Below are 57,671 nucleotides of genomic sequence, written 5' to 3' on the forward strand. Positions count from 1 at the left end.
GTATAGCTTTCCCTATGATAGATGGACATAATATTATTATATGTATAAATCTATATAGCTGTTTGTTTTTGTAACAAATTTAAATCTCTCCAACAATACGCTGTTTCTTCTACCCTTACTCTCTCTAAAAATTTCGTATCAATTTTTTCAGGGTTAAATTTTTCATAAAACTTTTTAGAAGGATTATTCGTAACAACCCAAACTAAAAGTGATTGCATATCATTCTTTACACATTCTGATAGTAACGCTTGAAATAACTTTTGTCCTATTTTCATTCCTTGATACTCTTGTAAAAGGTAGATTGCATATAATTCTCCATCACAATTATATGTATCAGTTCTTTCTATCCCCCCATCGATGAATCCAACTATTTCTCCATTTAAATTCTCTGCTACAAATCTAAATTGATGATTACCTTCTTTTTGAAAAATATCTTCCCATTGTTTTTCTCGTTTCTCATATGCTATATTATCTAGAATTTCGTCAGCAAATATCCCTTTATACGTTGCTTTCCAACTATCGACATGCACCTTTGCTATACCTTGTATATCATCCTTTATTGCTCTTCTAATATGTATTCCCATCATTTCTCCCCCTTTATTACTCATCATTATATCAATTTCATTCCTTAAAAATCCAAATAAAAAAGAGTGAATTCACTTCACTCTTTTTTATCACAATTATCTACTTTCCACTTCAACTGAAACTACTCGATCAATCTCTTTCAGGGAACTATATAATTCTGTTGTATATAAATCTTCTGGAGCTAAAATAACCATCTCTAGTTGCTGAAATGCTCCACTATCTATATCTTTAATTTTCACGCGTTTCACATGCATGCCTAAATTTTTAATTTGCTTAAATATACCATCTAACTCATGATGCTCTTTAACAGTAATTTTTATAGATAAATCCTTTTGTCTTAATGAATACGGTCCTGCAATTTTCACAAGTTGCGGAAGTACATTAATCGCTAAAATAATTAAAACCATAGCAACTGTCGCTTGTAAATAAAATCCCGCACCAATTGCGATTCCTAAAGCTGAAGCAGCCCACACCATAGAAGCTGTTGTTAATCCAGAAATAACGTCATTACTTCTTCGTAAAATGACACCTGCGCCAAGAAAACCAATTCCACTAACAATTTGAGCGGCCAGTCGCATCGGATCCATATTTGTATGTCCTGGAACAGAATATACATGCACAGATTCAATTGAAACCATCGTAATTAAACAACTTGCTACAGAAATAACCATACTTGTTTTCACACCAAGTGGTTTATTCTTTAGCTGCCTATCTATCCCGATGAATAATCCTAAAAAGAGTGCTAAACCTAATTTGAGTAAAAATTCATATGACATATTCCTATTCTCCTTACTTTACAATGTTTCCCTTAGAATAACTCACTATAACTCTTTTATGATATCAATTCCAGTCTTTTCTATTCATTTAACGTAAAAAACCGAAAAAACATTTATAACGATGTTTCTCCGGCTTTTTATTACACTTTAGATTCTTCTTTATTTCTGATCTTTAATCTTAATTTCTGCACCTTTGTAGAATGCTAATTTACTGTCATTATACTCTTTTGTAAATTTGTTAAACTGCTCTTTCGACTTTTGTGCTTCCACATTTAATTCATTAACAGTTTTAACTTTTTCACCGATTTCTTTTAATTTCGTTTCTTTTACTTTTAATTTTTCATACAGTTCTTTTTCAGTTGCTAACACTTTCGTGTAATTTTCATTCATCTTTTGGAATGCATCATAACGATTCTTATACGACTCTTCTACTGCTTTTGCTTGTTTTTGTAACTTCTTATCTTCAATCTTCTCTATATTACTTTGAACAGATTTCGTTTCCTTCTGTGCTTTTTCTAGCATTTCTTTCTCACTTTTCAATACTTTTTCACGATCATCTACATTTGCAGTAGCTTGCTCTATTTTCTTCACAACTGCTTCATTATGATCTTTACCTTCTTGCAAAATTTGAGCATATAATTCTTGCCCTTGTTTCTCTAACTGCTCTAATTTTTTTGCTTCATCCACTAAAGATTTTTCTTGTGTTGCTGCTGTTTCAAAAGCTGTATATAGATTTTCTTCTGGCTTTTCACCGAAACAACCTGTTAAAAGTCCTACTGATAATGCTCCAACTACTGCTACTTTTCCATACTTCAACGTTCATTCCTCCATTACATACGGTTATCATGCCAGAAGTTCACTGGGAAGTGACTCTCTTCATGATAAGCTTCAAACTCATAACCTTTTTCTTTTAGCCCCTTTAAAATTGCTGGCACAGCAGCAACTGATTGCGGGTGAATATCATGCATTAAAATTACTTCTTGTGGTTTTGTTGCGTTTGTTAATACGTTTTGAGCAATTTGTGCTGCAGCTGCATCAACTGGCATTTTATTGTATCTCCAATCTAATGAATCAATTGTCCAATCCCATACTTTAAATCCGCCTTCTACCACTTTATTTCGAAGACCTTCATTCAATCCAGGCATCGAACCATATGGAGGACGTGTTAATTTAGGTGATTTCCCAATAATATTAGCGATTAAACCTTGATCTTCTTTCATCTCATTTACATACTCGCCATTTTTATATAACTTTGCGAAATTATGTGTCATACTATGCATGCCTACATAATGACCCTCAGCATTTTCACGTTTCACTAAATCAGGAAATTCTTTTACATTCGCTCCAATTAAAAAGAACGTCGCCTTCGCATCATGTTGTTTTAGCGTATTTAATAATTCAGCCGTATATTTCCCTGGCCCATCGTCAAATGTAAGATAAGCAACTTTTCTTTCTTTTCCATTAAAACGACTTGGTGCCGTTTTATTCATTTCAACTTTCGGCTGTTCACTTGCAAGCTGCACTACATTTTCTTGTTTCGCAACAGCTTTTGCTGGTGAAGTAATTGATTGAAACATGTAATACCCAATAGCTACTGCGGCAATCGCTATTAAAACGACTACTATTTGTTTAATTTTTAAAGCTTTTTCCATTCTATCGAATTCCTCTCCCTATTAATCTTATATATAAATCGCCCAATATAATTATACATCTATTTATTTTTATTTCACCATATAAATAGATTTTATTTGTATTATAATGGGAGTTTTATCAAAATTGTTGTTCCTATTCCTTCTTTGCTTGTAACACTAAGCACACCGCCATGAAGCTCTACCATTTTTTTAACGATAGCTAAACCAATACCTGCACCTGCAGCATGATTATTAATTTGGTAAAATGATTGCTCAATATATGGTAAATGTTCTTTAGCAATTCCAATCCCTTCGTCTCTTACCTTAATCACTGCTTGTCCTTCTATTTTAGTCGCTTCAATGTGTATTGTACTTTTTTTATGTGAATACTTAATTGCATTTTGAACAATATTCAAGAAAACTTGCTTTAACCTATTTCGATCTCCCATCAATTCAATTCGGTCTATAGTAGTAATAAATTGAATTTCCTTCTCTTCCGATTTAGGAGTTAATTGCCAAATCGTCTCCTCTAGTATATCGTACAACTGCACCTTTTGTTTATATAAATTAAAATGATTTGATTGTAATCTTGAAAAATCTAGCAATTCTTCTACTAAATGAATCAATCTATCTGTCTCACCTGAAATAATGCCCATACCTTGCTTTATTTCTTCTTCTGTTAAATGATCTACTGTTTTTAACGTCTCACTCCAACCTTTAATTCCTGTTAAAGGCGTTCGTATTTCGTGCGAAATAGAAGCAATGAATTCATTTTTCATCTGCTCAGCCTTATCTATTTTATAGGCCATATAATTTAAACTATGTGCCAATTCACCTAATTCTCCAGGATAATCTTCTTTAATTTTTTGCTTTAATGTGCCTTCTGCAATTTGTGAAGAGGCTTGAATAATGGATTCAATTGGCTCAACAAATGAATTTGCCAAACGTCTACTAATTAAGAAGGCGACTCCCGAAATAACAATACCTACAGAAATAGTAAACGTAATAATTTCAATAATCTTTTTATTTACATTTATTAAAACAGTCGTATATTTTAAAACACCAATAGTTTGTCCTTGATGTATAAGTGGGCTTAGCACCTCTAGTTGTTTTTTATTACCTTTCGTAGTAACTTGATTATACATTTCACCTTCTAATAATGATTGTGGAATATTCACTTTACCTTCTACCTTTTCACCACTTGAAGATTGTATAACCGAGCCGTGACGATCAATTAACTGTAATTCTGTTCCTTCTAATTGAAAGCTACTAATTATGTCACCACTATATTCTTGTAATCGAATAAAGTATAGTGAATTGTATTCTGAAAAAAAACGTGTACTCGTTTTCGCATGAGACTCTATATATTGCACAATACCATTATAATAGTATCGATAAATTGAGACTGAAAATACAACTTCAAATAATACAAGCATAAGTGTAATGACCGTCATAAAATATAAAGTCACTTTCCGTTTCATCTCATACTTTCCTTCCACACATATCCTTTTCCCCACACCGTAAGAATAAATTCAGGTTCTGATGGATTACATTCTATCTTTTGACGTAACCGTCTCATATTTACATCTACTACTTTCGTCTCACCTACGTAATTGGTTCCCCAAATCATATTTAAAATTTCATCACGCGAAACTGGCTTTGAAGCCTGATTCATTAAATACTGTAATATCATATACTCTGTAGGTGTTAAATCGACTAATTGTCCATCTTTATACAATCTTTCTTCTATAATATTTAACGAAAATGGACCTGACGTAACAATATTCGTTTTTTCTTCATGTACTTCTATTCTTCTTAATAAAGACTGTATACGTGCAGTTAATACTACTGGACTAAACGGTTTTGCAATATAATCATCTGCACCTATTCCTAGTCCTTGCACCTTATCTTCATCTTGTACACGTGCGGTTAACATAATAATACCCATTTTTTTATTTTCTTTCCTGATAGCCTTACAAACTTCTAAACCATCAATCCCCGGTAACATTACATCCAGCAGTGCTATATCAACAGTTTGCTCACTCAAAATCTGTAATGCTTCTTCTCCAGTAGTAGCTTCTATTACATAAAATCCAGCACGTTTTAAATTTAAAACAATAAAGCTACGGATCGTTAATTCATCTTCTAAAACTAAAATTTTTGACATAATTCCCACCTCCTACTCTTGTTGATAATCCGCTAGCGGTTTTATATATGCTTTCACTTTTTCAAATTCCGATTGCTTCGGTACTGCATATACGTGAGAAGCCGTTTTAATTGCTGCGCTGTAGCCTTTTATATTGAACCATTCTTTCCGCTTAAAAATATGAACTTCAAGCCATATTTTATTTGTTCTTGTATCCAAAAACTTTTGAGAATTTGATTCTTTTTGCTGATCTGGTATTGTAATTTTCCCTATTAACTCTTTAGGAATTTTCACATAATACCCTTTTTCTATATCTATATATCGTTCTTCAATTGGTTTAATTCCAGATTCACTACACTGTATGTAACGTTCAAAAAGCGGACTATCACCATGTGATTTATCCTCCCAACCTTTTGGACGTACAGTACGAACAAATTCAATAATGCCGTCTTCATTAACATCTTTACTTTCTACAACATATTCATTAAATAAATCTTCTTTCCCACCTATAGGTAATACTTCATAATGATCCTGATCAAATTTTGCTACATAAGTTATACCTGAATGAGCGCCAACTCCTGCATCAATTACTACCGCCTTTAGTGATTTAGATATACGCCCCATTTGTATTCTTTGAATACTATTTATAAATGGATCGTATGACACTTCAGATAAAGTCTTAAATTGTTCCATGAACTCAACTGTCAGCTTCTCATCTTTTTCAAATGTAACAAGGCTTATATCTTTCAGTCCATTTTCATTTAGATCCTCTATGAATAACTTCGTATAACTTCGATTATATATTTCCTTCATCTCTTCATTTTCTTCCGAAAAAACATACATAACATGTTCTAACGATTCACGATTTACAGAGATTCCGATTAACAACTCTCTCTTCCCGTTCCCTGTAAAATCACCGACTTCAACGATATCTACATCTCCACCATCAAATTTATGTGTGGACTTTATTCTCCAGCCATTTCCGATTTCTTCATATACGGCTAAATATACGCTATGATCTTCATTCGGCAATTTATAAAATAAGATGGCTTCTTTCTTATTATCTTGTTTAAAATTCATTGACCAAATCATCTGTTTATCTTTGTTAGACATTGGAGTAAGTAAGCGATAATTAACAGGTAAATCTTTATCAATTTGTTCCTTTAATTCATTAATCCATTTTTCATTTGTAGGAGCTTCCATTAGACTTGTTGGAGCTTCAGACATTTTACATCCAGTCAATATAAAGATAATTCCCATCATGCTTAACCATTTCTGCATATGATATCTTTCCTTACCACAAATTTTGAATATGTCCTTTTACTTTTTTACCTATCCATTATACTCATACATATGAGTATAATTTTTCTAAACTAAAAAATCGTTACAGAAAAGTTACAAATACATTCCAAAAAAAAAGATTGGCAAAAGCCAATCTTTTTTTATTATTCGTTTCGGACTGATTTTGGCGTTACACCTAAATGATCATTTAATTTTTTTGAAATATCTTTTACATTTTTTTCATTTGGAATGTAATAATAAATACCACCGATACGTTTATCTGTACCTTCTATTTGCATTTTTTCCATTTCCAAATTAGATCCTGCCATATTTTTTGTAATGGCCAGCATATCGTCAAATGTTAAGTTCGTTTTCATATTTTTATCAACCGCATCCAGTAAAGAGCCCATTTTGCTAATTGATTGAACAGACATCGCTTTTTTAGCAATTGCTTCTATTACAAGTTGCTGTCTCTGTCCACGCATTGCGTCACTATCAATTTTACGCGTTCTTGCAAGTGCAAGAGCTTGTTCTCCATTTAAATGTTGGTAACCTTTTTCTAAATGGATCATACCAGCTTGGTCTTTACTATCTTGTTCAGTGAAAGTAACTGGTACATCAATATCAATACCACCAATTGAATCGACAATTTGTACGAATGATTCAAAGTTAAACTTCACATAATAATCAACAGGTACATTCAAAAATCTTTCCACCGTATCGCGTGTGCTTTCTACGCCACCAAATACGTGAGCATGAGTAATTTTATCTAATTTTTTTCTAGTTGGAATGTAAACACGTGAATCACGTGGAATACTTACTAGCTTAACAGACTTATCATCTTTATTAATTGTTGCTAATAAAAGTGCATCTGTTCGAACTGCTTCGCCATATTGGCTTTTTCTCATTTCACTTCCATCTACACCCATGATTAATATTGAAATATTATCCTTTAAAGGTTCGACTTCTTTATCACGCTTTGATGACTTATCAATTTTTGCATACGCATCATTTACAACAGCTTTTGCTTTATTATATATAAACGAACCATATCCTACTCCTCCAAAAATAAGTAGGAAAAATGGAATTAATATGAACCATTTTATTGACTTTCTTTTAGAACGCTTTTTATTACTTCTCGTATTTTGTTCTAATTCAGAGCTCATACCCATTCGCCTCTCTTTCTCTTTACCAAGTATAATGTAAGTCTATTTATCTTCATATTGAATTTCCTTTCACTAACCTTACAATTTTGTAAGGTTACTACTTAAACCCAATACGTATTCCATTTCACATTATACTCTCGTACTTATTTTTGGCAAGTCACTATTTACCAATTTCAAAAATTTAGCACTTCGCAACATGCGGATTTACAAATTTATTAACTCTTTCATTTTAAATTAGAATGTCTTTTTCCTAACAAACGATATGAATAAAGAATCCAGCTAATTATAAAATCTCTATGAATACAGTATATTTAACTTTATTATTTCTCAAACGGCGTATACACACTTTTCTTCCCCTGATTATCAATGTAAGCCGACTTTGCTTTTATTTTCGTTTTTTCTATTTCCATGTCTTCATTTGAGAAGTTCACAATGATTTTAATATCTTTTCCATAAGAAACAGATTGTACTAGCTTATCTTCTGACAAATACGCAAAATTCGTCATCTCTTCTTTTACTGCTTTTTCATGAACTTCATTCCAAACTTTTAGATGCTCTGTAATTTCTTTTTTATGCTTATCCCACTCTACTTCATCTAAATGGTACAACGGAGGAACATTATACAATAATTCAGACAGCATTCGATTTCCAACTTCATCTTTTACCTTTAAACTTCCCCATTCCCAATGATGCGTTGTAATAACGGAATCATTGTATACTAATTTATATAATGGTACCGAATATACTGGGTTTAAATATACTTGTTTATATTCTTCTTTCAATGGTACTTGTTTTGCATATTTTTCAGGCACATTTTGATTTGGTGACCAATATCCACCGACATAATACGGACTTGTTTTATTTTTCCGCATATCTTCATCGTCCCATTTAATAACAGGTGTTTCAATCCCGTGTGCAAATGCAATCGTACTACTAGCAAAATCATTTCCGCCTTCAGAACCAACGACCATATCCTTTTCTTGCGCAATGTAGTCCATTCGTTTTAAACGTGCTTTTAAATCTTGCTCTTGCGTCGTTATATGTTTCGCTGAATAGTCATCGTAAATTTCACCTGTCGCATCACAATCAATAAACCATGAATTATATTTAGGACCATTTTGTAATATATCATTCATGCGTTCCTTTACACTAGGCAGCGATAAAGTCGGATTTAATTTGCGACCTCTACCTAAAAAGCCTTGCACCTTTTCTCCGTTTTTCTTCGTTACAGTAGCCTCTTCGTATAATGATGGGTCATTAAAGGATGCTGTGTTCCAATTTTTATCACTTTTTTCGTGAATGGAATGATACGAATCATACGGACCAACTAAATACCCCATTTCCTTAGCTTTTGTCACGAAATTAGGTTGCATAAATCCTTGTTCCCAGTTCGGCAGACCAATCCATGCTTTTTCTATTCCTGCCTCTTTCATTTCCTTTAGTATGTCCGTTCCATCTGCATTACCCCATTTACTTACCTCTTCAACCGCATCACCAAGTAGCGACTTTAATAAATGCTTATTTAAGCTATACAATTCTGTATTCGTTAAGTGACCTACACCTTTCTTTAATAGCACACTAGCTTCCTGATTAACGTTTTGAAAAATATCCTCTTTATAAAATTCCTTCATAGATAACACTTCGTTTATATAACGTAAAATAACATTTTTTTGATACTTATCAATAAAATCTTGTTTACTTACTTGATCTAATACATTCAGTTCCCCAGGCTCTGAACTATTCTTTTGAATAAGTTCTTTTATATGACTAAACAGCGGGCTATTTATTTGCTCTCTTAGTTTTGACCAATTTATATTACTTTCTGATAAACCATTTTGATTCCAAAAATAAAAATGCGCCGCTCCATATAACTTTTCGATTTCTTTATTTTTTCTAGCCTTTTCTTGTAATGTTTTAAATTCACCTTTTTGAACAATATCATCCTTATACAGTTTAGTAATGCTTACCGCATCATTATTTGTCACATATAATTGAAATCCATATGTTTTATTTTTATTTATGCTCGGAAATTCATGTGTAAAATCAAATCCTATTTTCGGATCCGAATGAAATTTCAATTCATTATTAAACATATTCTTTGCAATATATACAATTGAATATTTCGAACCATTTAATGCGAAAAACTTCATAGAAAATGATTCAGCAAATGAATATGCATCATCCTTTAAAAACTTCTTCCAATTCTCATCATTGCTCGGAATTTGCTTACCCTCCCATAACGGAAGTGTATAATTTTCAGCTTCTACTTTCGGCCATGTAAAGCTTTCTGCACCAGTCGATTCCACTTCAATGTTTAAGTGGTCTTTTTTCTTTTCTAATTTTATTTTTACTTTTTGATCTGGATATTCCCACGATGTACGATCCTTTTCTTTTTTTACATTCGATACCTTCATTTTCGGTAGGGGTTGTGATGCCTGTTCCTTTACCCCCTCATGTTCTACAGTTAATGTGAATGTTTCTGGATTTACATCATAAGTAAAATCTTTATACGTCGCTTTCTTTATTTTAGACTCTTGTACAGCATTACTACCTTTTACGTCACAACCGACTAAAGTCGAAAACGACATAGTTGTAAGAAGACATATCGCTATCATTTTTTTCATCCTCTGCACCTCCACCAATGAATATACAGGTGCTTTGTTACAGGAATGTGGCAAAAAATAATAGAGCTAGCATTTTGCTAGCTCTATTTGGAGTATTAAAAGTTGATATGAACAACTATAACTTGCTTAGAAGATATGTAATACAGTAACTGCGTTTTTTTCTCAATAATTATGAAACTAAGCAAATCAAAATTTTAACAAGCATTCTTCAACTGAAAAAATAAGTGTATACAATGTATCCTAAAAATAGTACTAAAATGATTATTCCTGTGCCTTTCCAATTCATACCGCCTGCTATATCAACTGGACTACCTGTTTCCGCTCTATTGAGTCCGTCACGTAAAGAACCCGTAGGATTACTTTTTAATTCACTTTGTCTCATACGCTCTCTTTTTTCTTCTGGTGACTCTTTATTCATGTAATCACCTCCAAAATGAATGCACTCTTTACTTACATTATTCAAAATCAACATTTGTTTTATATTTTCTTCCGAAAAAACCTAATTTAAAATAGGTTTGCAACGTAAAGAAAGCTAGCCATGCCAGCTTTCTTTACGATCCAATATGCTCTTCCTTATTTACAATAATACCTTTATGGTCGATTTCAAGCTCACATACTTTCATATCTGTAAATACTCTCGCTAACTGCCCAGCGATTTCTTGACGTTTCTCATATGGTGCTAATATAAAAATAGATGGTCCCGCACCGCTAAGTGCTGTGCCGTACGCACCAAATTCTTTTGCGCATTTACGAATAGATGGTAATAACGGTACGAGTTCTAAACGATATGGCTCGTGAAAATGGTCTCTCTCCATCATTTCACCTACAACTTCCCACCGCTTTTGACATAATGCAGCTACTAATACGTTACTTATCGCACTCGCTTTAACTGCCTCATGAAACGGAAACATCTTTGGTAATACAGATCGACTTTCATCTGTATTTAATTCTTCATTCGGAATGAGAGAAACTACACCTAATTCCTTGCTCTCAATTCTTACGACGGAAACATCCTTTCCATCAAGTGCTCCAATTACAGTTCCACCTAATATAGAAGCAGCGACATTATCAGGATGTCCTTCAAAATTTGTAGCAATTTGAACTTTTTGATCAGCAGTTAAGTTCAAATTGCCTAGTTGATTCGCAAGCTCTATCCCAGCTACAATCGCTGATGCACTACTTCCTAGCCCTCTCGTTAATGGGATATTACTAGTAACTTCTATTATATGGGGTGATATAGAAGGACATACTTTACATGCCGTGCTAACGATTAAATTTTTATCGTCTGCTGGAATTGATTCTTCAAAGGAATGGATTACTTGCCATTTATCAGCTTTTTCTTTAACCACCACATCTAAATACAATGACAAAGCTATTCCAACTGAATCAAATCCAGGACCAACATTCGCCGTACTAGCAGGGACACGAACGCTAAATGGTATCACGACATAATCACCCCTTTAATATGATCTTTAATTTGTTCTATATCATTTGACACATTTGCGATGTCTAGTTGATTTGAAGAAATAGCGATATCAGGATCCTTCAAACCATTTCCAGTTAATACTGCAACAACTGTTTCTCCCTTTTTGATTTTTCCAGATTCAACATGTTTAATTACGCCGGCTAATGAAGCATTTGATCCTGGTTCAGCGAAAACTCCTTCAGTTTTTGCTAATAACCTATACGCATGTAAAATTTCTTCATCTGATACCATATCTATTTCACCACGAGACTGCTCGGCAGCCTCTACTGCATACGACCAACTTGCTGGGTTACCGATGCGAATCGCTGTTGCAATTGTTTCAGGTTCTTCAATTACATGCCCTTTTACAATTGCAGCTGCTCCTTCCGCTTCAAAACCATGGATTCTTGGCTTATTATAACCTTTTTCTTTCTCATATTCACAGAAACCTTTCCAATATGCTGTAATATTTCCTGCGTTCCCAACAGGGATAGCTAGAACATCTGGTGCATTTTGCAATTGGTCACAAATTTCAAATGCTGCCGTTTTTTGCCCTTCAATTCGATAAGGATTCACTGAATTTACTAACGTAATCGGCTCTTCTGCAGCAATATTTCTTACAGCCTTAAGTGCATCATCGAAATTCCCTTCTATTGAAATAATTTCAGCTCCATAAGCGACCGCTTGCGCTAATTTTCCATGTGCAATCTTTCCTTCTGGTATTACGATAATACATTTCATCCCAAGACGTGCCGCATATGCTGCAGCTGATGCTGATGTATTACCTGTTGATGCACAAATGATTGCTTCTGAACCTTCTTCTTTCGCCTTAGCAACTGCCATGACCATACCACGATCTTTAAAAGAACCTGTCGGATTCGCTCCTTCGTACTTACCGTATAGCTGAATCCCTAATTGTTTTGATATATTTAATAATGGAATAAGTGGCGTGTTTCCTTCCATTAAGCTGACATCAGGTGTATTTTCATTCACTGGTAAATAAGACGCATACTGTTTTAATAGTCCTTTATACATATTGTTTTTCCTCCTCAATAATGTAGTAACTGTTTATTTCACTTGCGACAGCTTCTATCGCTTCTAAAACTCGTTCAAATTGATACTTGGAAGTTCGATGTGTCACAACAACGACTTCTGCCAGTTCACGGTTTAAAGGTAATTGAATAACCTCTTTTAAACTTACAGAATAATTAACGAAACATTCTGTTATTTTTTGTAACATCCCAGGCTCATCTCGTAATGAAATACGTAAGAAATATTTCGAAACTACTTCTTCATCACCTTGTAATTCATAAGGAACTGGTTCTTTTAACGCACTTTTATTTTTCGGAACTTGATTCATATTTTTAACGATTGAAATAATATCACTTACTACAGCAGAACCAGTCGGTAACTTCCCAGCTCCGGGTCCATAAAACATTACTTCTCCTACCGCTTGGCCATGGACATACACCGCATTAAATTCATTATTCACATTTGATAATGGATGCTGGCTCGGTAAAAGCGTCGGTTCTACACTTAAATGAATGGCTGGTCCTTGTTTTTCAGCCTTACCAATTAACTTCATAATAAATCCTAACTTTTCAGCCATTTGTAAATCTTCTTTTTCGACCTTTCGAATCCCTCTTACTTGCACATCATCTAATGAAACATTCATCGAAAAACCTAAGTTTGCAAGAATTGCTACTTTTCTTGCCGCATCTAGTCCATCTACATCTGCTGTCGGATCCGATTCTGCAAAGCCTAATTTTTGTGCTTCCTGTAAAGCCTCTTCATAAGACCATCCATTTTGACTCATTTTTGTTAACATATAATTTGTTGTACCATTTACAATTCCCATTATTTTTTCAATTTGATCTGATGCTAGCCCATCAGTTAGTCCTCTTAACACTGGAATACCGCCTGCTACACTCGCTTCGTAACATAAATCACAATCATTATCGTTCGCCAGTTGAAGAAGCTCTGCACCATATACAGCCATTAAATCTTTATTTGCTGTTACGACATGCTTTTTATTTCGTAAAGCCTTAACAATATGCTGCTTTGCTTCTTCAATTCCACCCATTACCTCTACTACAATATCAATATTTGAATCATTTAGAACTTCATCTGCATGACTTGTTACTGCAATTCCATCAATACAAACATCGCGTTCTTTTTCCAAATCACGTACAACGACTGTTTTCACTTTCACTTCGTATCCTGTATCAAGTGCGATTTTTTTATAATGTTCTTTCAAAATATGAACAACACCACTTCCGACCGTACCTAAACCTAATACCCCAACATTTATAACGTTATTCATCTTCTAATCTCCTCCTAAAAGTTTAATGGTTACATCTATAAATCACCTTACTCTGCTTTTTTGTCATGCAGGTGGTGGTTATTTCCGTATTTATAAATCGTTTCATATTACCGCACCTCCTTTCAAAGTAATAAAAAAACACACTCTTCCCTAGGAAAGGGACGAATGTGTTTTCGTGGTTCCACCCTTGTTCCAATCTAGACGTACCTCCTCCTAGATTGCTCAAGTTCAGATAACGGCTGATACCGTCAATAATTACTAGATTACTCGTTCACTATTGAAGTTCAAAGGTGGTAAAATCATTTCTCGTGTTAGGAAGCTCACACCCTTGGCTTCCCTCTCTGTAAACCGTAAAAATGATTTCGTGTCCTTATCGTTACTTTTTTCGTTCATGTTTATTTGTTAACTCATTATACTCGCATAAAAAACAAAATCAATAATATTTTTAATTATTTTAAATTTTCAATCTATAACACTATAAAAAAAACACATTCTTCCCTAGGAAAGGGACGAATGTGTTTTCGTGGTTCCACCCTTGTTCCAATCTAGACGTACCTCCTCCTAGATTGCTCAAGTTCAGATAACGGCTGATACCGCCAATAATTACTAGATTACTCGTTCACTATTGAAGTTCAAAGGTGGTAAAACCATTTCTCGTGTTAGGAAGCTCACACCCTTGACTTCCCTCTCTGTAAACCGTAAAAATGATTTCGTGTCCTTATCATTACTTTTTCGTTCATGTCTATTTGTTAACTTATTATAGTTATCAACTTTTTAAAAAGCAAGCCTATTTTTACTAACTATTTTCAAAATAATTTTTTATTATATTTCACAATAACATTATGCAACTGCCACTCAATTTACCTATTTTGTCATTTCTCCAGTTTATAAATCAACGGTTCATATATAAAGTGAAACTTTAATCCGTGGGGATTTTGTTTATCCCCACCTAACTTCTTTGTTTTCGCTGAATTTTGAGGTAGGAATCTTACTGCCCGTTAATGCGGGATAAATTCCCCATTCTAAAACCCGTACATACCCACCTTACAAAACTATATCAATAAAATTTTCAATACAATCTTTTTGTATAACTTTCTTCTAAAGAACGTGCAACATCTTCTTCTGAAGTATTCACTTTCGCATGCTCCAGCAACATTTTTGCTGCTGAAGGTAACTCTTTTTTATTTAACCAAGATTCTGATTCCCACATCTTAGAACGAATAAACGCTTTTGCACAATGAATGTAACACTCTTCTATTTCAACAACAATTCCAAGTAACGGATTGCGTCCATTCGCCTGCATTTCTTTCAAAATTTCTTCGTCGTTTGTAATATATGCTCGGCCATTTATTCTGAGTGTCTCCCCAAGACCTGGAATAAAAAAGATTAGTCCTACACGTGGATTTGAAATAATATTCAAAATGGAGTCTATACGACGATTTCCTGGTCTTTCTGGAATGATAATTTTATTATTATTGAGTACGTATACAAATCCAGGTGCGTCTCCTCTCGGCGAGGCGTCACACTCCCCCAACTTATTTGCAGTAGATAATACTAGAAAAGGAGATTTAGAAAGGAAATCTACACAATGGTGGTCTAATGATGAAATAACTTTTTTCAATGCTCGCTCACTTGGTTGCCCCAATATTTTTCGTAACTCTTCCTCTGTTGAAATAATCGATTTTATTTCCATACGCTCTATCTCCACTTATAATCGCCCCTTTTTCTTTATTTTCCCAAAATTCAATACGAATATTGTATAATAAAATTTGCAGAAAGGGGAATTAAAATGACAGAGTGGTTAACAATATTTGATTCTGAAAGAAATACACTTGGGAAGAAATTACGCGATGAAGTGCATCGTGACGGTGATTGGCACGAAACATTTCACTGTTGGTTTGTAGAAAAAGATGCTAAAGATATATTCTTATATTTCCAGTTACGCTCTAAAAATAAAAAAGAAGCTCCATGTATATGGGATATTACTTCAGCTGGACATATTATGCATGATGAAGATGTACAAATTGGTGGTCTTCGTGAAATCGAAGAAGAATTGGGGCTTTCCTTTCAAACTACTGATTTAGTATACAAAGGAATCTTTAAAATAGACTATGAAATTTCAAATCTTACTGATCGTGAATTTTGTCATATGTATTTTCACAATGTCATCAATCCACTTCCATTCGCACCAGGTGAAGAAGTAGACGATGTGATGAAAGTACATGCAACTTCTTTTCTACAACTATTAAATGGAGAGATTTCATCTTTAAAAACGATTTCAGTCTTAAACAATAAACCGATTACGATAACATTTGAAGATATTTATCCGTATGATCTTGCATACTATGAATTTGTTGTTGCACAAGGAAAAGAACTACTAAAAAATAATCGTTTGTAAATATAATAGGACTCCTATCTATCATTGACTGAGAGTCCTATTTTCCTTATCATCATTGTTCAATTGTCTTTAATCTGTTCTCTACTCGTATAAATAAGCGAATGATTAACAATACCATAACCACCATAATCGCTATTATTGTATGTGGATATCTAAACAGTATACTAATAACACTTCCAATTAACATCATGATAAATCCGTTTTGCTTCATCACTTCTACACTATACCTGTTACCCGCATCCCATAATTCCTTATTTTTCATAGATCGTTTCGTACGATAACCATATGCCGCATTAATATCGGTCGGTGGATTTTTTTGAAGAATAATTGCCGCAAGTATAAAAATAATACCAATCAATATGCTTATTCCTATGTTTACGAGTGCATCAATCAATTATACCCCCCTAACTTACACTTTCATTATACGACACAACCTTTATTTTTCCAATTTATAACACATTCACTTTCTTTCTTTCGATGTCTGGAACATACTTGGAAGTGTTACAAAACGTGCCCCTTTCGTTTTTAACTGCGGAATGATTTTGTCTAGTGCATCAACAGATCCTTGTAAATGCCCACCTGGAGTAGAATGCTGCAGTATGACACTACCTGGAAATGAATTCCCTAACACATTATTTGTAATCGTATCGGCACTTACACCTTTCCAATCAACTGTATCAACACTCCACTGTACAATCATAAAATTTTGCTCAGTTGCCCAATTCAATTGATTTTCAAGTATTTCACCATACGGTGGACGTATAAATTTAGGGGCATAGCCGGCTAAACGTTTTAATATTTCTTCCGTTTTTATAATTTGATTACGGTACTCAACGTCATTTACTTTCGCTAAATTCGGATGACTGTACGTATGATTACCAATTACATGCCCTTCATTTGCAATACGCTTTACTACGTTCGGAAATTTTTCTGCGTTTTCACCAAGTAAGAAAAAAGTAGCTTTTACATTATGTTGTTTTAACTTATCTAATATTTTTGGCGTGAATTCTAAATCTGGTCCATCATCAAATGTAAGAGCGACTTCCGCTTTATTATACGGTCCTGAAAATGCGTACGCATATTTTTCAACCCATGAAAATGGTGTCCACGATCCACGATCATATGCTTTCATTTGTACTTCATAATTTTGAGGGATATATGCGTATGGCAATGAGTTTATATAGTCTCCATAATAAAATGAGTTATATGGCATATAAGCATACGAAACATCTCGTTCTAGTCCCCATTGATATGGAGCAAACATTTGTGGCGAATAAAAATAATACATGATAAAAAACCTCCCTAAATTTTCATATGTGATTCATCTGCACTTTGTTAGAGAAATTGTTATTCATAAACAAAAATAAGACTGTCCTTAATTAGGACAGTCTTACTACTTTATATTATTAATAAATTGATGTACTATCTTTTGGCAAAGCTTTCACATGTTTTAAATAGTTCGTCACTTTATCATCCTCATCTTGCGGATATTGATATTCATACGTGTTAGCGATTTCGTTCGCCACTTCCCTAAATAAATCACTCATGACAAAGAATGACTCCCATATGTTTTCATATTCAGCATTAGAAAATGTCCTTTTAAATTGCTCCCACATATCTTCTTCAATATATTGCTCGAAATGCTTTCCAAACTTCCCTGTATTAACTGTAAAGTCTGTTTTCATACCAATATGCCATTCTAGCATTACAATGAACATATCTCGCACTGGTCCTTCAAGCATTCCTTTTGCATAAGAAAGTTCCTCTCTCCATAACCCTTTTGCCACATTTGTACTACACCACCAAAATTCATTACAGCAATCCAAAAACTCTTTTTCTGTAGGCTTTTTTATTAAGTAATCCTTATCGCTTGCTGGCGGGAATCCTTCCATACAATTATCTTTATCAAGAAGCAGTTTACTTAAACTATCTTGTCCAACGAACTTTTTTATTAACTCAACTGGAACTAGCGTTAAATCAATCCGATTCCCATCCATGAACTGCATTAAATACGGAAACTTCCCATCTTCATCTGGTTGAACTAACGACATTTCTTCTGGCATTTGTACTATCATTATTTCTCCAAATCTATGAACCCAATTATGATTAGACGTAAAAGATTGTATATCATTTACAACATACATAATATCATAGTCTTGAAAACAATCTCTTTTCACATTTGGATTTACACGCGATCCATTCATGATAACTGCTCGAATTCTTTCATCCTCTTTTGCTATATTTATAATTACGTCTAACATTTCTTTTTCAGTTCTCATCTACTTATATCCTCCAATTTTTTAATATATAATATAGTGTTATGTATATTGGAGGTCCACGAGCTAATCTCGTTATACACGATACATGTTATAATTTTTGAAACTTCTTTTTCATCCTTTTTCCTCCTTACATCACTCTTTTACAACTGCCATCCCTTTCAATTTCCCAATGCTTTCTACCATTCACTTTTAATTATACCGAAAATTCTGTCTCGAATACAAAAAATAAAGAAGGGACATCTACCCCTTACAGAATAGATATCCCTTCTTTTAAAGTTAAATTTAATTCCTATGGATTAGTAGACCAAAGCCCAGCAGATTTAATAAATGTACGTTTATTTAATTTCAGCTGCGCTACGATAAATTCTGCAATATCTTCTGCTTGCATTACTTTATCAGGGTTTCCATCAGTTAATCCTAAATCTACAGCCATATCAGTTGCTACTGTACTTGGAGTTAAAGCTGTTACACGAATGTTATGTTTGCGAACTTCCATCGCTAACGATTCTGTTAAGCCAAGGACACCAAATTTAGAAGCACTATATGCACTTGTTACAGGTGCACCTTTTTGTCCTGCTGTAGATGAAATGTTAATGATATCACCAGATTGTTGTTCAATCATGCTCGGTAAAGCTGCACGAGTTGCATAGTATACACCCATTAAGTTTACTTGAATGATTTTTTCCCAATCAGCAACGTCTAGTTCTAAAAACTTACCGAATTTAGAAATACCAGCGTTATTAATTAAAATATCGATAGATCCTAAACCATTTTTTAACGTTTCAATCGCAGTTGTTACTTCTTCGTATGAAGAAACATCAGCAGTTGCAATAACAGCTTTTACACCTTCTGCTTCTACTTCTTTCGCTACAGCTTTTAAGTTTTCTTCTGAACGAGCTAATAAGCCTACATTTACGCCTTCTTTCGCTAATGCGATTGCTACAGCGCGACCAATCCCTCTACCTGCTCCTGTAATTAAAGCATTTTTACCTTGTAATAATTCTGCCAAGTATAACACTCCTTAATCATCTCAGTTATGTATTATATTAAAATTGTATCTATGTTTATGTAAAAAGGCAATGATGCACTTTCATGTGCGTAGGTTACTTGTAGGTAACTGTAGAAAGTTTTTATTTATAAGTTTCATTTTTTTACTATTATTCATGTAAAATAAAAACAAATCCAGCATAGGGGAGTGTATGAGTATGAAAAGAAAAAATGGTTCTTGTTACTAACTGCAGTCGGACTATGTATCATATTGTTTGCACTGTACTTTATATTTGGTAACCCACTAAATTATAAAGTAATAGAAAAAGATACTAGCCATTATCTCCATATTAAAAAAGGTTATAAGCAAGAAGAAATACAAAACATAACCGGAAAATATACTCCCCTTTATAATATTGGCTATTATGCAACAGTAGTATATAAAGACGAACCATATTTCACCTACTCTTATACATACGATGATAATAAAAAAATAATACAAGACAACGGTATTTTAGGAAGACATACTGAGTCATTTGAACATCTTAATTTAAACTGGTCGTTGTTTGACCAGTTAGTAGATGGTATTCATACAAACTTGCAAGGAAGAGGTTTAAGAGAAAAGAAAGATTATTCTATACGACACGTTCAATTCATTGATATAGATGACGATAAAAACGGTGTGGAAGCATACGTTGACTTTAAGAAAGATAAAGAATCCGATTACTCATATCGTATGAATAGCGAAGGAAAAGCTTATCAATATAATTGCAGTAACGGTAAATGCATTTTTAAAGAGAAATAGTGTTAGAAGGTTCTCCTTCTAACACTATTTCTCTTCATGATTTGGCATACGCACAATAAATTCAGTACCTTTTCCTTCCTCACTCTCAACTTTTATTTCCCCATGATGAAGGTCGAGTACTTTCTTTACAATAGCTAAACCTAAGCCACTTCCTCCATAGGCACGATTTCGTGAAGAATCCGCTTTATAAAAACGCTCAAAAATATGTTGTTTCTGTTCTTCTGATATACCAATTCCTGAATCACGGATACGCACTTCCACTACTGTCTCATGTTCCTTTAACTGAATAGTAATCGTACCACCGCTTGGAGTAAATTTAATACTATTATGAATTAAATTAATCCACACTTGACTCATACTTTCTTGGTCAGCAATAACATGTGCTTTTTCTAAATCTAGTTCTAACTCAATTTCTTTTTCAGCCCAGAGTGGTTCACTATTTAACACAATTTGCTTTAATTGTTGATCTAATCGATAGCTCACTCTTTCTGGTATATATTCTTCTGATTCTAAAAGAGTTAGCTTTAGTAAATTTTGACTTAGTTTAGATAATCTCGTTGTTTCAGTTTCAATAATGGTAAGATAATGCTTTCTTTTTTCCTCAGAAAGATTATCGTCTTGTAGTGCTCTAGCAAATCCTTTTATAGAAGTTAATGGTGACTGTATTTCATGAGAAACATTTGATACAAACTCTTGTCTCATTTTCTCCATCGCATTCAGTTCATCTGTCATATCATTTATACTTTTTACGAGCACGCCAATTTCGCCATCATACTTTTCTTCATTTCGTATTTTTACGGAGAAGTCTCCTTTTGCAATTTTTTGTATCGGTTCAATAATAGTCCAAATCATTGCCTCTCGTTTTGGCCTCATTAATATTCCAATCAATGTCCAAATAAGAATAATAAATACAAAACCGACCATATCACTAATTAGAAAGGCAACAAACGGCGATACGTTTACGTCAAAAGCATTCAATATACTAGTTGCTACATAAAATGCGATAGACCAAATGATAGTAAGAAAAGAAAAGAGCGCTAATACCGCTCCAAATACTTTCAGCATCTTCAACTTACTCATTCGTTTTCTTTTTCTCATTTACTTACCTCTAAGCGATACCCTAATCCTCTTATTGTTTTAATACTAAATTTCGACTGCTCTTCTTGAAACTTCTCACGTAACCGATTAATATGAACGTCTAGTGTACGTTCATTCCCTTCAAAATCATATCCCCATATTTCTTCAATTAATTGCTCTCTCGAACAAGTTCTTCCCGATTTAGACCCTAAAGTAAAGAGCAGCTCAAATTCTTTTAACGGTAGTGTAACCGTTTGTTCTCCAGATATAACTTCGAATGTTTTACGATTTAATAATACATTTCCAACTTGAATCAATTGGGAAACTGTAATTTGGTAACGTTTCAATAATGCCTTTACTCTCACTACTAATTCTATAGGGTCAAATGGTTTTACAAGATAATCATCTGTCCCAAGGTGAAATCCTTTTACTTTTTGTGATGTTTCCCCTTTGGCAGTTAGCATCAGAACCGGGATATCATAGTATTTTCTTAATTCAAAACATACATCAAATCCATCCATATTTGGCATCATGATATCAAGAATAACCATATCGACTTTTACGTCATCCATTTTCTGAAGTGCATCTACTCCATCAATTGCCTCATATGTTTGAAAACCTTCTCGTTCTAAAAATACAGAAACGAGTTCTCTAATGTGTGGATCGTCATCTACTATTAAAATTTTAGGTATCAAAGGAACCATTTCCTTTCTACTTAGCATCTAATATATTGTTTAAAAATGAATCATCAGTGGAGTAAAATCCCACTGATGATTCATTTTATAATGCACCCTCTTTAATTTTCAATTGCTGCGTTGCAAACTCACGATACATATCATGCGTCTGTAATAATTCATCATGCGTACCACTACCTGTAAGATTCCCTTTTTCAATAAAGACAATTTTATCTGCATCTACAACAGTAGAAAGTCTATGCGCAATCACTAACGTTGTTCTGCCTTTCATTAAGTTATTTAACGCTTTTTGAACGACAGACTCAGATTTACTATCTAAGCTTGAAGTCGCCTCATCTAGCATAAGAATTTGCGGATTTCGAAGTAACGCTCGGGCAATGGCAATTCGCTGTCTTTGTCCCCCAGAAAGCTTCACACCGCGTTCTCCAACTTCTGTTGCATAACCGTTTGGTAAGTCATGAATAAATGCATCAACATATGCCATTGCTGCTACTTTTTCAATTTCTTCATCCGTTACTTCGCCCTCGACGCCATAACAAATATTATCACGAATTGTTCCATCAATTAACGGACTATCTTGTGATACGTAACCGATTTGACGTCGCCATGACTGTAATGAATAACTCGTAATTGATTCTTCCCCTAATTTAATGGCGCCACTAGTTGGCTCATAAAAACGTTCCAGTAATGAGAATAACGTTGTTTTCCCACTACCACTTGGTCCTACAATCGCTGTCACTTTTCCAGATTCAATTGTGAAATCAATATTTTTCAAAACTTGCTCTTCTTCGTTATACTCAAAATGTACATTTTCAAGAACGATCGGTTGCTTAGCATTTGTCACTTTCACACCAGTTTCATGATCTTCTACTTCATATTCTAAAATCGTACTAATTCTTTCCGTTGCACCAATTGCCTTTTGGAATTGTGTAAAGAACATAGATAATTGACTCATTGGCATTACAATTTGAACTAAATACAAAATAAACGCTACAAGTTCACCGGTTGTTAATGCACCGCTAGAAACTCGCATCCCGCCATATCCTACGATAATAACAAGTAGTGCCATTAAAACAAACGACATAACTGGCGAAATTAATGCTTGCACTTTTCCTTCTTTCAAACCAAATTGTAATAACTTTTGTATACCTGTATTACCCGTTTCATATTCTCTTTTTTCTGTATTTGAAGATTTCACTAAACGAATTTCTGATAACACTTGCGTTAACACACTTGTAAAAGATGCCGTTTCATCTTGAAGCGCTTTTGAAATCTTATACATTTTTCGTCCAAGTGGAACTAAAATTAACACAGACAACGGAATAACCGTTAAAAGTAACGCAGTCATTTTCCAATCTAAAACAAATAATACAATTAACGATCCAACAATTGAAATACCGCCTGTTAATAAGTTTGACAAATGCTCAGAAATTAACGTTTTCACTACACCTGTATCATTCGTCATACGGCTAATTGTATCACCTGTTCTATTTTGATCGTAATAAGATACCGGCAAGATAAGTACCTTTTTCCACAAACGTTCTCTTAGTCCCGCTACAATCTTCTGCCCAATATAATTTAGTAAATATATAGACAACCCTGCCGCAATAGTTTGCATTACAAAGAAAGCAACTAATCCAACAATTTGTCCTGCACTAATTGAAGAAAGCGAAAAATTATCTACTAATCCTTTTGTCAGCATAGGAATAAATAAACTCGCTCCCGTAGAAAGCAAACTCATTAATAACGCAAAAACTAAAATTCCTTTCGGAGGATTTGTATCTTGAATAAGGCGTAAAAACTGCCTCCAACTCCCTTTTTTCTTCATTTCATTTCTAACTTCCATTCCTGTTCATCTCCTCGTGGTAAACAAAACTGTTCTTTCTAAAATTAGAATACGATACAAATGTAAACTGAATGTAAACACACTTTTTCTATTTTTACAAAATATACATAAAAACTCATCTTTACAACAGATATAAACATCTGATATTATTACCTGGTACTTAATATTATTCTATGTAAATTATAGATAAATAATTTACAACACGATATAAATCTCCAGTTAGTGAAAGGAGTATCCTTTTTGCAAACAAATATACATTCTGAAAAGGAAACAATTATTTTTATTCATGGATTAGTTGGCAATCGTCGCGCCTTCAAAAAGGAACAAAAACGTTTTTCTTCCTCCTACAACATTATAACTTATGACTTATTAGGTCACGGTGATGATAAAGGAGAAGCAATCGACTTTTCATTACAGCGCCTCGTAGATCAATTATTAAACTTATATGAGCAAGAAGGTATTAAAAAAGCACATATTTGTGCGCTAAGTTACGGCTGTTACATCTCTACAATTTTTGCACAAATGCATCCAGAAAAAGTATTAAGTATTTGTCATATTGGAGGACATTACAATAACCCTTCTCGTTTATATAATGTATTTCAAAATTTTTGGGAGAAGCGAGGAGATGAATACTCTAAATGGCTCTCTCAATACGCAAATACTATTTTTCCAAGCGGTATATTAAAAGCAAATCCGTTCGCAGTCATTTCAAGAAATATTTACTACCGTTTCGGATTACAATTACATTCATCCATAATTGCCCAGTCATTACGACATCGGTTAGAATTCGATTTAAAATCTAAATTAAAATCACTTCCTCACCCTATACTATGGGTAATGGGAGAGCATGATCATCTCTATAAATCTTGTCTATTTGATTTGAAATCTATTTTGCCTAACGTTCTATATAAGGAAATACCGTTAGCGGGACATGCAGCGAACTTATTTCGTCCTAACTATTTCCATGACTTATATGATCGATTTTTAAATGGAAAGTTAAAATAAAAACTATTAAACTTCCAATTTATTCAACTATAAAAAGGCTTCCCAAGTTTCCTTGGAAAGCCTTTTCTCTATACGAAAAGTATATAAAACTACTTTTTCTTAGTATGCTTTTGTGTAACCTAATAGGTGCTTGCTCCAGTAAGAGTTACTTACAGAACTAATACGTACACCAGTTGCATCTGTTTCTGCACTAATGAACTGACCGTTTCCTAAGTAAACACCCATGTGAGAAGGACCTGATTTATAAGTATTTTGGAAGTATACTAAATCACCTGGTTGTGGATTGCTAGTTTTTGTTTTAGAGCTCCAGTATCCAGCAACTGTTTGACGAGCGCCTTTATGACCAGTTTGATTTAATACGTAGTGAATGAATCCACTGCAGTCAAAACCAGCAGGTGTTGTACCAGCAGTTCTGTATGGTGAACCATTTAAAGATCTAGCGAATCCAGCGATTGAAGATGTATCTCCACCTGTTGTTGGTTTTTGTACGTCTTTACCTGGTTGTTGAACGTTATTTGTAACGTTATTGTTATTGTTATTTGTAACGTTGTTTACTCCGCCTTTTACAAACTTAACGAAGTCTGCACTTACGTAACCTGTGCGGCCGTTATGGTTAATTTTGTACCAACCATTTTCAGCACCAGTAACGTTTAATACTTTACCATTTGTTACTCCACCGATTACAGCGTTGTATGTAGCTGGGCCTGTACGTACTTTTAAAGCACCAGTGTTAACAACATAAGAACCACCAGTTTGAACTGTTGTAGTATTGTTGTTTGTAGTTGGTTGTTGTGTTTCGTTAGATACAGCAGAACCACCTTTTGTTACGAAGTCTTTGCTTACGTATCCAGTTCCACCATTGAAGTTGATTTTAAACCAATCTTGTACTTCACCTACAACTTGTACTGTTTTACCTTTGTTTACAGAACCTAATACTGTATGAGATGTACTTGGGCCTGTACGTACGTTAAGTGAAGAAACGTTTACTGTGTAAGTACCTGTTCCTTGTTGAACAGTCGTTCCTGTTTTGCCACCAGTCGTTACGAAGTCACCACTTACATAACCTGTTTGACCATTTACATTTACTTTGAACCAACCATTTTCTTGTCCAACTACTTGTAGCACTTGGCCTGATTTTACTTTAGAAATAACGTTATGTCCTGTACCAGCACCTGAACGAACATTTAATACATCAGCAGTTACTGTGTATTTTAATTCAGAAGTTGTTTCTACAGTTTTTGTTTCAGTTACAGTCGTTTGAGTTTGAGTTTGAGTTTGTCCATTAATTTCTTTTAGCGCTTCATTTGAAACTTGTGCATGAGCAGAATCCATTCCTGGAACTGCAACGCCAGCTACAGAAGCTGCTGCTAAACCTGCAATTACTTTTTTCATAAGTTGTCTTTACTTCCTTTCCCTACTATCCTCTTAAAAAAAACTAAAACTTTAATACTTTACAATATTATCAAAGTAAAATATTCATCCAGTTCCATTTTTTAGCAAGAGTTTTATTTTTCACACAGAGTTCATTTTAAATGAACAAAGTGAAATCCGTGTGAACTTCATGTGAACTTTATCATTAAACACAGTGTTTTTGCAATGGTTTTTTCAAATTTCTTATATATCGCATGAAAATTCGACATTCCATTTAATATTTTAATATAAAATATCCCTTTTCTATCTATTATAAAAAATTCTATTAACCTAATACAAACTCAAGTATGTATTTCCTTATAAAGCTCCTTACATGAAGTATACTTTCATCATGACAAAAATCACTCTATTTATCAATAGTATAATATTTTTAGAAAACTAAATTTCTATACTATCTACAATTTTGAAATAATTTGACGAATTGTAAGATTTATTTCACAAAAGCCATTTCTCCTTTAAAGAAAACACACACTATATCAACTGTTCTCTTTTTCTTATAATGGAATTTATAGGATATTTATAGTATTATATACATATCTTAATAAACAAGAATTTTAGCGAATTGATTAAAGTTTCATTCCCTTATAAAATGAAACTTTAATCAGGAAGGGTTTTATACATCCTCCGCTAATTATTAACCCTCACCACTCGGGCTGCCCATTAATGCGGAGTTTTATTGGAATAAAAAGAGGAGGCATATTTGTGAGAAATATAATAGATGATCCAATACAAAAAAACATAGAGCTATACTATGCTTTTATTCAATTCGTTTCAATGATAACATTACAAAAAGTATCAGCTATTGAAACACGTAAAAACGAATTAAAAAATCAGATGAAAAATGCCGGACAAAAAAACCCTTATTACGTATAAAAAAAGGTGAACAGGTTATATTCCTGTTCACCTTTTTAAATTATTTATAAATTTTCACACGGTCCTCTAGCGGTTGGAATTCTTTTTCACCAGCATGTACTACCGGTTTACCAAATGGCATTTGCGCAATAAGTTTCCAATTCTCTGGAACATCCCACTCTTTTCTCACTTCTTCATCAATTAGCGGATTGTAATGCTGTAACGTAGCACCAAACCCTTCAATTTCTAAAGCTGTCCAAATTGCAAATTGTAACATTCCTGATGATTGCTGAGACCAAGTTGGGAAATTATCTTTATATAATGCAAAGTTAGCTTGAAGGCTTTCCACTACTTCACTGTCTTCAAAATATAAAACCGTTCCATAACCACTTTTAAATGCATTCATTTTTTCTTCAGTAGGTGCAAAGTTATTTTCAGGTACAATTTTTCGTAACGTTTCTTTCGTAATATCCCATAATTTATCATGTTGTTCTCCTAATAAAACAACAACGCGAGCACTTTGAGAATTAAAAGCTGAAGGTGTATGTTTTACAGCATGATAAATCACTTCTTGAATTTTCTCATCAGAAACTACTTGCTCTTTACTAATCGCATAAATAGATCTTCTGTCTTCAATTGCTGAGTAAAAATCTTTTGCCATCATAATTCCCTCCAATTTTCAATTGAGGCTATTTCATATGTATATATCATATTACGCCCCTCAAACTTATTATTAATAAGCTTATAACTTTATAATATCACAGCAACAAATAAACTCAAATGTTAACACTTGTATTTAGACTCTTTTTCCTTTTTAAAATGAAAATAAAAAGACTGTTTGTTGTTATCTAAAATTAGTAACAACAAACAGTCTTACTTATGTAGCGATCTAGATTCGTATTTTACTTACTTAATTAACTAATCCAAATGCATACGACATTAACTTATTTGTCTCTGTAAAACGTTTTGTTTTACTTGATGTCCCCATGACCACTGTAATAATTCGATTATCACCTTGTTTTGCAGTCCCCGTAAAACAGTATCCTGCACTATCTGTAAATCCAGTCTTTAGTCCGTCTATTCCTTCTATATATAAACTTTTATTATTTTTATTTAACATGTCGTTTGTGCTTATAACATTAATATTATTAAATGCTAGCTGACTTTGACGTAAGTGAGTCACTTCTAATATTTCCGGATAATCTTTTATAAGATGATACGCCAATTGTGCTACATCACCAGCCGTCATTTTTGTTTCACTTCCATCTGGCTCTTGTAATCCAGAAGCATTTGCAAATTTAGCATGTTCCGACATTTTTAACTGTTTCGCTTTTGCATCCATAAGCTGAACGAAATCTTTCTCCGATTTTGCCATATGTTCTGCTAAAGCCACAGCTGCATTATTAGCTGACTCAATCATTAATGCATGATATAAATCTTTAACAGTTAATGTGTCATTAACTTGTACTGGGATTCTCGCTCCCTCTGTTTGTGCCGCCTTCGCACTCATTTTCACTGGATCTTCCCAGCGAACTTTCCCGTTATGTATACTCTCTAGTAGGAGATACGCTGTCATCATCTTAGACATACTAGCTGGTGCAAAAGCTTCATTTTCATTATATTGATAAATAATATCTCCATCACTCGCATCGATAATCATAGCTGCTTTTGCGTTAATTTCTGGTGGGATGTACTTTGGCGGGACTACTTTTTCAGTAAATCCTGCTTTAGGTAGTTCTGCCACTTGCAAAGGTTGTCCCTCTACATTCGCTACGCTCTTTTGATTTCCTTGGAATAAGAACCAACATATCCCTAAAATAATGACTAATAGGACTGTCATCCTTCCCCATTTTAACCGATTCATTTCAAAACTCCTTTAGCAAACCTTTTATACACTCACATTTAACCTTATCAACAATTCCTTTATATAGTCAAGGTAAAAGGTATATTTATTCATATACAGCAATGATTATTTTAATTTATTTATGTTAAACTTACAATGTTGAAACGTAAGAATATTCAATAATAAAATCTCGTAAATAAAGCGAAACTTTAATCAGCCCCCCAATCGGGCTACCCGTCAAATAGCGAGATAAACTATTTAATAGAAGGGATTCATACAAATGCTACTTCCAAAATCATTAAAATACGGAGACACAATTGGGATCTACTCCCCTTCTTCACCAGTAACCTACACTTCTCCAAAAAGATTTGAACGAGCAAAATCTTACTTACAACAGAAAGGGTTTCATATATTAGAAGGTTCATTAACAGGTCGATATGATTTTTATCGTTCTGGTAGTATACAAGAGCGTGCTGAGGAGCTAAATGTCTTAATAAGAAATCCTAATATTTCTTGTATTATGTCAACAATTGGTGGGATGAATTCAAATTCAATATTACCTTATATTGATTATGATGCTTTTCTAAAGAACCCTAAAATAATGATTGGGTATTCAGATGCAACTGCTTTATTACTAGCAATTTACGCCAAAACAGGAATCCCTACATTTTATGGACCAGCTCTCGTCCCTTCCTTTGGCGAATTTGAACCTTTTGTTGATTGCACATACAAATATTTTGCTGAAACTTTACTACATGATCATTCTCTTCCTTATCATATAAAACAACCATTATTTTGGTCAGATGAATTTATTAATTGGGAAGAAAAGACGAAGGAGAAAGAACTTCGACCAAACGATTGGATTTCAGTAATTGATGGAAAAGCTACTGGGCGTATTATTGGCGGGAATTTAAACACGATACAAGGAATTTGGGGTAGCCCCTATATGCCACATATTCAAGAAGGCGACATTCTCTTCATTGAGGACAGTTCAAAAGATGCAGCTACTATTGAAAAAAGCTTTTCATTACTTAAAATTAACGGTGTATTCGATAAAATTTCAGGTATCATTCTTGGAAAACATGAGCAATTTGATGATTGTGGTACAAATCGAAAACCTTTTGAAATACTATTAGAAGTACTTCAAAATCAAAGAATTCCTTTTCTAGCTGACTTCGATTGTTGTCATACACATCCAATGATTACCATGCCTATCGGTGTTCAAGTAGAGTTGGATGCAACAAATAAAACGATACATATTGTAGAACCTTGGAAAAAATGAATGCATAGCTTCTATTGTTTTACAATAAAAGCCATGATAATATATAATTTGGAATGTGAAAGATTAAACAAAATACGTTCCAATATCTATCATTAGAAAAATTAGGTATAAATATATATTTATATGCAAAAGAGAGTGAATAAATGAAACCAACTATTAAAAATTACGTATTTTTACATGTAGCTTTTTTGATATATTCTATCATTATGGTTTACATGAAATGGGCAGCTAAATTCCCCATTGCTTCCATCTCATTTTTTGTTGCTTATTTCGGACTAGTTATACTTTTATTCGGATATGCAATTTTATGGCAACAAGTAATTAAACATTTCGAAATTTCAAAAGCATATTCACATCGCGGAATTATTATACTGTGGTCAATGCTTTGGTCAGTATTTCTATTTGGAGATACGATTCAGTGGAATCATTTACTTGGTGCAGCTATTATTATTGTCGGAATTGTGGTGGTGACAAAAGATGAATAGTTATATGTTATTATTTATTTTCGGGATAATTTTAGCTAATTACTCACAAATATTATTAAAAAAAGCTACTTTGCAACAATACGATTCTAGAATAAAAGAATATGTGAATCCTTATGTTATTATCGGCTACTCTTTATTTGTAATTAACGCCGGATTAAATGTTATCGCCATGAAGGGTATGGCATTAAAACAAGCATCAGCATTAGAATCCTTAAGTTATATCATCATATTAATTTTCGGTTGGTATTTCCTAGGAGAAAAAATAACGAAACGTAAACTCATCGGCAACATGATTATTATCGTTGGTGTAATCGTTTATTGTATCCAATAGTAAAAAGCTCCGTTTATCACAAACGGAGCTTTTTACTATTGACCTAAATTTTGCACTTTATCTTTCAAATCTCGAACTTGATCTACCGTCTGCATAAGCTCAGAGTTTTTAAATTGCTCTACATCCACTTTCCCTTCTTCTATCTTTGTCATCGCCGTATCAATTAACGTATTTAACTTTTCATTATATCCGACGATTTGTTGATGAAGATCCTTTGCTACATCAGGTGGCGTTAATTCATTGAATGCGGGTATATCTTGTTTAATTTCACTAAGCTTCGTTTCTAATTCTTTTCGAGCCTCGCTATCATTAACGGCCTTTTCTGCTAATGCTGGCGCATCATTTGCAAATGCACTTATTTCATTTACATAGTCTGTCGCCTTTTGAGCATAATCTATGGAGTTCTTTCCTTCTTCCACTATTGAACATCCCATTAAACCAATTGAAACTATAAATACTAATAAAATTGATTTTATTTTCATTTTAGACCCCCTTCGCCTTTATCATTGTCTGTAATTTTCTCTATACATAACTTCTAGCTAAATTGTTTATAACCTTTTTCAAATAGCTATTTATCCTCTTACATGCCCTATTATCGTTACAACATCTATTTCTATATGTACGCTTATAATATCTTCAATTATATCCATATATCCTTGTCCTATAGCTGTTCCATAGTGTAATGTAAGCCCCTTCTTTTCATACACTGACTTTGGCACTGAAAAAATAAATCTCCTCAAGTTTCTTTCATCAGCTGGTTCCATAATTAAAACAATCCCATCCTCATCAAACATATACGCTCGCCCTCCAACTTTACATTCACTATGGCTCAGTATTGCCTTGGTCAGCAAAATTTAAAACACAATAAGTTAAGATACTCTCTGCTCTATCATAAAGTGAAACTTTAATTAGCCCTCACCAGTCGAATCTTTATCGGCAAATAGCGGGATAAAGTGAAAGTTTAATCAGTGAGGATTTTGTTCATCCCCCACTGGCTATCAGCCCGATCCCCACCTAACTTCTTTACTTCCGCTGAATTTTGAGGTAGGGTCTTACTGCCCGGCAAATAGCGAGATAAAAATAAAAAACATTCATTCTTTTTTGTTAAGAATGAATGCTTTTTAAAAAATCAATTTCTAACTCTAGCATCTTTTTTTGACGAGGTTTTACTTTTCTTACGGGAACTCCAGCGTAAATATACCAATCATCTAAACTCTCTTTTACCATACTCATCGCACCGACTGCCGTACCTTCTCCTACCGTTACATTTGGAAAAATAATAGAATTAGCACCAATAATCACATGTTTTTTTAAAATAACTTTTTCTGCTTTCACATTCCTATATTGATTCGGGACGGTTGGACCCATTAATGTATTTCCACTGAAATCATCAAGTACTGCATATATGATTGTTTTAGCTGAGATGTTTGCAAAATCATGCATTTCAATCCCAACTTCCCCTCCATATAACGCTGTATACGCTGATATGTGCGAATAACTTCCAATTGTGATTTTACCACTTAAAATGCAAAAATCATCAATTCTTACATGATTGCCAACTGATATAGCACTCGGATTATATATACTTGCTTTTTTACTAACCAATACATTTTTCCCAACAGATAAAAATCCAACTTTCTTTAGTTCTTCTTGACTATAAAAACTATTCATCTACCGACACCACCTTCTGCTCTAAACAAATTACAATTTGCTCTACTAGTTCTTTCGTCATTCCTTCCCATAAAGGTAAACTTACGATTCGTTTTGCTATTTTATTCGTCTTTGTTAAATCTGTAGACTTATAGTTTTTAAAAAGAACTTGTTGGTGGCAAGATGGTGAAAAGTATAATCTAGCTTCTATTTTCTGTTTTTTCAGTTCTTCTATTACTTGTATGTTGCGAACTTCTTCTGGACAAATGATAGGCATAAATTGGTGAATAACTGCTTCTGTCTTTTGGACTTTCCACCCTTTTTTCATTAACCCAGTATTTTGTAACAACTGTTTATACCATTCAGAAATACGGCTGCGTTCTTTTAATTTTTGATCCCACTTTTTTATAGTCGCAATCCCAATAGCGGCTGCGTATTCAGACATTTTACAATTAAACCCCATCATCGTACATTCACGATTTTTATCAAATCCGAAATTCCCCATTCTTTTAATATGTTGTATATCTTCTTCGTTTTTACTATATATGAGCCCTCCTTCACCAATTCCGAAAGGCTTTGTTGCATGAAAGCTATATACGATCATTCCACTAAAATCTTGACCGTAATGCATCCCTCCATTCATTAAACCAAATCCCGGCGCCGCATCTACGACAACCGGAATCCCCTTCTTCTCTAATTCTTCATATTTTTCTAAGTTCATCCATGATCCAAAAGTGGCGTACGGGATAACAATCGCAACCTCTTCTTTTAATTCTTCTATTTTATCCAAAAGTACGGTTTTATCCATATACCAATCATCTATTGAAATATCAATAAAGTAAGGTTCCAGTCCACACCAAATAGCGGCTAAGGCAGTCGCAGGGAATGTAAAACTAGGCATGAGAGCATACTTTCCCTTTCTTCTTTTCTTTAGTTGAATAGCCGCCATTAACCCTAACGTTGCGTTTGCTACTGTTGTAACAGCTCCCCTGTTTTGAAAAAATGACGACATAATTGTTTCCTCAAAACGTTGATTTATAGGTCCATAATTCGTATATATGTGAGATGTATCAATTTCCTTCAATTCGTCCAAATACTCACTTACAGGTACAGTTGAAGCACGTAAAAAAGGAATATTCTCCATATCTATCTATTCCTTCCTATCATTTTCGGACAATATAGAGCATATCTGTTTCAGATAATCCAAATTTCCTAGCACTTTTCATTCCTTGTTTTTCCGCTATGTTATATAATTCTACCTTAAATCCTGCATTCATTAATCGTTGAATAAATCCCGATTGATTGTAAATTCTCACATGATCTTCTTGACCAAAAGCTAATTTCCTCAATTGTGGTGTTACAATTAATTCATTCTCTATAATAAAATCTACATTCATTACGATCGGTACTTGAATAATTCCCCATCCATTTGGCTTTAACACTCTATATAACTCTCGCATTGCTTTGTCATCATCAGGAACGTGTTCTAACACATGGCTACATAATATTACATCAAAAGTATTACTATCATATGTAATCCTTGTAACATCAATTTCCTTCATTAATGGATCCTTTGGTTCTAAGTCACCACATACATACGTAATATTTTTATACTCGTTAAACCAATCTCTTAACTTCGCTTCAGGTGCAATATGAAGCATTGTATAGTTTCTATTTAACAAGTCCGTTTCCGTTTCAATGTACGCACGATACAATCTTTCACGATCCATCGAATTGCAAACTGGACATATCCCTGTATCTTTATTCCACATCTCAAATTTATATTTCGGAAAATCATAATGCGCTGGCCAAGGTGAAAATTTTTCAAATTGTTGATTGCAATATTGACAATAACAAAATTCTTTCTCAAACATATGAGCAACTAACTTGTTTAACCCTTTTTTTATCTTTTCATTATAAATTTGATCTAGTTCGCCATTTCTTACTGCATCCTTAACTATAAATCCCGCATTTTCTAAACAATAAGATAAACTCTCTTTATACTCACTTTCGGAGCTTAAAAATCCACTATTATATGCATCTATAATTAATTCAATCCACTCTTCAATTGTCATTAAAATAAAATGCATTTGTTTTTGATTTTGTCCACTATGTTGTCTAAAATAACTAAGAGGTTCTTGCATATAAACTACTTTTCCTTTCCTCATCATATCTAGCCAAGTTGCAATGTCATTAATAGCAGAATAAGCCTTTCCTTTAAAATATCCAAACTTCCCGTCAAACAAATCCCGATTAAACAAAACAGTTGTCGGCTCACCAACTACATTTTTTAAGTTTTTTAACATATAATTTCCTAATTCTTTTCCTTCAAAAAGTGTAGTTTCTTTCGCGATTTTCATATTTAATGTTGAAGGTGGTAATATCTCTCCATTCTCATCAATCAGTTCACGATATGACGTCACAAATGAAATATTTTCTAACGTCAAAAAGTATTTCATCATTCTCTCGATCTTTTCATGATGAAATAAATCATCATCTAATAAAAAGTTTATATAGTCCCCATTCGCAAGTTCTACACACTTATTAAAGTTTTCGGCAACTAACGGCGTTTCATTTTTAACATATGTAATACACTCATATTCACGTAAGTACGGTTGAATCATAGCATTGACTTCATTATTTGTACTATCGTCAGAAATAATAATTTCAATATTTTCATATGTTTGATTCAAAGCGCTGTTGAGTGCTAATTCCAAGTAATAAGGTCTATTGTATGCAGGAATAAGTATACTTACTTTCGGTAATGAAGAATTATTATTTATATGTTGTTTTTTCTTTTCTATGTTTATTTTCTTCGCTCTAATTTTTTGGTAATAGTCTAATGTATATAATATCGATGATGGAACTATCCTTCTTGCATAATCTAGAAAATTAGTTATTGCTTTGTCTAACTCTTTTTCAGTGGATAAGAAACCATATTTTTCGCCTGCTATAATACTGTGTGAAAAATCTTCTAACCCATCCATCATTTTATTAGATTCATTTAACTGTTGATCTGGATGTAATCGAAAGTAACTAAGCGTTTCTGCTATATATACTGCTTTTCCTTTACTTAATAAAGATAACCATGAAGCTATATCTACGTTACATAAATACCGCCTCTTATCAAAAATTCCATATGGTTCTTGTAAATCATTTTTACGAAATAAAACTGTTGTCGGTTCTCCAATATAATTTTTTTGATCCACAATTACCTTATTTCCTAATTCTGTTCCCTCTATAATCGTATCTTCTTCAAATAAACGGACAGTCGAATAAATATGTCGTAGCTCTTTCCCTTTATCATCAATGACTTGACGATGAGATGTTACAAGCTTAATTTCATTATCTAAATCATTGAAAAAATACTTCATCATTTTTTCAATTTTATTCACATGAAATACATCATCATCCATTAAAAAATTTATATATTCACCGTTCGCTTCATTAAATAACATTAGCGCATTTTCAAATTGTCCGAGAGTTGATCTATTTTTTATATAAATAATATTTGAATGATCACATAAGTATTTTTGTAACACTTTTTCTGTTTCATCATTCGTGCTGTCATCTCCAACTATAATTTCTATATTAGGGTACGTTTGTTCTAACACACTACATAACGCCTTTTCAAAGTAAAGAGGACGATTGTACGTAGGAATTAATACACTTACCAACGGAAGTTGCTCTACCACCTCTTCATTTCTTTCAATACGAGTTCTCATTTTAACTCTCTCACCTCTTCGCATATTATTTATATACGCGACACAAAAATCACATTACTTTAACTGTATGGAGCCTATATACTTTTATGCAAACATGAAACAAAATATCATACTTTTCGTTCCTAAATAAACATATTTAATAACGCGGACATTTTATTTGCACCTTTTTTATTCATATGATCACTATCATAAAAATCTTCATCACAAAATAATGGTGAATCAAATAGATCTATAATTTGAAAAGAATATTGAGTTTGAAAATCATTTATAACTTTATAAAAATCTTCTTTTAATTTCTTACTACTACAATTGAAATAATGTGAAGTAACAGGGAACACAACAATTAATGGCTTTATATCATTTTTCAACAGTAATTCTAAATATTTCTTAAAAATCATTTTATTTTCAACTAAAGTATGAGGATACGCCAATTTAGCATGTGAAGCTGCTCTTATTTTCCCGTGTTCTTCAAAAGGAATATGAAGAGAAGTAGTATTCCATTCAGCATTTATCCAAGGCAGTATCAATGATTCATCTTTTAGTTCGTCTAATAAAATATATTCAAAATGCAAATTAAAAATAGAAAGAAGTGGTTTCGGAGTATTTAGATGTGAGAATCCATCAGTGGGTAGAGGAGAGTGAACTACAGTATGATGACCATCTTGAAACAATGGATAATATACTTTGTGAATTCTATATGATTCAGATGATAACGACATATCAAAGTAAAACGAGAAATAGGCTATTCCTATTAAACAATATTGAAATGAATGATTGTTTGATAAAAGTTGTGACGCTATTAAATAATCATAGTATAGATCTTGCGATGGAAGTGTTAATTTTATTGACTTTTTTGAGAGAAGCTCCGTACTTATGCCACAATGTGGATAAGACAAACCGGTAGCAAACAATTCATACGTCGGATCACTCTTTGCTTTTTTCATAGAAATGTATAAAGACATAAGATCCGGATTTATTTGATAGATAGAAATTAATTTATCCTTCCATTCATACATGTATTTTGTTAAATTAATAATTTTTGAACTTTGCACGCCCCTATTTATCAATTCATTTGTAAGTTTTTCTGCGTCCCCTCTCCAAATGACTATATATTGAAAAGAACTTTCTATACGAACAACATCTGAAACGTCTACAACATGAACTATTGTTTTACATTTATTTTTGTCTAACGTATTTCGAATCCTATCCCCTGATAATTCATCACTTAAAACAATGATTTTATATTGCTCCTTCATGCACATCCCCTCCATTATATGTATAATATGAAATTCATTTTTAATTCGTAACAATCATATACACCTGCAATCTAACAAAAAAATAGCTCCACCATTAGGCGTAGCTATTTTTACAATTATTGCTTATTCAAATTATATTCCTTTATCTAACTCATAAAGTTTACGATACTTTTCATTTTCTTTCAGAAGTTGTTTATGACTACCTTGCATGACAATTTGGCCACGATCAAGGAATATAACTTCGTCTACATGTTCTATTCCTACAAGATGGTGCGTAATCCAAATAACCGTCTTTTCTTCCGTTGCAGAAAACATTGTTTCGATTAAAGACAATTCTGTTTTTGGATCTAAACCGATAGTCGGTTCATCAAGTACAATAATTGGTGTTTCTTGCATTAGAGTTCTAGCAAAAGCAACCCTTTGTCTTTCCCCACCAGAAAACCGCTTTCCCATTTCATGCATTTTTGTTTGTAATCCGTCCGGAAGAGAAGTAACATGTGAAGCTAATTGTGCTTTCTCTAAAGCTTTCCATATCTCTTCATCCGTCGCCTCTGGTTTGCCAATTCGTACATTATTTCCAATTGTCGTATCAAACAAATGCGGCTTTTGATTTAATACAGAAATATATTTAGATAAAAGATTCGTATGAGCTCTTTCACCATTCAAGACAACTTGGCCATTTACTGGGCTTAACGCCCCTGTTAACAATTTTAGTAAAGTAGATTTCCCTGTCCCACTTCTCCCTAAAATAGCAATTTTCTTCCCTGCTTTTATTTGTAATGATACATCTTTTAATACAATCTCATTACTATCTGGATAACTATACGATACGTGATTCAGTTCAATATCTACATGTTTTGGTTCAATATAATCTTTCTCTCCATGCAAATCCGTTTCATCATGTAAAACACTATTACTTTCTACGCCATTAAGACGATGGGTAGATTCTACATACGACGGTATTCGATCGATGGCATCTACAATAGGAATAAGCGCGTTCGTTACAGATAAAGTCATTAATACGAAAGCTGCGATAACTGTAGGAGCAATTTGTTCACTTGCCGCTTCATTCCCAGTCCATATGATCATCGAAATAACTACAATACCTACTACTAATTGAATGATACTGTCCCGAATATGATACCAGCGTTTCACTCTCTTTTCGATTTTTAACAACTGATCATTTTGTTTTACATACTCATTAATAAATTCATCTTTACGACCACTTGCTTGCCAATCAGATAATCCAAAAACAGCATCTGTCAGTTGTTGATACAAACTGTTTCTTCCTTGCTTTAAAGTAACATGATGTTTCTTCATCAAAAGTAATGATACAAACGGAAGAAGAAAAACGATAATAGCTAACATACAACCTACAATAAGTGCAAAAACAAAATCAAATGCACCGATAACAAGTACGAAGATACTATAAACAACTAACGCTAATATGCTAGGAAATATTGTACGTAAATATAGGTTTTGCAAATGCTCTATATCTTCGGATAACACTCCTAACATATCACCCGTTTGAAATCGAGAACGGAAAAATAACGCCTGTGGTTCTACTATTCTATATAGCCTCGTTCTCATTTTTTCTAATATACGTAGTACGACATCATGCCCGACTAGGCGCTCTATATAATGAAATACAGCTTGCCCTATACTAAACGCTCTTGTTGCAACAATAGGAACATATACAGCCATTACATTTTCTGGTCTAAGGGCAGATTTTGAGATCAAATAACCTGAAATAAAAAGTAACATCGCTCCTGAACTAACTCCAAGAAGACCAAGGAAAATAGTTAAAGTCATTCTACCTTTATTTTGTTTTATATAAGGTTTAACCCAGTTACTCATTTCTCTCCCCTCTCTTCCCTATGAAAATGTAATGTCTCATTCTCTAAAAGTTCTTCATACGTCCCACTTTCTTTCATTTCCCCTTTATTTAAAATAAGGATATGGTCCATTTGTTTCATCCAATGTAGACGGTGAGTTGCTAAAAATACTAACTTTCCATTAAATAAACGTAACATCGCTTGCTTTATTTCAAATTCGGTTTCAATATCAAGATGTGCCGTAGGCTCATCTAATAAAATGATTGGTTTTTTACTTAAAAGCGCACGCGCCATAGCAACACGCTGTTCTTGTCCGCCACTTAGCATACGTCCACCTTCTCCAATTCTTTCGTGTATCCCATTTGGAAGAGATGTAACGAGTGAACGAAGGCCGACTTCATTAATAACTCTTTCAACTTCTTCATCTGTTGCATTTGTTTCATAAAAACGAATGTTATCCTTTAATGAAAGCGGAAAAATATAAGGTTGCTGCGGAATATAAGCAATATTTTTTTGCCAATCTTCACGAGTAGATCCATCAACTTCTAGACCATTTACTAACATCTTTCCACTCGAAGGAGATAAAAAACCTGCTAATACGTCGATTAACGTCGATTTCCCTGCACCACTTTCACCAATAACACCAATAGCACCGTTACCTTCCCAAGTAAAATTAATTCCTTCTAATATAGCCTTTTCAGATTCAGTATTATTAACTTTGATATCTTGTAATTTCAAGCTACTAGAGGCATTCCATACTATATCTTCATTTAAATCTTTCTTTTGTATTCCTTTTTGTTGTTGCAAAATCTCTTCTATTTGCTCCATCGCAATTTGTCCATCTAATGTCGCATGATAATTTGCTCCCACTTGTTTAATCGGCAGAAAATATTCCGGAGCTAAAATCAAAATTGTAAGGGCTGGTAATAGTATAATCGTTCCATCTATTAAACGTATCCCTAATCCAACTGCCACAAACGCAATTGATAAACTCGTAAAGAAATCTAATGCAAAAGAAGAAAGAAAAGCAACTCGCAAAGTACGCATCGTTGCTTTTCTATATCTTTTACTTACTTTTTCAATCTTTCCTTCGTGCTGTTCACTTTTCCCTAAATACTTTAATGTTTCTAAACCTTTTAACGTATCTACAAAATGATTCGAAAGTACACGATATATCTCATACTGACTATCTGCCATTTTTTGCGCTGCTAATCCGAGAAGAATCATAAATATGATCACGATAGGAATCGTTACAACTAAAATGATTCCAGACTCAATATCTAGCGTAAAAACATATAGTACAATTAGACCTGGAACGATACTACTTCTAATCATTTTAGGAATCGTTAATTCAATATATGTTTTAAATTTCTCAATCCCCTCAATTGATAAGGTAACCAGATGACCAGTTCCAACAGTTTGAACATACCTTGGACCTAATGTGAAATATGCCTCTATCAATTGTTTTCTTAGTAACGACCCTGTTTTTTCAGCAAAACGTTCCACTAATATTTGTGATGTTCGAACTACTATGTTACGCGCTGCAAACGCGATACCAAAATAAACAACTTCACTTAATATTGTTTGTACTGTCTCTCCATGAAATAAAAACGTAATAGCTCGTGCTAAAAAGATTGTTTGCGCAATAATACTAAAAGCTTCTAAAATACTAATAATCGTTAACGCTACATATAAAATACGGCTACCGGGATAAGACGGAAGTCCTCTTTTTCTTTTCATTAGTACTCCAAATCGTTGTCTGACTTAACAGGTTGTCTAAATACATAATAACTCCATATTTGACTTCCGATAACGAAAGGCAAAATAGCAATCGCAAAGTAAGTCATAAGTTTTAATGCATAAGCTCCTGATGCTGCGTTGTAAATTGTCAAATCATTCATTGCTCCTAAAGAGCTAATCATAACACGTGGGAACATACCGATAAATACACTCGCACTTAGTAAAATGATTGTTAAACTCGTCATAAAGAAAGCCCAACCATCTCTTCTTCTTTTATTTAATAAAGTGGACACTAATAGTGCTACAAAAGCTCCGATTGGTACCATAATCCATTCTGTTCCATGAGCAGTGAAAATGTCGGTTTTCCATAACCCCACACCAGCAAAAACAAGAAGTGTAATTAATGAAAATGGTGCAATTTTTATTGCAGCAATTCGTGCACGTTCTCTCAATTTACCAGTTGTACGTATCGTAAGAAATTGTAATCCGTGAACAATACATAGTAGGAGAAACATTACTCCTCCAAGTAACGCAAATGGATGAAGTAATTGCAAGAATCCATCTACAACATTTTTACTCTCATCAATAGGTACACCTACCATAAAGTTTGCAATCGCAACTCCCCAAAGGATAGGAGGTAACATACTTCCAATAAACATCCCCCAATCCCATGCACTCTTCCATTTATGATTATCTATTTTTGCACGAAATTTAAAGGAAACACCTCTTAAAATTAAAGCAAGAAGCATAAATACAAATGGAATATAAAAACCACTAAATAAAGTTGCATACCAGTGCGGAAATGCCGCAAACATGGCTCCACCAGCACAAACAAGCCATACTTCATTCGCGTGCCAGAACGGTCCTATTGTATTTAAGTAAACTCGTTTTTCAAAATCATTCTTTCCTAAAAACCTCGAAACCATTCCTACACCAAAATCGAAACCTTCCAGTACGAAGAATCCAACAAACAAGATTGCAATAACTAAAAACCACAACTCATTAAGAGATAACATACTCTTCCTCCTTATCAAATGGATCATGGCTTTGATAATCCTTTTTCGTTTTCTTATTCGTGTGGCCCTTAATGGTACGAACAAATAAGTACACACAAATTCCACCCATAATTAAATACATTGATGTGAATGAAATAAGTGAGAATAATACTTCACCGAATGTTACATTTGGTGATACAGCATCTTCTGTTTTCATTACCCCAAATACTACCCAAGGTTGACGACCCATTTCAGTCATAATCCACCCTACTGTATTACCGATGAATGGAAGAGAAATTGCATACACCATTAATTTTAAATACCACGTTTTTTCAGCTAAACGATCTTTTCTTGATAAGAACCATCCGTAAGCTCCTAGAAGAAGCATGAATGTTCCACTCATTACCATCGCTCTAAAACTCCAAAACATTGTATGCACTGGAGGAATATAATCTCCAGGTCCATATTTTTCCTCATATTGTTTTTGAATTTGATTCATCCCTTCAACTTGACCGCTAAACTTATCATACGATAATAGACTTAGCATATAAGGGATTTGAATTTCAAACGAATTTTCTTTCTTCTCTGTATCAATTTTCGAAAATACTGTAAATGGTGCTGGATCCTCACTTGTATTCCATAGCGCTTCAGCTGCCGCCATCTTCATTGGATGTGTCTTAATTAATTGTTGCGCTTGTGCATGACCAAAGAACAATACAAGCGCCGTTGTAATTGTTCCAACAATGATAGAAATTCGGAAAGATTTTTTAAATACTACAGTTTCTTGTCCTTTTGTAATTTTCCATGCACTTACACCAGCAATAAAGAATGCACCTGTTGCAATTGCCGCTGTAATTGTATGCGGGAATTGTACCCATAGTTGTGGGTTTTGAATAATGGCTAAGAAATCATTCATTTGCGCACGACCATCAGCTGCCATTTCATACCCGACAGGTGACTGCATAAATGCACTTGCAGTTAAAATCCAGAATGCTGATAACATCGTTCCAATTGAAAGGAGCCAAATACACATTAAGTGAATTCGCTTCGGTAATTTGTCCTCACCGAATACCCATAAACCTAGGAATGTAGACTCAATGAAAAATGCCAGTAATCCTTCAATTGCAAGCGAGGGACCAAATACATCACCTACAAAACGTGAATACGTTGACCAGTTCATACCAAACTGAAATTCTTGTAAAATACCTGTTACTACACCTACTGCAAAGTTAATAAGGAATAATTGCGTCCAAAACTTTGCCATCTTCTTATATACCTCTTGCCCTTTTACCACATACAACGTTTGCATGATCGCAATAATAAAAGCTAAACCAATTGACAGCGGAACAAAAAAGTAATGGAAAATCGTTGTTGATGCGAACTGTATTCGTGCCAATTCGAGCGTTTCCATACTAAAATCACTTCCTTCATAGTTTTTATAATAAAAGTTAATTGAGCAATCTTATCAAACTCAATTATTAAGAAATACGAAAAGACAAAAACATTTTGTATGTATTGTCGAAAAATATGAAGTTTCAGTTTTTCAAACTATTGTAATGCTATTTTTTACCTTTTCACTATTTCTGTAGTGTTTTATTCGTTAATCGAATTGTATAATATACCTGCATAGTAAATTCAGGTTATTTTTGACGTATTATTGACATCATTTTGTCTGAAATATGTCTTTTGTCATTTTTTTGAATCAGATTTTTCTCATTAGCAAAATGTGTTTTTTCAATATACTTCTTACTTTTATATCTATAAAACAATCGTTTTTTCTTCATACGCTTGACTTTTACTCGGAAAAATGTCCTCGAAAGCACCCACGATAAATGCTTATTTTTTGTCAAGAGAAAAATGTATTTTCAAAATTCAAACTCGAAATAATGTTATTCAAAAATAGAAAATAACTTCCCTCTTCCTCGACTAAAAGTTCATTTTTTTGTCATTTTTCCAGAACAAATAAAAAAACTGAGAGTCGATTAAACTCTCAGTTTTTTTATTTATTTTGCTGTATGTTTTCTAACGGCTGGTAAAATTTCAGTAGCAATGAATTCAATATTTTTCTCAATTTTATCAAATGGTACACCGCCAAAATCAATTTGTGCCATAAAGCGTTGTTGGCCAAACAATTCATATTGGTAAAGCATTTTCTCAATGATTTGTTGTGGGCTACCAACCATTAAAGCATCACGGTAATCTATTGCATTTGTAAATTGCTGTTTCGGATACCCATCACCGCGCAGTGTAAGCATACCAGCATTAATGTGAGGGTAATATTCACTAAGTGCATCTTGTGAATTTTTTGCCGTATAAAATAAACTCGTTGTCGCAACTGGTAAACTAGCTGGATCAAATCCGCTTTGCTGAGCAGCCTCGCGGTAAGCATCTACTGACACTTTAAAGTTAATTGCTGGACCACCAAGTGTTGTTATCATCATTGGCACACCTGCACGTCCTGCTTTAATTGCACTAGCTGGTGGACCTCCAACTGCACGCCAAATTGGTAAGTTATTATTTTTCGCTCTTGGAATCACCGATGCATGTGCGAGTGGTGCTCTGAACTGTCCATTCCATGTTACATGTTCCTCGTTATTAATTTTTAATAAAAGATCCATCTTCTCTTCAAATAATTCTTCATAATCATTCACGTCATAACCAAGTAAACTATATCCTCCAATACGAGATCCACGACCAGCTACGATTTCAGCACGACCATTAGAAATCAAGTCAATGGTAGCGAAATCCTCATATACTCGAACTGGGTCAGATGTACTTAATATCGTTGCGGAACTTGCAATTTTTATATTTTTCGTAGCTTGCGCGACCGCACCTAAAATAACTGTATGAGCTTGCGTTGTAAAATGCGTTTGATGACTTTCACCTACAGCAAACACATCAAGCCCTACCTCATCTGCTAACTTAGCTGTTTCAATTAGTTCATGAATTCTTTTTTCTGGCGTAATTTTCTCCCCATTATGTGGATTTAAAACATGATCACCAATTGAATATAATCCAAACTCAATTCCTTTTCTTGTATCTATACGGTATTTTTCCATAGTTACTCTCCCCTTTAATAAAGTAGTATTAGTTTTTTTCTAAAAACGTTGGTAAGTCAAGTTTATCTCCGTATTACCTACACCATCACTTGATTAGTCAATTGATGGTGTAAAAAAAATTACTCTTGCGGTAATTCTTTTTTTTCACTATGCTTATGAACTTTCGTCATCAGCTCATATAATATTTTCTGCTCTTCTTCATTTAATACATCATCAAAAAACGAAGATTGAAATGCAAGTTGTTCTGGCAATGCTCTCTCTAAAGCTGCTTCTCCTTGCTCTGTAAGACTAATTGTTTTCGTTTTCCAATCTTGTTTTCGTACAATATATCCTTCTTTTTCAAGACGAGTTAACATTCGAGAAATGCCACCTTGTGTAACAGTTACCTTTTCAGCTAACTCCATTTGTGTTAGTGGTTGATACGTACGTATTTGCAAAAGCACATCAAATTGAGCTGTCGTTAAATCAAAACGTTTTAAAAACTCATTTGACATTTGATTACTTTGGTTCGTAAATCGTATTAAACGTAACCATATTAATGATCCTATCGTATTATCACGCATGTTTGATCACTTCCTATCGTGAATCTTACTATCACTTTACCACTCAAGTGATAGTAATGCAAGAGAAAATCACATTTTTTATATAACTCAACTTACTTTTACTTAACTAATGGCATCACTCGTGTAGTATTAGGTCTACTTGCCATTCTCTACATCTTCATAAAAAAAGGATTAAGCTCCAACGCCAATCCTTATCATGCATTTATTTTTTGTTTTCAAAACAGTATGTTTGAAATTCACACCATCTAATCTATTATTTTCTTTTATCGTAACGTAAATTCATTTGAGCATACCGTCTTCATGTAAAACCTGTATAAGTTTGCATAAAAAACCTTGTTTACACCAATTGGGCTTTTACAGGATATATCATTTAAGTTCTACCTTTACTTCCTCTTTAGACATAACATCAGGTCTATAAATTAATTCAAGATTAGAATCACCTTTTTTCGCTTCAAACGTTATGGCTCCTGTTATCTTACCGTTTGGATCTACATCTTTAATTTTAAAAACGTTTTTATTACTAGTTGAAAATGTATGGTCCACGATACTTCCATCTCCTCTTTCAAGGTAAAAATCTAATGGATTAATTCTAACTTTTTGATTACCAATATTCTCTACTGTAACATGAACAATAACAAACTCATTACCTTTTTCCAGCTTATCATATTCTGCCACTTGTGCTATTTGTACTTTATGGACTGTTAATTTTTGATTTCTAATTTGAGTAGTTTTTTCAACATTATATTCTCTTGTATCTTCATTCTTCGTATTTTCTTTTTTGGCACTACTTTGCTCTTCCTTCGTATTATTTGATACAGTTTTAGCTACTTCTTTCTTCTCATCACATGCCGATAAACTGAAAGCTAACGTCCCTGCTAAAGTGACTGTCGCGATTTTTTTAAACATAAATTCCCTTCCCCCAATGTAAAAATGATAAAAATTCCCAAAAACTATATATTATACTAACAGATAAATGAACAGCATATTGTCGTTATGTGTCGAATGTAATAAAGCTATGTATAAGTATGAAGTCTTACTTTGCTTCATCTCTCAACTGTTCGACATATGATAAAATTTTAACAATAAGACATCCACCTTACTTACGAACTCTTTATTCCCATAACTATGTGTATCATAAATTTTTAAATAAGAAAAAATTAAAATAAAATGATAAAATTAAACAAATCACTAATATAAAGGTGGGCAGAACATGCATATTTCTAAACAATTTATACAACCATTCCCTGAATATGAAGACATATTTTATGATGATTTGGAACAACATAAAAAGCACTTTTTACCCATTTGTTCTATAAACTTACAATGTATTGAACCGGAATTAGACGAATGGGTACATATTGTGTCAGCAAAAGAAATCCATGATGGTTGTGTGGGTGATTTCACCAAACCATTTCACACAAATTTTACGAAAGCAGATACATTAGGATTCGATGTCATTAATGGAAAATATAAATTTGAAGCGGATTGGAATTATTTCGAAATCGAACAAAATAATTCTGACATAATAGAACAAGCCTATGAGCGTAATAAAAGAGATTATCAAATCCGTAAAGAGTATTTTCAACGTAATCAAAAAATTTATCCTTATTCTAGCTTAGGAAAAGAAATAACATCTGTAGAAGTATTAGAACAAGAGTTTGCTGAAAAACAAACAAATGGCTGGGGATTAAATTATCCTGTGGTAAATGGTATCCTAGATGATATTCGTTTTATGACAGAAGAAGGTGAAGAATTATTAGAAGACTGCGATAACGAAGACGAAATTTTTGACTTTACGAATCTTCTATATGTACCAAAAGATGAATATGGACATCCCTTTACATATGTTGGATTTGTTACAGGATATTATTTTCAAGCTTATGGTGCCGATCGTATTTACTTATTCTTTAATAAAGAATTAAGAAAAGCAGTAATTTGTTTTGAATATACATAAGATAATTAAGAAAAGTCCATTTTGAACATTATTACTTGAATCAAAATGGATTTTTTATAAATAATTTATTTCTATTTCAATTCCGCATCTACTGTGAAATGTGTAAAACCTCATATAATGTAATATCCTCTATCTCTTCAATTTCAGGCTTTACTTCATAAAATCCAAACTGACTATATCCCCACTTATCTGGGTTATACACTATTACATTCCCTTTACAATTTTCTGTATTCTGGACATTCTTATTAAAAAAGTTAAATTGAGTTTCAATCAATGAATTCTTTTGAGAAATACTCCCCACGTATTCAACAACATACTTACATTTCTTAAAATCATCACTTAGATTAACAACTAATGGAACACCTATATGTATTTGTTGCCATCCAAAAGATTGTAAAATATTATCGTAGTACCCTTCAAATATAAATTTATTCATCCCTTCATGACCATCCCAAATATATAAAGGTGCATAGCAGTTATAAAAATTCCCGTCTTTCTCCGTTTCCGTAATTAAATAAGCTTTAAAATTTAGTGCTTGGAAACCATCAGTTTTATAACCATTATCCTTTACCCTTTTCTTAATAATTTCCATGTCATAATCCTTTGGCAAAATGACCTTATATTGCATTCCAATCATGTTTATCACTCGCTTTCAATCTTATATACATTATGATAAATCGATAAGTAGCTAACGTAAAATAGGTATAAATTATGTTTGGTATCATTTATAATGATAGTGCATAAGGGGCTGAGATATATGGAAATAAATGATCTTATTATATTCAAAACTGTAGCCAGTGAGGGTTCTATTAGTAAAGCTGCTAAAGAGTTAGGTTATGTTCAACCGAACGTAACTGAAAGAATCAAAAAATTAGAACAAGAATTAGAAACGCCCTTACTACATAGAGATAACAAAGGCGTTTCCTTATTACCTTCTGGTGACATTTTATTAGATTACACGAATCAAATATTAACTCTATTAGAAGAAGTAAAAGATGAAATTAAAACGAGTGGTTCTTCTTATATAATAGCGACGTCACAATCTATTTTGACAAATTATTTAAGTAAGCGTATTGAAGAAAACTTTAGAAATTATCAAATATATGTAGAAAGTAGTAGTCATTTGCAAAAATTACTGCAGCAACAAAAAGTTGATATGGTCATCACTTATGAGGATGATTCTGGTGCAGGTTTTAAAAAAGTATTTACTACTTCAATTTCTATAGGCTTACTAAAAGATCAAGAAAAATGTATCATTGACTATTCAAAGGAACTCTTCTTCGTTAGTAATGACAAAAAGTGCCCTTTTAGAAATAAGACGATACAATTTCTAAAAGAAAATAATTTATCTCAGCGTCAACTTCAACAATTAGATTCTTATTCGCTTATGGAAGAGTTTATTCAGGACGGAAAAGGGATAGCCTTTTTGCCGATTAAAAATGATAAATTGGTAGCAATTGAAGATGTTCCAGTTGAGAAATTAGCTGTTCATTTTTTTACAAATCAAAACTCTTTCAAACAAATCCCTGATGAACTATTTGGTTAATAAAAAATCCCTCCTTTATGAATCTAAAAGAGGGATTTTCATATTCTATACAATTGATTTTTCACACATTTTGCTCCACTTCTGCACTTTTCTCCTTCTTATTCCGTTTCATATTCTTCAGTCCCTTAACCGTGCCAACTAATCCTTTCGGGAAAACTAGCAATACGATAATGTACAATAAACCAAGAATAATCGTCCATCGTTCAAAGATCGGATACTCTGTAGCTAGTTCTGATAAATAATATTTTAGAGATTCAATAATTCCAGCTCCTGCAATTGCTCCAATTAACGTTCCAACCCCACCAATCATCGTCATCAATAATGCATTTAATGTCATTTCAATTGAAAATACAGTCGTATTAACAAAACGCAATGTGATAACAAATAAACCACCGCTAATCGCAGCTACTACTCCTGCAACAATGCTAGCAATAATTTTATAATGAAGCACTTTATATCCTAGTGCTTCAACACGTTGCTCATTTTGGGAAATTGCCTTTAATACTTTTCCAATAGAAGATTTGGTGAAAAGACGTAACAGAACAAAAATGATCAGTAAACATATAAGTGTTACATAATAAAACGTAAAACGATCACGGAATACGTCTGGTACCCCAAATGTAAAACCATCTCCTCCGTGAGTAAGCCCACGCCATTTTTCAGCAAGTACGAAAAATAACTGTGAAATAGCAAGTGTTAACATTGCATAAAAATGACTTTTCAATCGTAAAGAAAGCAAACCAATTATATAACTAACGATTGCTGAAACGATAATTGCAGCTACTATTCCAATTAAAAAGTTCGTTATTGATACGCCTTGTCGATCAAATAAAAGCGCTACCCCATATGCTCCTATCCCAAAGAACATACAATGACCGAACGATACAATTCCTGTATACCCAAGCAATACATCAAAACTCATTGCAAAAATAGCAAAGATGAAGATTTGAGTGAACAAAATTAACAGGCTCCGTGAATCATTTACGAACGGAAATACACTTAAACAAATGAGCATACATACTCCGAAGTATACTTTAATTCGGTCCGATGTGTTGTTCACCATTTCACCCCTTTTCACCAACAAGTCCAGTTGGCTTCACTATTAAGAAAAATAGTAACATTAACATATTAATTGCAAGTGATAAATCTGGTATAAAATACGCTGTAAAAGCACCAGCTAATCCGACAATTAAAGAAGCAATAGCTGAACCTTGAACGCTTCCTAATCCACCGATAATTACTACTATAAAAGCTAAAATTGCATACTGCATGCCCATCTCGGCGAAAATAACGCCCGAATACGGTGCTAATAAGAATCCTCCCAAAGCTGCCATCCCTGCCCCTAATAAAAAGACGAAAGAAAATATCGCTTTTACATTAATACCAAGCGCTTGAACCATTTCTTTATCCATTACACCTGCACGGATCATAAGACCTATCTTCGTCTTTTTGAGTAATAGTAGTAGTGCAATGTAAATAATTATCCCAATTAAAATAACGAATAGACGATATTTAATTAATATAATACCTCCGAATGTAAAACTTCCTTGTAACCATAACGGTAATTTTGCACTAATAGGGTTTGGCCCCCAAAATATTTTAATACACTCACTAAGAACGAGCATTCCTCCAAGCGTAACGAGCAGCTGTCGAACATGATTTCCATATACCGGTCTAATAAGAAACCTTTCTAAAATAAATCCTAGGAACATTCCCATGGCTACTGCTCCAACTAAAGCTAATATATAACTTCCTGTCATATTAAATAACCAAACACCTGTAAATGCTCCCCATGCAAATAAACCACCGTGTGCAAAGTTTAAAACGCTCATTAGACCGAAAATAAGTGAAAGACCTGATGCTAACAAAAAAATGAGCATCCCTGTTGAAATCCCATTTACAAATAAATTGATTAACACATCCATCCTTTTCACCTCGGATTCATGTTAAGAGATTCCTAAATATTTATGACACATTTCCTTATCCTTTTTTAATTCATTCATAAAACCGTTATGAACAATTCGTCCGTTATCCATAATGTAAAAATAATCGCCAATTTGACTGGCCATCATAAAATTTTGCTCAACAAGTAAAACTGTTGTTTTCTCTTTCATCTTCAAAATAGCTACCATTAATTTCTCCACCATTATCGGGGATAGCCCTTTGCTCGGTTCATCAATAAGTAATAATCCATCACTATTAATAAACGCTCTTGAAATAGCCAACATTTGCTTTTGCCCTCCGCTCAAGAGCCCACTTTTCTTATTCCAAAACTGCTTTAAATCCGGAAATAGTTCCAGCATCCACTCTATTTTCCCTTCTACTTCCTCACCTTTTCCCCTAGCAAGAGCGAAAGTTTCTTCTACTGTCAAATCATGAAAAATACCTTGATTTTCTGGTACATACCCTATTCCTTTCCTTGAAATTAAATGTGTAGGTAATCCACTCACTTTTGCACTATCATAATAAATTTCACCATCTGCAATCCGGTGAAACCCCATAACTGAACGTAATGTCGTTGTTTTCCCTGCCCCGTTTCTACCAAACAGTACAGTAATCGTCCCTTTCTCAACAGTAAGAGATACTCCTTGCAAAATATGAAACTGATCTAAATACGTTTCTATATTATTCACTTGTAATAGTGCCACTATATAATCCCCCTAAATAAGCACTTTGTACACGCTCATCTTTCATAATTTCTTCTGGCAATCCTTCAGCCAATAACTCTCCATGAAATAAAACGATAAGATGATCTGACAAACCTAGTATCATATCCATTTTGTGTTCGATAAGTACAATTGTGCTCTCTGGATGTTTCTTAATATTTTCAATCACTTGTAATATAGCAGGGACTTCCTCAACCGAAATACCTGCCGTCGGCTCATCAAGTAATAACACATCCGTTTTTAAAGCTAATAACATCGCAAGTTCTAGCTTTCTTTTCTCTCCATGTGCCAAATCTTTCGCTAATATGTTCTCTTTCTCATGAAGTAATACTGTTTTTAAGAAACGTCTCGCCTCTCCAACTTGTTGCTTTAATTTTGCTGAACTCGGGAAAAAACTATAGTAATCTTGTACGAATGATTGAACACTTAAACGGACATTTTCAAGTACCGTTAATTCTGGGAATATGTTTGTAAGCTGAAAAGAGCGACCGATTCCTAAGCGTGTTCGATCTGAAATCGATAGTTTTGTAATATCTTGCCCTTTAAAATACACTTCACCTGTTGTAGGTGAAATCTGTCCACTTAGTAAATTAAATAATGTTGTCTTCCCCGCACCATTTGGCCCGATAATAGAAATGAGCTTTCCTTTTTGGACAGTTAAATTTACATCTTTAATAACTTGATGTTCACCAAAAGATACACTAAGATTTTTCGTCTCTAGCAAATGTGTCACGAAATCCCTCCCTTTAAAGCCGTGAGTATGAAGGAAATATGTATAAAGAGGGTCCCCCCTCTTTATACAAAAACAACAGAAAATTCAGTCTATTTATTTTGAACTGGTGGTTCTGTTTCTTTCATCGTTAATTCTCGCTCTAACACTGGCACCGGATAATCAACACCATCTTGCTTTTTCAATGTGATAGAATACAGCGTCTGCATCGCTTGGTGGTCCTTCTCTCTAAACTTCATCTTTCCTTTCGGTGTATCAAATTCCATTCCTTCCATTTTCTTAATCAAGGTATCTACATCTGTATCACCTTTTGTTTTCTTTAAGGCTTCTACAATAGAAATTGCTGCTGACATTCCTCCCGCTGTAAACAAATCTGGCACTACACCATTAAAACGTTTTTTATGCTCTTCAACTAGCCAATCATTCACTTTATTTTTTGGAAGTGTGTGATAATATACAGAAAAACCTTGCATACCTACTAATGCATCCATTGTTTTTAATGCTGGTATATCTGGCGCACCTGTAGAAATTTTAATACCTTGCGCTTCCACATTCATATCTTTCAACTGTTTCCAAGGTGAATTTGCCCCTGCCCAAGCGATAAATAAATAATCTGGTTTTGAACTAATGATATTTTGAATATTCGCTGTAAAATCTGTTGAATTTGTATCCGCGTATTGCTCATTCACAATGCTCGCACCTAATTTTTTCGCACCCGCTTTAAATGCAGCAATCCCTTCACGACCAAAAGCGTTATCTGGGGCAAATGTCGCAATCTTTACATCTTTTTTCGCAATTGCTGCTGCTCCTGCAATCGCATCTTGTGAGGAACTTCTTCCAGTTCTAAAAATATATTTATTCCAGTTCTTCCCGGTAATACTATCCGCAACTGCCGGTTCTACAACCATAATCTTTTCATATTCTTCAGCCAGTGGTAAAACCGCTAACGTATCACTTGAACTAGACGATCCAACTAAAAAATCAACTTTCTCTTCTTCTAATAACTTCGTAGCTTTTTTAACTGCTACATCCGCTTTCGTTTCTGTATCTTCTACAACAAACTTAATCTTTTTCCCATCTACTTTCCCAGTTCCACCAGTTGCATAATCTAACCCTAATTCAAATCCGTTCACTGTTTGTTTTCCATACGATTCTAGCGGTCCTGTTAAAGAAGCAAGGACTCCTACCTTAATCGTTTTTTCATCCTCTGTACTTGTTTTCTTTCCTGAACAAGCTGCCGTTATTAATAACGAACCTAAAACACAACCAGTAAACATTGTTTTTAGCCACTTACGTTTTTTCATCGACATTGTGATCCTCCCCATACTTTACTTTCTGATAGAATCAAACACGCCAAAATCCCCTGTCCGTAATCATGACTAACTAATTCGATAGATAATGGAAAACTCTTGTAGTACCCTCTACATTCGGCACAAATATATAATCACCTTCCTATGTAATGGAAACGAACATACAATCAATATATATTCTGCAATCCAATTGAAAATACTGTTTCATTTCAGTAATGACCATACAAAAAGACTAACTTATTTTTAAGTTAGTCTTTTCCCCTTAATTAGAGTTAAGTTCTACTTTCTCTAACCCTTCAGCCAATTGTTTCTTATCTAGTCCTTCTCCTATTACTACTAAGTTTGTCGGGAAACCGAAGTCTTGTTCTAATAAAGTTGGTACTCCGAACGAATATTGGAATAGGTGAGGGTATTTATCTCCATGGAATTTCACAAAACCTTTCACTCGATAAATACTATCTGGTAAATTCGAAAGCCATTCATATAATTTGTCTTGATCAATCGGTTTCGTAAATTGATATGTCATTGTTTGTATATGTAAATGCTGTTTGACATGTAGTGTCTCGTGTTCCTCATCATTTGGAAATTCTGCTTCTTCTATATCTTTTAAAGATATATTACAATACTTTGTCTCATACATTTTCGCATGATCATTTATTGCCTTTACTTCTTCAAATACTGTATTCTTATCTTCATCTGTTAGTAAATCTGCTTTATTAACAAGAATGTGACTACCAAATTTCAGTTGCTCATGCAATAGCTGTTGTACATTTGCACTTAATATACTTCGATTTAACCACCTTACTGCATCTAAAACGACTACAATTGATTTCACTTCCAGAAAAGGAGCTAAAATTGGCGAGACACACGCGTCTAACACTTCAATTGGATGCGCAACACCTGTCGTTTCTATATAAATTACATCTGGTCTTTCTTGTTGGTATAACGAATGTAATTGTATTTCAAGCTCTTCTTTTAACGTACAACAAATACATCCTTTAAGAAGTTCTCTTAAAACATTCTCTTTTCCAATAATATCTGTATCTACTGAGTATTCACCAATTTCATTCATTAATACTGCAACTTTTCTATTCTTCTTTTTCTCTGCTAACAATAAATTTTGTAATAATGTTGATTTTCCACTACCTAAAAAACCACCTAATATATGAATCTCCACTTTATTCATTCAACCGACCATCCATTTCTTTACTTCAAATGTATTCAAAGCGTAATAATTACGATTTATATTTATCATTTTATTAAAAGAATGACCTTTTGTAAATATAAGAGATTCACTGTTCATTTACTTCATATGCAACTCTAACTCCAGACTCAATTGCCCCTTGCATCCATCCATGTGTTAATGTCGTATGCTCTCCTGCAAAATGTACTTTTCCAGATGGTGGTGTAATATACGGAAATAACTCGAGCTCTTGGCCTGGTTCGAAAGCTGTAAATGCACCGCAAGAATACGGATTTTTACTCCAGCTAAAAGATGTTCCAGTGACAAACTCACTATAGACGATGTCACCGTATATTTCCGCTAAATTTTTTAATGCGTAACGAATACGATCTCTTTGCGGGAGACTATCCCATGTTAACGCCTCATCTGCCCACGTATAACTTGCTATAACGATAGCTGGTCCTGGAGTATGAATGCCATAACTCGGATAGTATGTAAACCGTATCGGTAAATCAGTAATAGATTTACCGCCACACTGTCCCGCTTTCTCCCAAAATCTACTTTTAAACTCTATTGCAATTTTAGTTGCAGCAATATAATTTAATTCACGAATTGCTCTTTTTTTAAAATAAGAGAATAAATAGTATGGCTGAACTTCTACAAATCTTAACGCTGAAAATGGAATTGTAATAATAGCAAAATCACTTGTTATTGTAAATTGCTCTAACGTTTGTTCATGATTTCCTTGTAACATTACTTTATTATCTTCTTGTATAATTTTATCAACCTTATACGGCATTAAAATATGTTCCCTTAATTGTGGTAAGAATGCATTCGATAACTTATCCATTCCACCAGTTATTTCATAATATTTCGTTGTTGAAGTAAAGAAAATCATTTCACGTAATACTTCAATTAAGGACATTCCCATATAAGCTTCCATATCAAGAAGTACCCCAATCATATCTATCGCACCATCTGAATAATACTCCATTAAAAATGAACCAAGCGAATACGTTTTATACTTTTTTTCAACGATAAGCCAGTTTTTATCAGGATCCTTCTTAATGTAATTTAGTATTGGTTCTAATACTTCAATCATTAGCTCTTCTGCCGTTTTTCCTCTTTCTTTATCCAAAACCGGATATTCAAGTACACTTGGATCATTTTCAAACACATTCAATCTCGTTTGAATGTTATTCGTATAAATGATATCTGCAAAAGTTTTATTTATAAAAAGATTTAAAGGTAGTTTAAATTTATGAATATACGCTAAGGTTAACTTATGGGTGTCAGGGATTCTCATCGGGCCCGCATTAAAATATAAACCCACACTAAATGGTTCCCGAATCGTATACACTCTGCCACCTATTCTGTTATTTGCTTCTATAATCGTTACTTCGTGCCCAGCCTCTTTTAATAAAGAACCTGCAACTAATCCAGAAATCCCTGCACCTGCAATCGTAATCCGTTTTGGGTTATTCTTTTTAACAAGCCCTGCATGAATAATATGAAGCATTTCTTCCATTGCTAATGGATTCCCCATGCCATTTCCCCTTTTACAAAGGATTTTACTGAATTATATTCGGTTCACTGAATTCCTATGTTTTGTTCGCTGATTTGCACGGATACATTTTCAAATACTTGAATATCTTTTATAAAATGTAATAAACTAGATATGACTCTATAGAAGTAAGACGTATTATCTTACATAATAAAATCAATGAAATTGCGAGGAATTTTGAAATGAAAAAAGGTATTAACCGTGTTGTATTAGTAGGAACAGGAGCAGTTGGATGTAGTTATGCTTACTGCATGATTAACCAGGCTGTAGCTGAAGAATTTGTTTTAGTCGATGTAAATGAGGCAAAAGCTGAAGGGGAAGCAATGGACTTAAGTCATGCTGTTCCATTCGCACCAGCTCCAACTAGAGTATGGAAAGGCAGCTACGAAGATTGTAAAGATGCTGACCTTGTAGTTATTACAGCTGGATTACCACAAAAACCAGGCGAAACACGTTTAGATTTAGTTGAGAAAAACGCTAAAATCTTCAAACAAATCGTTCGCAGTATTATGGATAGCGGATTTGATGGCATCTTCTTAATCGCAACAAACCCTGTAGATATTTTAACTTACGTAACTTGGA

At 33.6% G+C, this 57,671-nt stretch carries 55 protein-coding genes and 2 other annotated features (1 of these 57 running past the window's edge); of the genes, 10 read left to right on the forward strand and 45 right to left on the reverse strand.

Going from position 1 to position 57,671, the window contains the following annotated elements; genetic code table 11:
- Positions 1-50: 50 nt before the first annotated feature.
- The 14 genes from DN404_RS22890 to DN404_RS22955 form a co-directional block, all read right to left on the reverse strand.
- On the reverse strand, positions 51-587 hold the full coding sequence (locus tag DN404_RS22890; RefSeq protein ID WP_012593210.1) for a GNAT family N-acetyltransferase: 537 nt from the start codon (positions 585-587) through the stop codon (positions 51-53).
- Positions 588-680: 93 nt separating this feature from the next.
- Positions 681-1,361, reverse strand: coding sequence for an MgtC/SapB family protein (locus tag DN404_RS22895; protein ID WP_000119510.1), 681 nt, complete (start codon positions 1,359-1,361; stop codon positions 681-683).
- 159 nt (positions 1,362-1,520) lie between these two features.
- Positions 1,521-2,177 (reverse strand): YkyA family protein, encoded by a 657-nt coding sequence (locus tag DN404_RS22900; RefSeq protein WP_000873566.1) that lies wholly within the window; start codon positions 2,175-2,177, stop codon positions 1,521-1,523.
- A gap of 14 nt (positions 2,178-2,191) precedes the next feature.
- Positions 2,192-3,013 carry a peptidoglycan-N-acetylglucosamine deacetylase gene (locus DN404_RS22905; protein WP_000409484.1) on the reverse strand — a complete coding sequence of 274 codons (822 nt, stop codon included), beginning with the start codon at positions 3,011-3,013 and terminating at the stop codon, positions 2,192-2,194.
- Between the two features lie 101 nt (positions 3,014-3,114).
- Positions 3,115-4,473 carry a sensor histidine kinase gene (locus tag DN404_RS22910; protein ID WP_149215500.1) on the reverse strand — a complete coding sequence of 453 codons (1,359 nt, stop codon included), beginning with the start codon at positions 4,471-4,473 and terminating at the stop codon, positions 3,115-3,117.
- Positions 4,470-5,159 (reverse strand): response regulator transcription factor, encoded by a 690-nt coding sequence (locus DN404_RS22915; protein ID WP_000036071.1) that lies wholly within the window; start codon positions 5,157-5,159, stop codon positions 4,470-4,472. The genes DN404_RS22910 and DN404_RS22915 overlap by 4 nt, the downstream gene beginning before the upstream one ends.
- Before the next feature lie 12 nt (positions 5,160-5,171).
- The gene (locus DN404_RS22920) at positions 5,172-6,419 is read right to left on the reverse strand and encodes a hypothetical protein (RefSeq protein ID WP_149215501.1); all 1,248 of its coding nucleotides are present in this window, start codon (positions 6,417-6,419) and stop codon (positions 5,172-5,174) included.
- Between the two features lie 164 nt (positions 6,420-6,583).
- A complete protein-coding gene (locus DN404_RS22925) occupies positions 6,584-7,585 on the reverse strand; it encodes an LCP family protein (protein ID WP_001987131.1) in 1,002 nt (333 codons plus the stop codon).
- A gap of 320 nt (positions 7,586-7,905) precedes the next feature.
- Positions 7,906-10,209: a glycoside hydrolase gene (locus DN404_RS22930; protein ID WP_006929152.1), complete on the reverse strand. Its 2,304-nt coding sequence runs from the start codon at positions 10,207-10,209 to the stop codon at positions 7,906-7,908.
- Positions 10,210-10,417: 208 nt separating this feature from the next.
- Positions 10,418-10,627, reverse strand: a complete 210-nt coding sequence (locus DN404_RS22935; protein WP_001031482.1) for a DUF6366 family protein — start codon at positions 10,625-10,627, stop codon at positions 10,418-10,420.
- 133 nt (positions 10,628-10,760) lie between these two features.
- Positions 10,761-11,654: a homoserine kinase gene (gene thrB, locus DN404_RS22940; protein WP_000612098.1), complete on the reverse strand. Its 894-nt coding sequence runs from the start codon at positions 11,652-11,654 to the stop codon at positions 10,761-10,763.
- The gene (thrC, locus tag DN404_RS22945; protein ID WP_149215502.1) at positions 11,651-12,709 is read right to left on the reverse strand and encodes a threonine synthase; all 1,059 of its coding nucleotides are present in this window, start codon (positions 12,707-12,709) and stop codon (positions 11,651-11,653) included. Before thrC ends, thrB begins: the two co-directional genes overlap by 4 nt.
- Positions 12,702-13,997: a homoserine dehydrogenase gene (locus DN404_RS22950; RefSeq protein WP_001066898.1), complete on the reverse strand. Its 1,296-nt coding sequence runs from the start codon at positions 13,995-13,997 to the stop codon at positions 12,702-12,704. Before DN404_RS22950 ends, thrC begins: the two co-directional genes overlap by 8 nt.
- A 154-nt stretch (positions 13,998-14,151) precedes the next feature.
- Positions 14,152-14,383, reverse strand: a binding site (T-box leader).
- A 116-nt stretch (positions 14,384-14,499) separates the two neighbouring features.
- Positions 14,500-14,731: a binding site (T-box leader), on the reverse strand.
- Positions 14,732-15,066: 335 nt separating this feature from the next.
- Positions 15,067-15,705 carry a pyridoxamine 5'-phosphate oxidase family protein gene (locus tag DN404_RS22955; RefSeq protein ID WP_000402142.1) on the reverse strand — a complete coding sequence of 213 codons (639 nt, stop codon included), beginning with the start codon at positions 15,703-15,705 and terminating at the stop codon, positions 15,067-15,069.
- Between the two features lie 81 nt (positions 15,706-15,786).
- Here DN404_RS22955 and DN404_RS22960 point away from each other — a divergent pair, with 81 nt between their 5' ends.
- Positions 15,787-16,395, forward strand: a complete 609-nt coding sequence (locus tag DN404_RS22960) for an NUDIX hydrolase (protein ID WP_149215503.1) — start codon at positions 15,787-15,789, stop codon at positions 16,393-16,395.
- 52 nt (positions 16,396-16,447) lie between these two features.
- On the opposite strand, the gene DN404_RS22965 is transcribed toward DN404_RS22960, so the two are convergent.
- The 4 genes from DN404_RS22965 to DN404_RS22980 form a co-directional block, all read right to left on the reverse strand.
- The gene (locus DN404_RS22965; RefSeq protein WP_000564329.1) at positions 16,448-16,789 is read right to left on the reverse strand and encodes an SdpI family protein; all 342 of its coding nucleotides are present in this window, start codon (positions 16,787-16,789) and stop codon (positions 16,448-16,450) included.
- A 66-nt stretch (positions 16,790-16,855) separates the two neighbouring features.
- Complete coding sequence (locus tag DN404_RS22970) at positions 16,856-17,683, reverse strand: peptidoglycan-N-acetylglucosamine deacetylase (RefSeq protein WP_000291222.1); 828 nt, start codon at positions 17,681-17,683, stop codon at positions 16,856-16,858.
- Positions 17,684-17,801: 118 nt separating this feature from the next.
- Positions 17,802-18,674 carry an aminoglycoside 6-adenylyltransferase gene (locus DN404_RS22975; RefSeq protein ID WP_001258539.1) on the reverse strand — a complete coding sequence of 291 codons (873 nt, stop codon included), beginning with the start codon at positions 18,672-18,674 and terminating at the stop codon, positions 17,802-17,804.
- Between the two features lie 289 nt (positions 18,675-18,963).
- Positions 18,964-19,683, reverse strand: coding sequence for a 3-ketoacyl-ACP reductase (locus DN404_RS22980; protein ID WP_000818985.1), 720 nt, complete (start codon positions 19,681-19,683; stop codon positions 18,964-18,966).
- A gap of 186 nt (positions 19,684-19,869) precedes the next feature.
- Between DN404_RS22980 and DN404_RS22985 the strand changes: the two genes are divergently transcribed.
- Positions 19,870-20,466 carry a DUF3139 domain-containing protein gene (locus tag DN404_RS22985; protein ID WP_149215504.1) on the forward strand — a complete coding sequence of 199 codons (597 nt, stop codon included), beginning with the start codon at positions 19,870-19,872 and terminating at the stop codon, positions 20,464-20,466.
- Between the two features lie 24 nt (positions 20,467-20,490).
- On the opposite strand, the gene hitS is transcribed toward DN404_RS22985, so the two are convergent.
- The 3 genes from hitS to DN404_RS23000 form a co-directional block, all read right to left on the reverse strand.
- Positions 20,491-21,564 carry an envelope stress sensor histidine kinase HitS gene (gene hitS / locus DN404_RS22990; RefSeq protein WP_149215505.1) on the reverse strand — a complete coding sequence of 358 codons (1,074 nt, stop codon included), beginning with the start codon at positions 21,562-21,564 and terminating at the stop codon, positions 20,491-20,493.
- On the reverse strand, positions 21,561-22,238 hold the full coding sequence (gene hitR, locus DN404_RS22995; RefSeq protein WP_016124455.1) for an envelope stress response regulator transcription factor HitR: 678 nt from the start codon (positions 22,236-22,238) through the stop codon (positions 21,561-21,563). Before hitR ends, hitS begins: the two co-directional genes overlap by 4 nt.
- 85 nt (positions 22,239-22,323) lie before the next feature.
- On the reverse strand, positions 22,324-24,084 hold the full coding sequence (locus tag DN404_RS23000; RefSeq protein WP_061654531.1) for an ABC transporter ATP-binding protein: 1,761 nt from the start codon (positions 24,082-24,084) through the stop codon (positions 22,324-22,326).
- A 240-nt stretch (positions 24,085-24,324) separates the two neighbouring features.
- On the opposite strand from DN404_RS23000, the gene DN404_RS23005 reads away from it, so the two are divergent.
- Positions 24,325-25,089, forward strand: coding sequence for an alpha/beta fold hydrolase (locus DN404_RS23005; RefSeq protein ID WP_001194309.1), 765 nt, complete (start codon positions 24,325-24,327; stop codon positions 25,087-25,089).
- A 99-nt stretch (positions 25,090-25,188) separates the two neighbouring features.
- On the opposite strand, the gene entFM is transcribed toward DN404_RS23005, so the two are convergent.
- Positions 25,189-26,481 (reverse strand): enterotoxin EntFM, encoded by a 1,293-nt coding sequence (entFM, locus tag DN404_RS23010; protein ID WP_000755511.1) that lies wholly within the window; start codon positions 26,479-26,481, stop codon positions 25,189-25,191.
- A gap of 741 nt (positions 26,482-27,222) precedes the next feature.
- On the opposite strand from entFM, the gene DN404_RS23015 reads away from it, so the two are divergent.
- Entirely contained in the window at positions 27,223-27,393 is a 171-nt protein-coding gene (locus DN404_RS23015) for a hypothetical protein (RefSeq protein WP_001244279.1), read from the forward strand.
- A gap of 40 nt (positions 27,394-27,433) precedes the next feature.
- On the opposite strand, the gene DN404_RS23020 is transcribed toward DN404_RS23015, so the two are convergent.
- Both DN404_RS23020 and DN404_RS23025 read right to left on the reverse strand, forming a co-directional pair.
- Positions 27,434-28,036 carry a nitroreductase family protein gene (locus DN404_RS23020; RefSeq protein ID WP_001987122.1) on the reverse strand — a complete coding sequence of 201 codons (603 nt, stop codon included), beginning with the start codon at positions 28,034-28,036 and terminating at the stop codon, positions 27,434-27,436.
- A 246-nt stretch (positions 28,037-28,282) separates the two neighbouring features.
- Complete coding sequence (locus tag DN404_RS23025) at positions 28,283-29,236, reverse strand: D-alanyl-D-alanine carboxypeptidase family protein (protein WP_001080877.1); 954 nt, start codon at positions 29,234-29,236, stop codon at positions 28,283-28,285.
- 259 nt (positions 29,237-29,495) lie between these two features.
- Here DN404_RS23025 and DN404_RS23030 point away from each other — a divergent pair, with 259 nt between their 5' ends.
- The 3 genes from DN404_RS23030 to DN404_RS23040 all read left to right on the forward strand — a co-directional run bounded on the left by DN404_RS23030 (position 29,496) and on the right by DN404_RS23040 (position 31,313).
- Positions 29,496-30,497 (forward strand): S66 family peptidase, encoded by a 1,002-nt coding sequence (locus DN404_RS23030; protein WP_149215506.1) that lies wholly within the window; start codon positions 29,496-29,498, stop codon positions 30,495-30,497.
- Between the two features lie 143 nt (positions 30,498-30,640).
- Positions 30,641-30,982, forward strand: a complete 342-nt coding sequence (locus DN404_RS23035; RefSeq protein ID WP_000805125.1) for an EamA family transporter — start codon at positions 30,641-30,643, stop codon at positions 30,980-30,982.
- Positions 30,975-31,313, forward strand: a complete 339-nt coding sequence (locus DN404_RS23040; protein WP_001089868.1) for an EamA family transporter — start codon at positions 30,975-30,977, stop codon at positions 31,311-31,313. Before DN404_RS23035 ends, DN404_RS23040 begins: the two co-directional genes overlap by 8 nt.
- 35 nt (positions 31,314-31,348) lie before the next feature.
- On the opposite strand, the gene DN404_RS23045 is transcribed toward DN404_RS23040, so the two are convergent.
- From DN404_RS23045 to DN404_RS23105, 13 genes are all read right to left on the reverse strand, one after another.
- Positions 31,349-31,795: a DUF6376 family protein gene (locus DN404_RS23045; RefSeq protein ID WP_000695203.1), complete on the reverse strand. Its 447-nt coding sequence runs from the start codon at positions 31,793-31,795 to the stop codon at positions 31,349-31,351.
- Positions 31,796-31,885: 90 nt separating this feature from the next.
- Entirely contained in the window at positions 31,886-32,107 is a 222-nt protein-coding gene (locus tag DN404_RS23050) for a hypothetical protein (RefSeq protein ID WP_000459099.1), read from the reverse strand.
- A 310-nt stretch (positions 32,108-32,417) separates the two neighbouring features.
- Complete coding sequence (locus DN404_RS23055; protein ID WP_001084190.1) at positions 32,418-32,984, reverse strand: acyltransferase; 567 nt, start codon at positions 32,982-32,984, stop codon at positions 32,418-32,420.
- The gene (locus DN404_RS23060) at positions 32,977-34,107 is read right to left on the reverse strand and encodes a DegT/DnrJ/EryC1/StrS aminotransferase family protein (protein ID WP_000427966.1); all 1,131 of its coding nucleotides are present in this window, start codon (positions 34,105-34,107) and stop codon (positions 32,977-32,979) included. Before DN404_RS23060 ends, DN404_RS23055 begins: the two co-directional genes overlap by 8 nt.
- Before the next feature lie 19 nt (positions 34,108-34,126).
- Positions 34,127-36,688 carry a glycosyltransferase gene (locus DN404_RS23065; RefSeq protein WP_149215507.1) on the reverse strand — a complete coding sequence of 854 codons (2,562 nt, stop codon included), beginning with the start codon at positions 36,686-36,688 and terminating at the stop codon, positions 34,127-34,129.
- A 122-nt stretch (positions 36,689-36,810) separates the two neighbouring features.
- Positions 36,811-37,944 (reverse strand): hypothetical protein, encoded by a 1,134-nt coding sequence (locus DN404_RS23070; RefSeq protein WP_000664254.1) that lies wholly within the window; start codon positions 37,942-37,944, stop codon positions 36,811-36,813.
- A 132-nt stretch (positions 37,945-38,076) separates the two neighbouring features.
- On the reverse strand, positions 38,077-39,801 hold the full coding sequence (gene cydC / locus DN404_RS23075) for a thiol reductant ABC exporter subunit CydC (RefSeq protein WP_006921899.1): 1,725 nt from the start codon (positions 39,799-39,801) through the stop codon (positions 38,077-38,079).
- Positions 39,798-41,519, reverse strand: a complete 1,722-nt coding sequence (cydD, locus tag DN404_RS23080; RefSeq protein WP_000824036.1) for a thiol reductant ABC exporter subunit CydD — start codon at positions 41,517-41,519, stop codon at positions 39,798-39,800. Before cydD ends, cydC begins: the two co-directional genes overlap by 4 nt.
- Positions 41,519-42,535 carry a cytochrome d ubiquinol oxidase subunit II gene (gene cydB, locus DN404_RS23085; protein WP_149215508.1) on the reverse strand — a complete coding sequence of 339 codons (1,017 nt, stop codon included), beginning with the start codon at positions 42,533-42,535 and terminating at the stop codon, positions 41,519-41,521. The genes cydD and cydB overlap by 1 nt, the downstream gene beginning before the upstream one ends.
- A complete protein-coding gene (cydA, locus tag DN404_RS23090) occupies positions 42,522-43,925 on the reverse strand; it encodes a cytochrome ubiquinol oxidase subunit I (protein ID WP_000448870.1) in 1,404 nt (467 codons plus the stop codon). Before cydA ends, cydB begins: the two co-directional genes overlap by 14 nt.
- A gap of 592 nt (positions 43,926-44,517) precedes the next feature.
- A complete protein-coding gene (locus DN404_RS23095) occupies positions 44,518-45,573 on the reverse strand; it encodes an LLM class flavin-dependent oxidoreductase (RefSeq protein ID WP_006921908.1) in 1,056 nt (351 codons plus the stop codon).
- 119 nt (positions 45,574-45,692) lie between these two features.
- On the reverse strand, positions 45,693-46,136 hold the full coding sequence (locus DN404_RS23100; RefSeq protein WP_001205523.1) for a MarR family winged helix-turn-helix transcriptional regulator: 444 nt from the start codon (positions 46,134-46,136) through the stop codon (positions 45,693-45,695).
- Positions 46,137-46,502: 366 nt separating this feature from the next.
- Positions 46,503-47,042, reverse strand: coding sequence for a DUF4352 domain-containing protein (locus DN404_RS23105; RefSeq protein WP_000473159.1), 540 nt, complete (start codon positions 47,040-47,042; stop codon positions 46,503-46,505).
- A gap of 304 nt (positions 47,043-47,346) precedes the next feature.
- Between DN404_RS23105 and DN404_RS23110 the strand changes: the two genes are divergently transcribed.
- Entirely contained in the window at positions 47,347-48,090 is a 744-nt protein-coding gene (locus DN404_RS23110; protein WP_044307241.1) for a hypothetical protein, read from the forward strand.
- An 88-nt stretch (positions 48,091-48,178) separates the two neighbouring features.
- Here the strand turns inward: DN404_RS23110 and DN404_RS23115 are convergent, their stop codons facing one another.
- Positions 48,179-48,727: a DUF4865 family protein gene (locus DN404_RS23115; protein WP_016122327.1), complete on the reverse strand. Its 549-nt coding sequence runs from the start codon at positions 48,725-48,727 to the stop codon at positions 48,179-48,181.
- Positions 48,728-48,847: 120 nt separating this feature from the next.
- Here DN404_RS23115 and DN404_RS23120 point away from each other — a divergent pair, with 120 nt between their 5' ends.
- Positions 48,848-49,636, forward strand: a complete 789-nt coding sequence (locus DN404_RS23120) for a LysR family transcriptional regulator (RefSeq protein WP_149215509.1) — start codon at positions 48,848-48,850, stop codon at positions 49,634-49,636.
- A gap of 61 nt (positions 49,637-49,697) precedes the next feature.
- Here the strand turns inward: DN404_RS23120 and DN404_RS23125 are convergent, their stop codons facing one another.
- From DN404_RS23125 to DN404_RS23160, 7 genes are all read right to left on the reverse strand, one after another.
- On the reverse strand, positions 49,698-50,651 hold the full coding sequence (locus DN404_RS23125; RefSeq protein ID WP_002040965.1) for a branched-chain amino acid ABC transporter permease: 954 nt from the start codon (positions 50,649-50,651) through the stop codon (positions 49,698-49,700).
- A gap of 49 nt (positions 50,652-50,700) precedes the next feature.
- Positions 50,701-51,561 carry a branched-chain amino acid ABC transporter permease gene (locus DN404_RS23130; RefSeq protein ID WP_000382787.1) on the reverse strand — a complete coding sequence of 287 codons (861 nt, stop codon included), beginning with the start codon at positions 51,559-51,561 and terminating at the stop codon, positions 50,701-50,703.
- A 21-nt stretch (positions 51,562-51,582) separates the two neighbouring features.
- Positions 51,583-52,284, reverse strand: a complete 702-nt coding sequence (locus tag DN404_RS23135) for an ABC transporter ATP-binding protein (protein ID WP_001196709.1) — start codon at positions 52,282-52,284, stop codon at positions 51,583-51,585.
- A complete protein-coding gene (locus DN404_RS23140) occupies positions 52,262-53,035 on the reverse strand; it encodes an ABC transporter ATP-binding protein (RefSeq protein WP_000149337.1) in 774 nt (257 codons plus the stop codon). Before DN404_RS23140 ends, DN404_RS23135 begins: the two co-directional genes overlap by 23 nt.
- A gap of 89 nt (positions 53,036-53,124) precedes the next feature.
- On the reverse strand, positions 53,125-54,342 hold the full coding sequence (locus tag DN404_RS23145; protein ID WP_149215510.1) for a substrate-binding domain-containing protein: 1,218 nt from the start codon (positions 54,340-54,342) through the stop codon (positions 53,125-53,127).
- Between the two features lie 262 nt (positions 54,343-54,604).
- Positions 54,605-55,528, reverse strand: a complete 924-nt coding sequence (locus DN404_RS23150) for a CobW family GTP-binding protein (protein ID WP_001044939.1) — start codon at positions 55,526-55,528, stop codon at positions 54,605-54,607.
- 106 nt (positions 55,529-55,634) lie between these two features.
- Complete coding sequence (locus DN404_RS23160; RefSeq protein ID WP_000528002.1) at positions 55,635-57,071, reverse strand: flavin monoamine oxidase family protein; 1,437 nt, start codon at positions 57,069-57,071, stop codon at positions 55,635-55,637.
- Between the two features lie 200 nt (positions 57,072-57,271).
- Here DN404_RS23160 and DN404_RS23165 point away from each other — a divergent pair, with 200 nt between their 5' ends.
- Positions 57,272-57,671, forward strand: the start of a protein-coding gene (locus DN404_RS23165; RefSeq protein ID WP_000715321.1) for an L-lactate dehydrogenase. Its footprint extends 545 nt past the window's final position; only the first 400 of its 945 coding nucleotides appear in the window; its start codon is at positions 57,272-57,274; its stop codon lies off the right edge, out of view.

It is taken from the genome of Bacillus sp. TE8-1, assembly GCF_008368855.1.
Taxonomy (GTDB): domain Bacteria; phylum Bacillota; class Bacilli; order Bacillales; family Bacillaceae_G; genus Bacillus_A; species Bacillus_A cereus.

Bases quoted from the DNA above. Each gene is read 5' to 3' on its own strand.
- DN404_RS23145 (WP_149215510.1), bottom strand. From the start codon at position 54,342: ATGTCGATGAAAAAACGTAAGTGGCTAAAAACAATGTTTACTGGTTGT.
- DN404_RS23160 (WP_000528002.1), bottom strand. From the start codon at position 57,071: ATGGGGAATCCATTAGCAATGGAAGAAATGCTTCATATTATTCATGCA.
- DN404_RS22910 (WP_149215500.1), bottom strand. From the start codon at position 4,473: ATGAAACGGAAAGTGACTTTATATTTTATGACGGTCATTACACTTATG.
- cydB (WP_149215508.1), bottom strand. From the start codon at position 42,535: ATGTTATCTCTTAATGAGTTGTGGTTTTTAGTTATTGCAATCTTGTTT.
- DN404_RS22895 (WP_000119510.1), bottom strand. From the start codon at position 1,361: ATGTCATATGAATTTTTACTCAAATTAGGTTTAGCACTCTTTTTAGGA.
- DN404_RS22935 (WP_001031482.1), bottom strand. From the start codon at position 10,627: ATGAATAAAGAGTCACCAGAAGAAAAAAGAGAGCGTATGAGACAAAGT.
- DN404_RS23150 (WP_001044939.1), bottom strand. From the start codon at position 55,528: ATGAATAAAGTGGAGATTCATATATTAGGTGGTTTTTTAGGTAGTGGA.
- DN404_RS23020 (WP_001987122.1), bottom strand. From the start codon at position 28,036: ATGATGGCAAAAGATTTTTACTCAGCAATTGAAGACAGAAGATCTATT.
- DN404_RS22960 (WP_149215503.1), top strand. From the start codon at position 15,787: ATGACAGAGTGGTTAACAATATTTGATTCTGAAAGAAATACACTTGGG.
- DN404_RS22915 (WP_000036071.1), bottom strand. From the start codon at position 5,159: ATGTCAAAAATTTTAGTTTTAGAAGATGAATTAACGATCCGTAGCTTT.
- DN404_RS23125 (WP_002040965.1), bottom strand. From the start codon at position 50,651: ATGCTCATTTGTTTAAGTGTATTTCCGTTCGTAAATGATTCACGGAGC.
- cydC (WP_006921899.1), bottom strand. From the start codon at position 39,801: ATGAGTAACTGGGTTAAACCTTATATAAAACAAAATAAAGGTAGAATG.
- DN404_RS22975 (WP_001258539.1), bottom strand. From the start codon at position 18,674: ATGAGAACTGAAAAAGAAATGTTAGACGTAATTATAAATATAGCAAAA.
- cydD (WP_000824036.1), bottom strand. From the start codon at position 41,519: ATGAAAAGAAAAAGAGGACTTCCGTCTTATCCCGGTAGCCGTATTTTA.
- DN404_RS23045 (WP_000695203.1), bottom strand. From the start codon at position 31,795: ATGAAAATAAAATCAATTTTATTAGTATTTATAGTTTCAATTGGTTTA.
- DN404_RS23105 (WP_000473159.1), bottom strand. From the start codon at position 47,042: ATGTTTAAAAAAATCGCGACAGTCACTTTAGCAGGGACGTTAGCTTTC.
- DN404_RS22950 (WP_001066898.1), bottom strand. From the start codon at position 13,997: ATGAATAACGTTATAAATGTTGGGGTATTAGGTTTAGGTACGGTCGGA.
- DN404_RS23025 (WP_001080877.1), bottom strand. From the start codon at position 29,236: ATGAATCGGTTAAAATGGGGAAGGATGACAGTCCTATTAGTCATTATT.
- DN404_RS23050 (WP_000459099.1), bottom strand. From the start codon at position 32,107: ATGTTTGATGAGGATGGGATTGTTTTAATTATGGAACCAGCTGATGAA.
- DN404_RS23000 (WP_061654531.1), bottom strand. From the start codon at position 24,084: ATGGAAGTTAGAAATGAAATGAAGAAAAAAGGGAGTTGGAGGCAGTTT.
- DN404_RS23115 (WP_016122327.1), bottom strand. From the start codon at position 48,727: ATGATTGGAATGCAATATAAGGTCATTTTGCCAAAGGATTATGACATG.
- DN404_RS23030 (WP_149215506.1), top strand. From the start codon at position 29,496: ATGCTACTTCCAAAATCATTAAAATACGGAGACACAATTGGGATCTAC.
- DN404_RS23100 (WP_001205523.1), bottom strand. From the start codon at position 46,136: ATGCGTGATAATACGATAGGATCATTAATATGGTTACGTTTAATACGA.
- hitS (WP_149215505.1), bottom strand. From the start codon at position 21,564: ATGAGAAAAAGAAAACGAATGAGTAAGTTGAAGATGCTGAAAGTATTT.
- DN404_RS23095 (WP_006921908.1), bottom strand. From the start codon at position 45,573: ATGGAAAAATACCGTATAGATACAAGAAAAGGAATTGAGTTTGGATTA.
- DN404_RS22920 (WP_149215501.1), bottom strand. From the start codon at position 6,419: ATGCAGAAATGGTTAAGCATGATGGGAATTATCTTTATATTGACTGGA.
- DN404_RS23070 (WP_000664254.1), bottom strand. From the start codon at position 37,944: ATGAAGGAGCAATATAAAATCATTGTTTTAAGTGATGAATTATCAGGG.
- DN404_RS22890 (WP_012593210.1), bottom strand. From the start codon at position 587: ATGATGGGAATACATATTAGAAGAGCAATAAAGGATGATATACAAGGT.
- cydA (WP_000448870.1), bottom strand. From the start codon at position 43,925: ATGGAAACGCTCGAATTGGCACGAATACAGTTCGCATCAACAACGATT.
- DN404_RS22905 (WP_000409484.1), bottom strand. From the start codon at position 3,013: ATGGAAAAAGCTTTAAAAATTAAACAAATAGTAGTCGTTTTAATAGCG.
- DN404_RS23040 (WP_001089868.1), top strand. From the start codon at position 30,975: ATGAATAGTTATATGTTATTATTTATTTTCGGGATAATTTTAGCTAAT.
- DN404_RS22970 (WP_000291222.1), bottom strand. From the start codon at position 17,683: ATGTATTATTTTTATTCGCCACAAATGTTTGCTCCATATCAATGGGGA.
- DN404_RS23065 (WP_149215507.1), bottom strand. From the start codon at position 36,688: ATGAGAACTCGTATTGAAAGAAATGAAGAGGTGGTAGAGCAACTTCCG.
- DN404_RS22925 (WP_001987131.1), bottom strand. From the start codon at position 7,585: ATGAGCTCTGAATTAGAACAAAATACGAGAAGTAATAAAAAGCGTTCT.
- DN404_RS23130 (WP_000382787.1), bottom strand. From the start codon at position 51,561: ATGGATGTGTTAATCAATTTATTTGTAAATGGGATTTCAACAGGGATG.
- DN404_RS23060 (WP_000427966.1), bottom strand. From the start codon at position 34,107: ATGGAGAATATTCCTTTTTTACGTGCTTCAACTGTACCTGTAAGTGAG.
- DN404_RS22930 (WP_006929152.1), bottom strand. From the start codon at position 10,209: ATGAAAAAAATGATAGCGATATGTCTTCTTACAACTATGTCGTTTTCG.
- DN404_RS23110 (WP_044307241.1), top strand. From the start codon at position 47,347: ATGCATATTTCTAAACAATTTATACAACCATTCCCTGAATATGAAGAC.
- thrC (WP_149215502.1), bottom strand. From the start codon at position 12,709: ATGTATAAAGGACTATTAAAACAGTATGCGTCTTATTTACCAGTGAAT.
- DN404_RS23035 (WP_000805125.1), top strand. From the start codon at position 30,641: ATGAAACCAACTATTAAAAATTACGTATTTTTACATGTAGCTTTTTTG.
- entFM (WP_000755511.1), bottom strand. From the start codon at position 26,481: ATGAAAAAAGTAATTGCAGGTTTAGCAGCAGCTTCTGTAGCTGGCGTT.
- DN404_RS23055 (WP_001084190.1), bottom strand. From the start codon at position 32,984: ATGAATAGTTTTTATAGTCAAGAAGAACTAAAGAAAGTTGGATTTTTA.
- DN404_RS23120 (WP_149215509.1), top strand. From the start codon at position 48,848: ATGGAAATAAATGATCTTATTATATTCAAAACTGTAGCCAGTGAGGGT.